Genomic DNA, 57,472 nt, shown 5'->3' on the forward strand with positions numbered 1-57,472 from the left:
GCCTTGCCTCTCATCCTCTCCCTACCATCCCCGCCCTCTACCCTCCCCACCTGCTCGTCTTCCCCCCCCCCCCCCCCCCCCCCCCCCCCCCTCCCCCCCCCCCCCCCCCCCCCCCCCCCCCTGGGCCTCGGTGCTGTCCGAGGGCAGGGGGTGGGCGGGGCCGGTGGGGGCCGGCGGGCGGTCCGTCCGGGCCGCACGGAGCGGGCGATTCGTCTATACGATGGCGAAGTAATACAAATCGCCCGATTGATCCCTCATCGATCGTGCCCAGGAACCCCCTCGATCCCTCGCCGTACCCCCGTCCGAACAGGAGCATCCGGATGTCCGTCGTCAAGAGCACGCTGTCCGACGCAGACCGCACCACCGTCGGGCACGCGCTGCAGGGAGCACTCGTCGATCTGGTGGACCTCTCCCTCGTCGCCAAGCAGGTGCACTGGAACGTCATCGGCCCGCGATTCCGCTCCGTTCACCTCCAGCTCGACGATGTGGTCGCCAGTGCCCGGCTGCACGCCGACACGGTGGCCGAGCGGGCGTCCGCGATCGGGGTGTCCCCCGACGGGCGGGCCGCCACCGTCGCCAAGACCAGCGGCATCAACGAGGTACAGGACGGCTGGATCAAGGACGGCGAGGTGGTGCGGGCCATGGTGGGCGCGCTGGGCGCGATCATCACCCGGATGCGCGAGCGGATCATCGCCACCGCCGACCCGGACCCGGTCAGCCAGGACATCCTCATCGGTCTCACCGCCGACCTGGAGAAGCACCACTGGATGTTCCAGGCCGAGGCCCACCACTGAGCGGGGCTTGCGGTGGTGCCCGCGCGCCGGAAGTGCGCCGGTGCGCTCTCCCCCTCGACGGCAGGCCCCGTCTAGCGTCGGCCGGAGGAGGCACCCATGGCGAGGCGTGGATTCCCGGCCCGTGGCCCGGGCGGCCGGCTCACCACCCGTGAGCCGAACGGCCGGCGGCCGCGGGCCGTGCCGGGGCGCTGGATATCCGCGGCCCTCGTCGGGGGGCTGTGGTGGTGGGCGGTGGTCCGGCTGGCGGTGTGGCCGCAGTCGGCGGGGGTGGTCGAGGGGGCCGTGACGCTGGGCGGCTGGGGGCTGAGTCTGCTGCCGGTGCACTGCGTCCCGTGGACGGGGCGGCGTGAGGGCATGGGCCGGAGCGCCGTGGGCCGTGGGGTGCGCGGGATCCGGGCGGCGTTCACCAGGGCATCGCGACGCCGCCGTTCGGACGGAGGATCTGGCCGGTCGTAAAGGACGAGGCGTCGCTGACCAGATGGAGTACGGCGTGCGCGACGTCCTCGGGCTCGCCCACCCGCCCCAGTGGTGACATCCGGATCATCGGCCGCTCCGCCTGCTGCTGGGCCTCGGCGCCGTGGCGGTCGGTCATCGCCGTGCGTATCCAGCCCGGGGCGACGGCGTTGACGCGGATGCCGTGCCGGCCGACCTCCGCGGCCAGGGTCCTGGTGAGCTGTACGACGGCGGCCTTGGCGGCGCCGTAGCAGAGCAGGCCGGGTGCGCCGGTGTCGATCGCGCCGGAGGCCATGGTGACGACGGACCCCCGGGTGGCGGTGGCGATCATGGCGCGGGCCGCCTCCTGGCAGCCGTACAGCACGCCCTTGAAGTTGGTGTTCCAGACCCGGTCCAGATCCTCTTCCGCGGTCTCCAGCACGGGGGAGGAGTGCATGATCCCGGCGATGTTCGCCATCGCGTCGAGTCGGCCGGTGGTCTCGCGGGCGGCGGCGACCACGGCGGCTACCTGGTCGCGACGGGTGACGTCCAGGGGGTGCGGGTGCGCGGCGCCGCCGGACGCGGTGATGGCCGCGGCGGTCGCCCGGACGCCCGGCTCGTCGAGGTCCGCGCAGTGGACGGTGGCACCGGCCTCGGCGAGGAGCGCGGCGGTGGCCCGGCCGATGCCGCTCGCCGCGCCGGTGACGATCGCGGTGCGGCCCGTGAGGTCGTACGCGGTGAGGGGCATGACGCGAGGGTAGGGAGAGATCTGACGGGTCGTCAATTGGTGCGGGGGTGGGAATGCGGGTCAGGGGGCGGCGGTGGGCAGGTCGCCGGCCGGCGGGTCCGGCTGGCAGGCGGGGCACCAGTAGGTGACGCGTTCTTCCGCGGCGGGTTCCTGGCCGGTGGTGCGTACGGCGGTACCGCAGCGCAGACAGGGGCGGCCGGCCCGGCCGTAGACCCACAGCCGGCGGTCGGGGCGTGCGCTGGGGGTGGTGGTGCGGGCCGGGCGCCGTCTGTTGGCCTCCAAAAGCTTCCTGGCGAGCGCGGGAGCCCGCTCCGGGGCGGGCAGCTCGCCGACGGGGAGCCAGGGGGAGGCCCGCAGGACGAAGCACAGCTCGGACTTGTAGACATTGCCGATCCCGGCGAGATTGCGCTGGTCGAGCAGGGCCTCGCCGAGCGGCCGCTCCGGGGCGGCGAGCAGTCGGCGCAGGGCCTCGGCGCCGTCCCAGTCGGGGCCGAGGAGGTCGGGCCCCAGATGGCCGACGACCCGGGTCTCCTCGGTGGTGGGCAGGAGATCGAGGACGGGGAGGCGGTAGCCGACGGCGGTGTGCTCTTCGTTGCCGAGGATCGCCCTGATCTGGTGGGCCGGGCCGCCGCGCCAGCGCTCGTCGGGGCCGTAGATCTTCCAGGCGCCGTCCATCCGCAGATGGGAGTGCAGGGTCAGACCGCCCCCGAAGCGGGTGAGGAGGTGCTTGCCGCGGGAGACCACCGCCAGCACCTCGCGGCCGGTGAGGTCCACCGTCGCCAGCCGGGGAACGCGCAGGTCGCACCGGGTCAGCGGGCGGCCGGCCAGCGCTTCGTGGAGCCGCTGCGCCAAGCGCCAGACGGTGTCGCCTTCGGGCATGCCACCATCATGCCGGGAGGCGGCGCCGACCGGGCGGCCGGCTGAGGTCGTCAGCCCCGCAGCCGCAGCCCCCGAGGAGTCGGGTGGAAGCCGGCCGACTCCAGGGTGGCGGCGAAGGGGGAGGTGAGCGCCGCGGTGCCGTTGATGCGTTCGGTGGTGAGGGTGCCCACCGCGCCGGCGCGGGCGGCGTCGATGAGCGCCTCGACCGCGAGCCGGAGGCGGGGGTCGGTGGACGCCTGGGCCGGGTCATGGCCGAGCGGCCAGGCGAGCAGGGTCTTGCCGCCCCGCTCCATGTAGAGCGTCAGCTCACCGTCGACCAGGACGACCAGGGAACCCGCCTTGCGACCGGGCTTGTGGGTCGAGCCCTCCGGCGGGTCGGGCCAGGACAGGGCGGCACCGTAGGCGTTGGCCGGATCGGCGGCGGCCAGGACGACGGCCCGCTGCGGGCCGCCCGCGGAGCGCCCGCGGCCACCGACCGGCAGTGCCTCCTCGACGTCGCCCGTACGCTCCCGCTGGTTGCTCACCGCCCGCAGCCGGTCCACCGCGCCGTCCATCGCGAACTGGGCGGCGCCCAGCCCTTCGACGACATAGCCGCGACGGGCCTGACCGGACTCCTCGAACGCGGCCAGCACGCGGTACGCCGCGGAGAAGCCGCCCGCCACCCCCTCGGCGGCCACCGCCCCGCGGGTGACGATGCCGTGCCGGTCCAGGAGCGTGCGCGCCAGGGCGTGGGCGCGGTGGGTGGCGTCCGCCTCGGGGGCCGGCAGCAGCGACCAGCGGCCGCCCACGGTCGGCGGGCCGGAGCGGGAGGCGGTGGGGCGGCCGCGACCCGCCGCCGCGGTCAGCGACCCGTATCTGCCGCGGGGGACGGCCCGCCGGGCACGGTGGGCGGTCGAGCCGGCCGTGCGGCCCGATCCCAGCAGGGCGCGCATCGGGGCGAGGGTGTCGTTGGTCAGCCGGCCCGACCAGGCCAGATCCCACAGGGCGTCGGCCAGTTGGGGGTCGGTGGCATCGGGGTGGGTGGTGGCCCGGACCTGGTCGGCGAGCTGGCGGAAGAACAGGCCGTACCCCGGGGCGAGGGCGGCGAGCAACGACTCGTGCAGGGCGGTGAGTTCCAGCGGGAGGGGCGGCGGGAGCAACAGCGGGGCGGAGTCGGCGAGATGGAGGGAGAGCCAGCCGTCCTTGCCGGGGAGCGCGCCGGCGCCGGCCCACAACACCTCGCCGGTGGCGGTGAGTTCGTCCAGCAGGGCGGGGGTGTAGCCGCCGACGCGGGACGGCAGCACCAGCTTCTCCAGGGCGGAGGCCGGCACCGGCGCGCCCTGCAGCTGCTCGATGGCGCGCACCAGGCCGTCGATACCGCGCAGGCCGTACGACGCGCCGGCCGGCGGCGCCGGATGCCCGGCAGGCGGCGCCGGGCGGGGGGCGCCGACGTGCTGCCACTGGGGGAGGAAGGCGGCGAGCGCTGCGGGCGGCACCGGTTCGAGCTCCTCGCGCAGCGCGGCGAGCGAGCGGCGGCGCAGCCTGCGCAGCACCTGCGCGTCGCACCACTCCTGGCCGATGCCCGCGGGGTGGAACTCCCCCTGGACGACCCGGCCGGCGGCCGCGAGGCGGTGCAGCGCGCCGTCGGTGACGGCCGTGCCGAGGCCGAAGCGGGCGGCCGCCTGCTCGGAGGTGAACGGGCCGTGCGTACGGGCGTAGCGGGACAGCAGGTCGCCGAGCGGGTCCTTGACCGGTTCGGTGAACGACTCCGGGACGCCGACCGGCAGCGCCGTACCCAACGCGTCGCGCAGCCGGCCGGCATCCTCGACGGCGGCCCAGTGGTCGGCGCCGGCGATCCGCACCGCGATGGCGCGGCGGGCGGCGGCCAGCTCCCTGGTCCACGCCGGATCCGCGCCGCGCTCGGCCAGCTCCGCGTCCGTCAGCGGACCCAGCAGCCGCAGCACGTCGGCGACGCCCTCGACGTCCTTGACGCGCCGGTCCTCCGTCCGCCACTGCAGCTCGCGCTCCAGCTCGGCCAGCACCTCCGCGTCCAGCAGCTCGCGCAGCTCGGCCTGGCCCAGCAACTCGGCGAGCAGCCGGGAATCCAGCGACAGCGCGGCGGCGCGGCGCTCGGCGAGCGGGGAGTCGCCCTCGTACAGGAACTGCGCGACATAGCCGAACAGCAGCGAGCGGGCGAACGGGGACGGCTCGGGGGTGGTGACCTCCACCAGGCGGACCCGGCGGGCCTCGATGTCGCCCATCAGCTCCGTCAGGCCCGGCACGTCGAAGACGTCCTGGAGGCATTCGCGGACGGCCTCCAGCACGATGGGGAAGGACCCGAACTCGCTGGCCACCTGGAGCAGCTGGGCGGCGCGCTGGCGCTGCTGCCACAACGGTGTGCGCTTGCCGGGGCTGCGTCGCGGCAGCAGCAGGGCACGGGCGGCGCATTCGCGGAACCGGGCGGCGAACAGCGCGGACCCGCCCACCTGGTCCGTGACGAGCTGATCGACCTCACCCTGGTCGAAGGCGACGTCGGCGGCCCCCACGGGGGACTGCTCCGGGTCGTACTCCGCGCCGCGGGCCACCAGACCCGGGTCGCCCGACAGGTCGAAGCCGCCGTCCCCGTCGAGGAGGTCGAGGCCCATCAGGTCGGCGTCCGGCAGCCGCAGTACGATGCCGTCGTCGGCGTGCATCACCTGGGCGTCCATGCCGTAGCGCTCGGCGAGGCGGGCACCGAGGGCCAGCGCCCAGGGGGCGTGGACCTGCGCGCCGAAGGGGGAGTGGATGACCACCCGCCAGTCGCCGAGCTCGTCGCGGAACCGCTCGACGACGATCGTACGGTCGTCGGGGACATGGCCGCAGGCCTGCTTCTGCTCGGCGAGATAACCCAGCACATTGGACACCGCCCAGGCGTCCAGCCCGGCGGCGGACAGCCGGGCCCCGGCGTCCTTTGGGCCGAGCGAGCCGATCTCCCTCAGGAACGCGCCCAGCGCACGGCCCAGCTCCAGGGGGCGGCCCAGCTGGTCGCCCTTCCAGAACGGCAGCCGGCCGGGGACTCCCGGGGCGGGGGTGACCAGCACCCGGTCGCGGGTGATGTCCTCGATGCGCCACGACGTCGTGCCGAGCGTGAAGACATCGCCGACACGGGACTCGTAGACCATCTCCTCGTCCAGCTCGCCCACCCGGCGCCCGCCGCCGCCCTTGCCGGAGTCACCGCCGGCGAGGAACACGCCGAACAGGCCGCGGTCGGGGATCGTGCCACCGGACGTGACGGCCAGGCGCTGGGCCCCGGGGCGGCCCGTGACGGTCTGCGCGACGCGGTCCCACACCAGGCGCGGCCGCAGCTCGGCGAAGGCGTCCGAGGGGTAGCGGCCGGCGAGCATGTCCAGCACGGCCGTGAACGCCGACTCGGGGAGCGCCGCGAAGGGGGCCGCCCGCCGGACGACGGCCAACAGCTCCTCGACGTCCCAGGTGTCCATCGCGGCCATGGCGACGAGCTGCTGGGCGAGCACGTCCAGCGGATTGGCGGGCACCCGCAGCGCCTCGATGGCGCCCGAGCGCATCCGTTCGGTCACCACGGCCGCCTGCACCAGATCGCCGCGGTACTTGGGGAAGACGATGCCCGTCGAGACCGCGCCGACCTGATGTCCGGCCCGGCCGACCCGCTGCAGCCCGGAGGCGACCGACGGCGGCGACTCGACCTGGACGACCAGGTCGACCGCGCCCATGTCGATGCCCAGCTCCAGACTGGAGGTGGCGACCACGGCCGGCAGCCGGCCCGCCTTCAAGTCCTCCTCCACCTGGGCGCGTTGCTCCTTGGACACCGAGCCGTGGTGGGCGCGGGCCAGCAGCGGCGGCGCCCCCTTGGCGGCGCCGGACTCGGCCATCAGCTCCGCCGGGGAGTGGTGCTCGGGGAGCGCCTCGCCCGTGGCGCGCTCGTAGGCGATCTCGTTCAGGCGGTTGCACAACCGCTCCGCCAGACGGCGGGAGTTGGCGAAGACGATCGTGGAGCGATGGGCCTGGACGAGATCGGCGATCCTCTCCTCGACCTGCGGCCAGATGGAGGGCTTCTCGCCCGTGTCGCCCTCCTGGACCGGTGAGCCGCCCAGCTCGCCCATGTCCTCCACCGGGACGACCACCGACAGGTCGAAGCGCTTCCCGGACGGCGGCTGGACGATCTCCACCCGGCGCCGGGGGGACAGATAGCGGGCCACCTCCTCCACCGGACGCACCGTCGCCGACAGCCCGATCCGGCGCGCGGGACGGTCCAGCAGCTCGTCCAGCCGCTCCAGGGAGAGCGCGAGATGCGCACCGCGCTTCGTGCCGGCGACCGCGTGCACCTCGTCCACGATCACCGTCTCGACGCCCGCCAGCGCCTCCCGGGCCGAGGACGTCAGCATCAGGAACAGCGACTCGGGGGTCGTGATGAGGATGTCCGGCGGGCGGTTGGCGATCGACCGGCGCTCCGCGGGCGGCGTGTCCCCCGAGCGGATGCCGACCTTGATGTCGGGCTCCGGCAGCCCGAGCCGGACCGACTCCTGCCGGATTCCCGTCAGGGGGCTGCGCAGATTGCGCTCGACGTCCACGGCCAGCGCCTTCAGCGGCGAGACGTACAGCACCCGGCAGCGCTTCTTCGGCTCGGCGGGCGGGGGAGCGCTCGCCAGCGCGTCCAGCGACGCGAGGAAGGCGGCGAGGGTCTTGCCGGATCCCGTCGGCGCCACCACCAGGACGTCCGAGCCCGCGCCGATCGCCCGCCAGGCACCCTCCTGTGCGGCGGTGGGCGCGCTGAACGCCCCGGCGAACCATCCACGGGTCGCGGGAGAGAACGAGTCGAGCGCTGCCTTGGCCATGTCCCCCATCGTGCACCGCGCCACTGACAACGCGGTCCCCGCGCGGGCCGCCGGCCGCCCCGGCGGGGCCCGCGACACCCGTCCACGCTGTGGACGCCCAGGTCGGGAGCCCTCCGGACCGATCACAATGGGGGCATGGTCACGGGCAGCGGGGACGGCGCGGCGACCGGGGGCGGCCCCGGCGCGGACGCCACGCCGCGGGCGCGCGGGGAGTGGGCGCGCCACTGGCGGTACGCCGGGCTGCCCGGCCTGGACCTGCTGCGCGCCCGTTACGTCCGGCACTCCTTCCCCCGCCACGCCCACGACGGCTACGTCGTCTGCGCGGTCACTTCCGGCATCGAGGAGGTCGGGCTCCAGCAGGGCACCGTCCGGGCCGGCCACGGCGGCATCGTGATGATCAACCCGGAGGTCGCGCACACCGCGCGGGCCGGCGCCCCCGAGGGCTGGGCCTACGCCACCCTCTACCCGTCGCCCGAGGTCGTCGCCGAGATAGCCGAGGAGACCACGGCCCTGCGCGGCACCGCCGGGTTCACCCGGACCACCGCCGAGGACCCGCACCTCGGCCGCATGATCACCGAGGTCCACGGAGCCGCCGAGGCCGGCAACGCGCTCGCCGCCGACAGCCTGCTGCGGATCGCCGTCGCCCGGCTGCTGCGCCGCTACGGAGGCCCGCTCCCGGCGCGTACGCCGCGCAGCGCGGGCGCACGGACCGCCGACCTGGCCCGGGCCCTCCTGGAGGAGCGGATGGCCGACCCGCCCTCCCTGGAGCAGCTGGCGCAGGAGCTCGGCACCAGCCCGTTCGCGCTGCTGCGGGCCTTCAAAGGCGCGTACGGGATGCCCCCGCACACCTGGCTCACCGATGCCCGGGTGCGCCGGGCCCGCAGGCTCCTGGAGGCGGGCCGCACCCCCGCGCAGACCGCCGTCGAGGTCGGCTTCAGCGATCAGCCGCATCTGAACCGGCACTTCACCCGCATCGTCGGGGTGCCGCCCGGCGCGTACCGCAGGGAGCGGTCGGCCTAGGCCCTGCTGCCCCATCGGGCCGACCCCAGGTGCGCTCCCGGGCCGCAAGAACGTACAAGACCACCGAGGGCGCGCGCTCCTAAGGTCCAGGCGTGCCAGAAAAGACAGAGATACGCCCCGCGGGCCCCACCGCGCCGCCGGGACCGGCGGCCGCCGCGAAGCCCGACTCCGCCGTCATCAGGGACGCCCTCGGCGTCGGTATCGCCGTCGGACTCTCCGGATTCGCCTTCGGAGTGACCTCGGCCGGAGCCGGCCTCAGCCTGCTGCAGACGTGTGCGCTCAGCCTGCTGGTGTTCACCGGCGCCTCGCAGTTCGCCCTCGTGGGCGCGCTCGCCGCGGGCGGCAACCCGTTCACCGCCGCGGCCGGCGCCTTCTTCCTGGGGACCCGCAACGCGTTCTACGGTCTGCGGCTGTCCACCGTCCTCGGCTACCGGGCAGGCGTCAGACCCTTCGCCGCCCACTGGGTCATCGACGAGACCTCCGCCGTCACCCTGGCCCAGCCCGACCGCCGCAGCGCCCGGCTGGGCTTCACCGTCACCGGGCTGAGCCTGTACGCCCTGTGGAACCTCACCACCTTCGCCGGCGCGCTGGGCGCCGAGGCGCTCGGCGACACCGACGCCTGGGGCCTGGACGCGGCCGGGCCCGCGGTCTTCCTGGCGCTCCTCGCACCGATGCTCAAGACGGCCGTCGAGCGGGCCGCGGCCGGGCTGGCCGTGGTGGTGCTCATGGTGACGCTGCCGCTGCTGCCCACCGGCGTCCCGGTCCTGCTCGCGGCGCTGGCCGCACCCGCCGTCCTCGCCGTACAGGGGCGCCGCGAACGGGCGGGCGCGGCGCGGGGGCCGGGCGCCGGCCGGGCCGGCACCGCCGCGCGCCGCAACGGCGGCGCGGGCGGCCACACCACCACTGAGGAGGACCGGGCATGAGCGTGTGGATCGCGATCGCCCTCACCGCCGTCGGCTGCTACCTGGTCAAGTACCTCGGCCTGTCGGCGCCGGCCGGCGTACTGGAGCGGCCGCTCGTCAAGCGGCTGGCCGCACTGCTGCCGGTGGCCCTGCTGGCCGCGCTCACGGCCCAGCAGACCTTCAGCGACGGCCGGTACCTGATGCTCGACGCCAAGGCGGCGGGCGTGGCCGCCGCGGCCGTCGCGCTCGCCCTTCGGGCGCCGTTCCTGCTGGTCGTCGGCGTGGCCGTGGTCGTCACCGCCGGGGTACGGGCACTGACCGGGTGATCGCGGCGGGGCTTGCCGGGCCGGGGCGGGCGGTGCCCGGCGGCCGCCACCGCCGGCCCGGCACCTGCGGGCGGGCGCTCAGCCGAGGGGCCGCCCGTAGGCCCGCAGGGTCAGCAGCGCCTTGAGCGTCACCATCGGGCGGCCCTCCAGCGCCGTCCCCGGAGCCCACACCCGCCAGTTGACCGGCCAGCCGCCGTCCTCCTCCTGGAGGGCGGCGAGGTGGTCCAGGGACCGGTCCATCTCCTCGTCGGTGAACCAGCCGCGGGCCAGCGAGTCGGGCGCCGCCGCGAAGTCGTACGCCAGGTGGTGCTCCCCGGGGGCGTACCCCTGCGCCACCGGGACGTCCGCGGCGCGCTCGGGGTCCAGCAGCACCAGACCCTGCTCCCGTACGAGCCGGCCCAGCCGCGCGGCCGCCGCGGCGGCCCGCGGCCGGTCCGGGGCACCGTCCAGGAAGGCCACCGCCGCCTCCACCTCGTACGGATGGGTCTCCTTCAGGGACTCCACGGCCGCCCAGCAGTAGTCCGTGGCCCGGAACAGCCAGGCGTGCCACACCGCGTTGCGGTGCAGCGTCCCCACCACGGGGCCGGTGGCCAGCAGAGCGCTCGGCGGATCGTCGACCACCGGGATCCACGGCGCGGCCGGATAGCCCCGCAGCGAGGGGTCCAGCGCGGGCAGCGCGCCCTGCGGCGTCGAGATCTTCGTCAGATAGCGGCAGATCCGCTCCACCTGGCGGCCGTCGCAGCGCCCGATCTGATCGAGGACCTTCAGGGCGTGCGCGGTGTGCAGCGGCTGGCTGACGGGGCCGCGCAGATCGGGCTCCAGGGCGTGGCCGAAGCCGTCGTCGTCATTGCGGTACGCGGCGAGCGCGGTCTCGACCGGGTCTGCCCCGCCGCCGAGGAAGTGGTACTCGAAGAGCCGCTGCTCCAGCACCCGGGCGGTCAGCCAGACGAAGCGCTCGGCGCGCGCCAGAGGGGTCGAGGTGGGGCTTGCGTTTTCGGCCATGGCCCGACGGTAGGGCCGAAACCCCCCGGTGGCACCGGCTCGGGCACCGCTGCCCTCCCAGGGCGGGATACTGGAGGCATGCGGTTGACGGTCTTCTGGCAGCGGATGGCGGATCACTTCGGCGCGGGCTACGCCGACTCCTTCGCGCGCGATCATGTGATGTCCGGCCTCGGCGGCCGGACCGTCCACGAGGCGCTGGACGCGGGCTGGAGCGCCAAAGAGGTGTGGCGGGTGGTCTGCTCGGTGATGGACGTACCGCACGACAAGCGCTGAGCGGCCGGGCCGGGATCCGGCCTCGTCGCCCGCCTCGCCGGGCTTCGTCGCCGACGCCGTCGTGCACCCCCGCCGTCACCGGAGCCCCGCCCCGCCGACCCGGTGGGAAAGCCCCGAAGGCCGGGCATCGCGGACGCGGCCACGGCCCAGAACCGGGATTGTCGGCGCGGTACGCGACACTTGGCTGCGTGCCCGTGTCTGATGAGATCACCAGCAACGACGTTCCACGGCCCGAGGACCGGCGTGCGGACCCGCCCGAGGCGTCGCGGCCCGATGCGCGGATGCCGCGCTGGCTGCCGCGCGCCATGGTGCTCGCGCTCGCCCTCGTGGGGTGCTACCAACTCGCCATCTGGGGATTCCACCAGCTGATCACGCTGCTGCTGAACGTGCTGATCGCGTTCTTCCTCGCGCTGGCCGTCGAGCCGGCCGTCGACTGGATGGCGGCCCGCGGTATGCGGCGCGGGCTGGCGACCGGGCTGGTGTTCCTGGGGATCCTGGTCGCCGCGGCCGGCTTCTTCGCGCTCCTGGGCTCCATGCTCGCCGGCCAGATAGCCACGATGGTGGAGGAGTTCCCGCAGTATCTGGACTCCGTCATCAGCTGGATCAACAGCACCCTGCACACCCACCTGTCGCGGGTCGAGGTGCAGAACAACCTGCTGCGGTCCGACTGGCTGCAGAAGTACGTCCAGGACAGCGCCAACAACGTGCTGGCCGTCTCCGCGACGGTGCTGGGCAGCCTGTTCAACCTCCTGACGGTGGCCCTGTTCTCGTTCTACTTCGCCGCCGACGGCCCCCGGCTGCGCCGTGCCCTGTGCTCGGTGCTGCCGCCCCGCCGCCAGACCGAGGTGCTGCGCGCCTGGGAGATCGCCGTGGCCAAGACCGGCGGCTACCTCTACTCCCGCGGTCTGATGGCGCTGATATCCGGCCTGGCGCACTACGTCCTGCTGGAGCTGATGGGCGTCCCGTACGCCCCCGCCCTGGGCATGTGGGTGGGCCTGGTCTCCCAGTTCATACCGACCATAGGCACGTATCTGGCGGGCGCGCTGCCCATCCTGATCGCGTTCACCGTCGATCCCTGGCACGCCCTGTGGGTCTTCGGCTTCGTCGTGATCTACCAGCAGTTCGAGAACTACCTCCTGCAGCCGAGGATCACCGCCAAGACGGTGGACATCCATCCCGCCGTCGCCTTCGGATCGGTCGTCGCCGGTACGGCCCTGATGGGCGCGGTGGGCGCGCTCATCGCCATCCCGGCGACGGCGACCCTGCAGGCCTTCCTCGGCGCCTACGTCAAGCGCTACGACGTCCCCGACGACCTGCGGGTCCACGGCAGAACCCGCCGCAGGCGCGGCGCCCGCCTCCGCGCCCTCATCCGCCGCACCCCGCACGACGCAGCGCCCGCGTCCTCGCGGGAGGCCCCGGCGACGGCCGTCGCCCCGGGCGACGCGGAGACCACCCCCACCGAGGGGGACCAGGCCGGCCGGAGCGGTCGCTGAGGCGGCCCTCCTGGGCGCGGGCCGGCGCCCTACCCGTCGTACTCCCGGTCGTGGAGGGGGGGCATTGGGCAGCTGGCTGTCCAGGGACTCGCGGTAGCGGACGCAGCCGCGCAGGAAGCGCGGCCACGGCGGCACCGCCACGTCCGGCTCCACGCCCTCCGGCAGCAGGCCCCACAGCCGGGGGTGGTGCCAGCACAGGTCATGCCCCGAGCTGTCCCGGTGCGCACGGATGCCCGTACGCAACCGCCGCACCTCGGCCGCCAGTTCGTCCCGGCTCAGCCGGTCCAGATCGTCGTCCAGCCTCACGGCCACACGCTAGGCGTCCGGGAACCCGGGCGTGCCCCACCGCACCGCGTCCGGCCGACCGGATCCCCCCTATGGCGCCGCCCGGCACCACAGCGGGGCGCGAGCTGCCCGAGCCGGGAGCGGCTCCCACGGGGCTTCAGGACTGCCGGAAGGGGCCGTCGTCCGCGAAGGCGTGGGCGGCGAAGCGCTTGCCCATCCGGCGGTATGCGGCGGCGCCGGGGTGGAGGCCGTCGGCCAGGTCGGCCGCCTCGTCGGGGCCGAGCAGCTCGCGCCCGTCGAGATAGTGGAGGCGGGGATCGCGGGTCCGCCGGGCCGCCACGATCCGGGAAAGCTCGGCGCGGACCACCGTCAGCGACAAGGCCCCACCGGCCACATCGGCAGGGTCGCCCAGGGCGGTGATCCTCCCGTCCGGGCCCGTCGCGGCCGGGCCGGGGGACTCCTCCAGAGCCGGACAGCTCACCGGGGACATCACCAGCAGCGGGGTGTCCGGGTGCCCCTCCCGGATCGTGTCCAGGAATCCGTGCACCGCCGGGCCGAACGTCCGCAGCCGGAAGGCGGCCAGGCCCACGATGTTGATGCCCACCTTGAGGCTGATCAGGTCGGCGGGCATATCGCGGATCGTCCGGGCGACATAGGGGTCCAGCATCTCGTTGCCCGCCTGGCTGAGGTTGATCACCTCCACTCCTCCGAGCGCGGCCGCCACCACCGGCCAGGTGCCGGTCGGGCCGTCGGCCTCGAGGCAGTGGCTGATGGAGCTGCCGTGGTGCACCCAGCGGCGCCGGCCGTCCGGCAGCGGTGCCAGCACTTCGCCGTCGGCGCGCAGTGCCACCAGTTCCGTGGGGGTCTGCTGCGGCAGCCACAGCTCGACGTTCTTCATGCCGGCCGGCAGCCCGGTGAACCGTACGGTCCCCGGCTTCCCCGGGACCAGGCGCTGCGCGCCACCGGGGCTCGCCATCCGCAGCACATTGCCCACCGGCGCTTGTTGTCGCCCGGCCGGGGCGCCGTCCACCACCAGTTCCAGCATCCCCGTCGGGCGCGGCCCGGGTTCGGTGTCGAGCTGACCCGTGGAGGTGAGCACCTCGAACTCGAGCTCCCGCGCATCGGTGCGGAACACCAGCCGCACGCCCGAGGGCATCAGCGTCACCCCGTAGACCGACGGGTCCTGGTACTGCTCCTTGGTCCACGCCGGCAGCCGGCGCGGCATCACCCCCGTCTGCGTGCTCTCCAGGTCCAGCGCGCCCCGTACCTCCACCGGCCCGCCCACCAGGGGAACCGCTTGCATCGCCACCGTCACCGCTCCTCAGACGTCCTCAGGGCCGGATGCGGGTGCGCACCCGCGACTGCCCCCACCGCCACCCTGGCACACCGGCACTCCGCGCCACCCGGACTTCGTCGGTGGACCGTGTGCGGCTCAATCAGCCGATCGCCGGTCGTCGGAGTAGACCACCAGCGTCTGTTCCGGCTGTTCGGCCAGGTGGAAGGCGGTGTAGGCGAAGTCGACCACCCCGCGTCCCGGGCGCCGCAGCCGCTTGCGTCCGCCGTGCCGGGCCTGCACGTCGTACCGCGGCCACCAGGCACGCACTTCCGGGCTGCCCGCCTTCAGCTCGTCGACCAGCCCGGTGTACCGGGGGTCGCCCGGGTGGCGTCCGGCCAGCGCCCTCAGCCGGGCGAGCAGGCCGCGGGCCTCGACCTCCCAGTCGACCAGAACGTCCCGGGCGGCAGGTTCGAGGAACACCCAGCGGGCGAGGTTCGCCGGCCGGTCCGCCGCCGCGGTGAGGTGCGGGAACAGTTCGTCGGCCGCCCGGTTGTAGCTGAGCACGTCGTAGTTGCCGCCGATGATGTAGGCCGGATGCGGCTGGAGCAGGAGGGGGACGGCCGCCACCTCGGCGGCGAGCGGCTCGGGTTCCCCGGTCTCGGCCGCAGCCGTGTGACCGGCGAGCCGAAAGAGATGACCGCGCTCGTACCCGTCGAGCTGCAGCGCCGAGGCGAGGGCGTCGAGCACCTGGTCCGAGGCGCGGATGTCCCGGCCCTGCTCGAGGTACGTGTACCAGGTGGCGCTGATCCCGGCGAGCAGCGCGAGTTCCTCCCGGCGCAGGCCCGGGGTCCGCCGTCGGCCGGTCTGTGGCAGTCCGACCTGGTCAGGGGCGATCCGCTCCCTGCGGCTGCGAAGGAAAGCGCCCAGCTCACGGCGCTGATCCGGCTGTGTCTGCATGGTGATGGCACCCCTGGTTCCAGAATAAACACGTTCTGGATACCAGGCTAAAGTGGATCCCGAGTGGGCGGTACGGCGCTCACCGATGACCTCTGCGGGTCACCGGCAACCGGTGGTTCAGAAGGAACGACCGGTGGTTCAGAAGGAAATGGAAGAGGCGGACATCGTGTCGGGAATCGACGGCAAGGTCGTGGCGATCACGGGAGCCGGCAGCGGCATCGGCGAGGCGACCGCGCTGCTGCTTGCCGGGCGAGGCGCGCGGCTCGTCCTGGGCGCACGCCGCTCCGAGCGCCTCGCGGAGCTGGTGGCGCGGATCGAGGAGTCGGGCGGCACGGCCGTGCAGACCCGCACGGACGTGACACGGCGGGACGACCTGCACGCCCTGGTCGCCCTCGCCTGCGAGCGATTCGGTCGGCTCGACGTGCTGGTCGGCAACGCGGGGGTCGGCGCGGTCTCGCCTCTGGACGATCTGCGGGTCGAGGAGTGGGACCGGATGGTCGACGTCAACGTCAAGGGTGTGCTGCACGGAATCGGCGCCGCGTTGCCGGTCTTCCGGGCCCAGGGCGCGGGCCACTTCGTCACCATCGCCTCCACGGCCGCATTTCGCATCGTGCCGGCCATGGCGGTCTACGCCGGTACGAAGTTCGCGGTCCGCGCCATCTGCGAAGGCTTGCGCCAGGAAGCCGGCGACTCCCTGCGGGTGACCACCGTCTCGCCCGGCGCGGTAGGGACCGCCTTCGCCGAGGCGTCGACGAATCCGCGGGTCCGAGCAGAGATCACGGAGATGCGGGACCGGATCGCGATCCCGCCCGAGGCGATCGCCCGAGCCGTCGCCTTCGCCATCGAGCAGCCTGCGACCGTCGACGTGAACGAGATCGTCGTCCGGCCCACCGCCCAGAGCTGACCCCGCTCGAGTGCGCGGCGCATTTCAGGCCAGCGGCCGCGGCACCCTTGCTCTCTGCCGGGGAACCGGGCCGGGGCTCTCCGTCGGGGAACCGGGCCGGGTGGGGCGGGCGTTGTGCCGGCATGATCCTCATGTTGGCCGTCTGCCTGTTGATGGCGTCCGTGATCGTCGTGCCGCTGGTGCTTTCCGGGACCCGGCGCCTGGTGCTGCGCACCGGCCGCCCCCGGTGGCTGCGGCGGCTCGTGTGCACACTGACGACGGGCGGGGGCGGCAGCGGAGCGGGGGCGGCCGTCGCCGACGAGCTGGCCGCGGCCCTGAACCCGAACAAGCGGGTGGAGATCGAGCAGCGCCGCACGGAGCGGTTGGTACGCCACGACGGCGAGGCCGGTGCACCGCCACACTCCACCGGGGTGGACCTGACCACGGGGCGGGCGGTGATCAGGCGCCGCTAGACCTCTCGGGAGGAACGGGCGACCGCCGCGCCGGCAGGTCCGGGTGCGGCAGCCCGGGCAGCGGGGGTACCGAGTGGACCGCTTGACAGTAAAATCGAACATCCATTCTTATGGGGTGTCCGGCCCGTGATTCCGGGGATTTCGCGGAGTTATCCACAGGCTGGAGCCGGGTCCGGGCGCATTGTCAGTGGCAGGCGTTAGCGTCATGGACGTGAAGCGATCGACTCAAGCAAATCGGGTGGAACCCATGGCAGGCACTGACCGCGAGAAGGCGCTGGACGCCGCGCTCGCACAGATTGAACGGCAATTCGGCAAGGGCGCCGTGATGCGCATGGGGGAGCGGTCGAAGGAGCCCATCGAGGTCATCCCCACCGGCTCCACCGCCCTCGACGTCGCGCTCGGCGTCGGCGGCCTCCCCCGCGGCCGCGTCATCGAGGTCTACGGTCCGGAGTCCTCCGGTAAGACGACCCTGACCCTGCACGCCGTCGCGAACGCCCAGAGGGCCGGCGGCTCCGTCGCGTTCATCGACGCCGAGCACGCCCTCGACCCGGAGTACGCCAAGAAGCTCGGTGTGGACACCGACGCCCTGATCCTGTCCCAGCCGGACAACGGCGAGCAGGCCCTGGAGATCACGGACATGCTGGTCCGCTCCGGCGCACTCGACCTCATCGTGATCGACTCCGTCGCCGCCCTGGTGCCGCGGGCCGAGATCGAGGGCGAGATGGGCGACTCCCACGTCGGCCTCCAGGCCCGGCTGATGAGCCAGGCCCTCCGCAAGATCACCAGCGCGCTCAACCAGTCCAAGACCACCGCGATCTTCATCAACCAGCTCCGCGAGAAGATCGGCGTGATGTTCGGCTCGCCGGAGACCACGACCGGTGGCCGCGCGCTGAAGTTCTACGCCTCGGTGCGTCTCGACATCCGCCGTATCGAAACCCTCAAGGACGGCACGGAAGCGGTCGGCAACCGCACCCGCGTCAAGGTCGTCAAGAACAAGGTCTCCCCGCCGTTCAAGCAGGCCGAGTTCGACATCCTCTACGGCCAGGGCATCAGCCGTGAGGGCGGCCTGATCGACATGGGCGTGGAGCACGGCTTCATCCGCAAGTCCGGCGCTTGGTACACCTACGAAGGCGACCAGCTCGGCCAGGGCAAGGAGAACGCCCGCAACTTCCTCAAGGACAACCCGGATCTCGCCAACGAGATCGAGAAGAAGATCAAGGAGAAGCTGGGTATCGGCGTCAAGCCGCAGGACCCGGCGGCGGAGCCCGGCGCGGATGCCGCGGGCGCGGCCGCCGAGCCGGCCGCCGCGGCCCCGGCACCGGCGGCCAAGGGCGCAAAGGCTTCCAAGGCCGCCGCGGCCAAGAGCTAGTCCGCCATGACACGGCGAACGGAATGGCCGGACAGCGAGGACAGGACCGCCCGCGCTGCCGGTGACGCCGAGACCCGTAGCGGCCGCAGGGGCCGTGATGGCCATGAGAACAGCGGTGGTTCCGCCTCGTCGAGGGCCGAGCCGGGACCACCGCGTACGCCCGAGGAGCAGGCGCGGGCCATCTGCCTGCGCCTGCTCACCGGGAATCCGCGTACGCGCAAGCAGTTGGCGGACGCCCTGCGCCGGCGGGGCATCCCCGACGAGGCCGCAGAAGAGGTGCTGTCCCGCTTCGAGGACGTCGGGCTGATCGACGATGCGGCTTTCGCCGACGCCTGGGTGGAGTCCCGCCACCACGGGCGCGGCCTGGCCCGGCGCGCGCTGGCCCGCGAACTGCGCACCAAGGGGGTGGACTCCGCCCTGATCGATGTGGCCGTCGGCCGCCTCGACTCCGAACAGGAGGAGTCCACCGCCCGCGAGTTGGTCGACCGCAAGCTGCGCGCCACCAGAGGGCTGGACCGCGAGAAGCGTCTCCGCCGCCTGGCCGGAATGCTGGCCCGCAAGGGCTACCCGGAGGGCCTCGCCCTCCGCGTCGTCAAACGGGCCCTGGAGGAGGAAGGCGAGGATCCGGAACTGCTGGAGTACCACCTGCCGGACGACTGACCGGGCGGCCGGACGCCGACGGCCGATGCTCGACCGGGCAGGCGGGCAGCCGGCAGCCGGACAGCCGTAGCCCGGCACCAGGCGGTCCGACAGCCATACCGCCGGGGACGACGGGGACGACGGGCACGACGGGGAGGGGAACGGGGCGCAAGCCGGCCCCACGAGGCCAGCCCCATACTGGCAACCCCACGAGGTCAGCCCCGTACCGGCAATCCCACGAGGCCAGCCCCATTCATACTGGCAACCCCACGAGGTCAGCCCCGCCAGGCCAGCCCCGTACCGGCAACCCCACGAAGCCAGCCCCGCCAGGCCAGCCCCGTACCGGCAACTTTGCGAGGCCAGCCCCGCCAGGTCAGCCCGCATCGCCCCGCCAGGTCAGCCCCGCACCGGCAACCCCGCCTTTCGCCAGGCCTGGAAGCCGCCCGTCAGGTCGGTTGCCCGATGGAGGCCCAGTTGGCGGAGGGAGAGGGCGGCGAGCGTGGACGCATAGCCCTCGTTGCAGATGACGATGACCGGCAGGTCATGGTGGGTGGCCTGCGGGGCCCGGTGTTCGCCGGTGGGGTCCAGGCGCCATTCGAGTTCGTTGCGTTCCACGATCAGGGCGCCGGGGATGGTGCCGTCACGCTCCCGCAGCTCGGCGTACCGGATGTCCACCAGAAGTCCGCCGGCTTCCTGGACGGCGGCGGCTTCCCGGGGCTCCGCCCGTCGGCCCAGCTCGCGCCGGGCGCGGGCCAGCAGCTCGTCGACGGCACTCATACCGCGACCTCCTCGTCATGCGTCGCGCCCCCGTAGCCGGTCGCGTCCCTGTACTCGGTCGCGCCCGCGCGCGGCGCGCCCCCGTATCGCTCGCCGCGCCCGCTCATGCCCACTTCTCCGCGCCCGCTCATGCCCACTTCTCCGCGCCCGCTCATGCCCACTCCTCCGGGCGCTCGACCTCTTCGAGGCGCAGCACCTGGCCGGTGCGGCTGTAGCGGCGCATCAGCGGCAGCGGCGGGTAGTAGGCGTGCACCGAGACCGCGTGGGTGTCGTGGGAGAGGTTGAGCACCTGATGGACATGGTGCGGGCCGAACGCCCGGCCCCGGCCGTCGCCGAGCCTGCGCTCCCGGTCCACGCCATCGGCGAGTTCCAGGGTCTTCCAGCCCTCGGTGGGCAGTTGGGCGGCGAGCGACTGCTCCGTCAGCTCGCCGGTGGCCGTCGCGAAGGCGCCGCGTGAGCCGCCGTGGTCGTGCCAGCCGGTGCCGGTGCCCGGCGGCCAGCCGATCAGCCAGGCCTCGGCTCCGCCCGGCCCGTTCAGCCGGATCCAGGTGCGGCCTTCGGGGTCGAGCGGGAGGGAGGCGACGAGCGCCGCGTCCGCGGCGGTGCGGCGGACGAAGTCGAGGAGTTCGGATGCGCTGGGGCCGCCGCCGTCGGCGGCGGCATGCGGGTGCGCGGAGGTGCGTACGTCGGGCACGGAAACCGTCCTGGGTGATGATCGCGAAGAGGCGCGGCTGCCGGGCAGAGGCGGGCGGCCGCGTGGAAGAGGAGCTGCGGATCAGCAGGACGGACGACACATGCAGCCCGCATAGCGGACCAGGTCCAGATGGACCCTCCGCCAGAATCGCGAGCTGTGATCAGTCACTCTCGGAGTGAAGCATGGAGGATCCCACAGGGTCAACAGCAGAGGGCTCTCCTCGGGTCACCTGTGACGGCCCCGCCTCCTGCGCGTCCCCGGCCGGCCGGGCCCGGCGACCCGCGCCGGGCCCGTGCCCATGAGCCCCGCCCCGTACCGCCTCCGCGCACGCGGTCAGCTCCGCCGGGCGGACGCCGGCCAGCGCGGTGACCAGATGGCCGTCCGGGCGTACGAGCAGGACGGTGTGGGCGGCGGCGCCCGGGTAGGACTCGGTGACCAGGACCTCGGCGGGCATCGGCAGGCCGGCGACCGCGCTGGTCAGCCGGGGCATCAGGCCCGCCGACTGCCAGTGCCGGCGGTCCCAGACGGTGGTGCCGGGTGCCACCAGCACCACCAGCAGGCCGCCGCCCAGGCGGTCGCGCAACCGGACCACCGAGCCGTCGGACGCGGTCACCGCGACATCCGCGACCGGCGCCCCGGGGAGGGTCTCGACCAGGGGCCCGTCGGTGTGCTCGACGGGCGGTGCCAGCGGGGTGCGGGTGTAGACCGGCGGTGCGCCCAGCGGGCCGCGGCCCAGATGGCCGTCGGTCAGCAGGGTGCTGCGGCCGCGCGCGGCGCCCGGCAGGACCGTGCGCCAGCGGGCCGAGCGGCCGTCCCGCAGCAGCGGCAGCGCCTGGTCGGCGGCGCGCAGCCGGGCCGCGACCGCGCCCCGGCGTTCGGCCTGGTAGCTGTCGAGCAGCAGCTCGGAGGCGCCGTGGTGCCAGGCGAGGCCGAGCTTCCAGGCGAGGTTCTCGGCGTCCCGCAGGCCCTCGTCCAGGCCCTGGGTGCCAAGCGCGCCCAGCAGATGCGCGGCATCGCCGGCGAGGAAGGCCCGGCCCTGCCGCCAGCAGCGGGCCAGCCGGTGGTGGACGGTGTGCACGCCGGTGTCGAGGAGCTCGTACGGCGGGACGAGCCGGGCGTGGCCGTGCCCCCGCGTCCCGTCCTCCTCCGGGCCGGCGCCGCTGCCGGGCCGTGCCGGGGACTCGGTGGTCCAGCCGGCCAGGGAGTCGCGGATCCGGGCGACCAGGGCGTCCGGCGTGACCAGTTCGCGCCCCGGCGGCAGCAGCCAGTCCAGCCGCCAGACGCCGTCGGCCAGCGGGCGGGCCGAGACCTCCGGGCCCGGCCCGCCGCCGTGCCGGGGCGGCGAGCGGTGCAGCAGCGCCTCGCCGGGCCAGGGGAGTTCGCAGCGCAGCGCGGCCACCGCATGCCGTTCGACGGCCGTACGGCCCGGGAAGCGGATGTCCAGCAGCTTGCGGACCGTCGACCGCGGGCCGTCGCAGCCGACGAGGTAACTCCCGCGCCACCACGTCCCGTTGGTGCCACGGGTGTGTGCGCTGACGCCGTGCTCGTCCTGCTCGACGTCGACGAGCCGGCTGTCGGTGACGATCTCGGCGAGCTTCTCGTGGGCCAGCGCGGCGCGCAGGGCACGGGTGAGCGCGTGCTGCGGGAGGTGCACGGGGGAGGTCGGAGCGGGGCCGGCCGCGTCGTCCGGGGTGCGTGCGGCGAACGCGACCCGTTCCACCAGGCGCCGGCGGCGCATGATGCGCCAGGCCGTCCAGCGGGTGCCGGTGCCCTCCAGGGTGTCGGCGCAGCCGAGCCGGCCGACGAAGGCCGCGGTCTCCGGACGGAGCACGGCCGTGCGGGCGGGGCGGGTGTCCTCCTGGCCCGCGGTCTCGTCCAGGACGACGGAGGGGACGCCGATCCGGGCGAGCGCGAGGGCGAGCGAGAGCCCCACCGGGCCGGCCCCGACGACGATCACCGGGTCCACAGCGCAGCTCCCCGGGACCGCTGGTACGTACGGGACATGCGGGAACTGGCAGTTGGAGCCCGGTGCGTGATCACACAGCGTATGCAACCCACTGCGGCCGCTCGCGTCAAGTGACGGAGGCGGTGGCGCCGTTGCCACCGCCTCCGGACGGTCCCCTATGAGCCACGCGGGTGGCCCGTCGTCCCGTCAGTCCTTCTGGGCCGCGGGGCCGTCGGGCACCGCGTCGGCGACCTCCATCGCGTCGGTGGCCGCCACCGGCTCGGCGGCCGCGGCCACACCGATGCCGGTCTTGGCCCGCCGGCCGCGCCGCTCGATCCAGTTGGCGAGGGCGGACAGCACCAGGCACATCGCCACATAGATGGTGCCGGTGACGATGATGACCGGGACGTAGGTGTCGTTGCCGTTGACGATGATGTTGGTGCTCATCTGGCGGGCGGTGAAGAGCAGTTCCTCGAACGTGATGATGTAGCCGAGGGAGGTGTCCTTCAGGGTCACCACGAGCTGGCTGATGATGGTCGGCAGCATCGCCCGGACGGCCTGCGGGATCAGCACCGTCGTCATGACCTGGGTCTTGCGCATGCCCAGGGCGTAGGCGGCCTCGCGCTGGCCCTTCGGTACGGCGTTGATGCCGGCCCGCAGCACCTCGGCCTGCACCGAGCCGTTGTAGACCGTCAGCCCGATGACCAGTGCCCAGAACTGCGGCTGGCTGCCGCTCAGGCCGAGGTCCTCGCGGTTGCTGAGCAGGATGACCCACAGTGCGTAGATCGTGATCAGCAGCGGTACGGCGCGGAAGAGCTCGATGAAGCCGGTCGCCAACCAGCGGACGGGCTTGTGGTCCGACAGCCTGGCCACCGCGAGCAGCACACCCAGTGCCAGCGACAGCACCGCCGCGACCGCGAAGACCTGAAGCGTCGTCAGCACACCGTCGCGGATGCTGGTCCGCACACCGGCGTAGTTGAAGATGTTCCAGACCTCGGGCTCCAGCTGGCCCTTGGCGCTGAGCCGCATGACGACGAACGCGATCAGCGCCAGTACCGCGAGCGACCCGACGACGGTGTAGACACGGTTGCGTGCCTTCGCCTTCGGCCCCGGTACGTCGTAGAGAACGCTGGCCCCACTCATGCCACTACCTCGCTTCGTTCCGCCCCGCCCGCGCGCGGCATCCCCGTCTTGCTGTCCCGCCCGTCGCGTCCGCTCATCGGGCCACCCCCATCCGGCGCTCCAGCAGACGGAAGAGCCCGCTGATGGCGAAGGTGATGATGAGGTAGGCGAGCGCGGTCCACAGGAAGATCCAGGCGATCGCGTAGCCCTTGTCGTTGAGCAGCTTGGAGACGTTGAACAGCTCGCCGTAGCTGAAGGCGCCGGCGATCGCGGAGTTCTTCGTCAGTGCGATGAAGATGCTGCTCAGCGGCGGGAGCACGGTGCGCGTGGCCTGCGGGAGCACGATCATGCGCAGTGTCTGGGTGAACGTCATACCGAGGCTGCGCGCGGCCTCCGCCTGTCCCATCGGCACGGTGCTGATGCCGGACCGCACCGCCTCGCACACGAAGGAGGAGGTGTAGAAGCCGAGGGCCAGCGTGGCGAGCACGTACGGGCTCGCGCCCTGGAAGAGGATCTGCGGTACGACGAAGAAGGCGACCAGGAAGAGCAGCGTCAGCGGCGTGTTGCGCAGCACCGTGACCCAGGCCGTCCCGAAGGCGCGCAGCGGCGGGATCGGGGAGACCCGGAAGCCGGCTATGAGCACGCCGAGCACCAGCGCGAGCAGGCCACTGGACGCGGTGATCGCCAGGGTTCCGAGGAATCCGTCCCGGAACTCGGGCAGATAATCGAGGAGTACGTTCATGGGGTCTCCGCGGTAGCGGTCATCGGGTCGACGGCGGGAAGGCAGTCACGGGCGGGGAAGACACCGCGCCCCGTACACCCGCCGCGGCGGGCGTACGGGGCGGCGCGGTCCGGTGAGTGCGCGAGCGCCTCAGTACCGCGGCAGCGGCGTCTCCGGGGCGGTGTACTTCGAGCCGGACTTGCCGAGCGTGCCCTCGTACGCCTTCTGGTAGTCCTTGTTCTTGATGTGGTTCTCCAGCGCGTCGGTGATCGCGTTGCGCAGGGCCTTGTCGTCCTTGTTCATGCCGACGCCGTAGGGCTCCTTGGTGAAGGGCTTCTCCACCACCCGCAGCTTCTGCGGACGCTGGGCGGCGTAGCCCTTGAGGATCGCGTCGTCGGTGGTGACCGCGTCGACCTGGCCGTCCAGCAGGTACTTCACACAGTCCGAGTACTTGGAGAGCTCGGTGGTCTTGGCACCGTACTTCTCCTTCTTGATCTCCTGCAGCGGAGTCGAGCCGGCGATCGAGCAGACCTTCTTGCCCTTGAGGGTCTCCGGTCCGGTGATGGCCTTGTCGTCCTTGCGCACCAGGAGGTCCGCGCCGGCGGTGTAGTACGGGCCCGCGAAGCCGACCTGCTTCTTGCGCTCGTCGTTGATCGTGTACGTACCGACGTAGAAGTCGACGTCGCCCTTGGAGATGGTGGTCTCACGGACGTTGGAGTCGATCGTCTTGAACTCGATCTGCTTCTCGGAGAAGCCCAGGTCGGCCGCGACCATCTTGGCGATCTCGATGTCGAAGCCGGAGTACTTGTTGGTGGCGGGGTCCTTGAAGCCCAGGAACGGCTGGTCGGCCTTGACGCCGACGACGATCTTCTTGGCCTTCTGGGCCTTCTTCAGCACCGTCGAGTCGACCTTGACGTCCGAAGCGACCTTGTACGTACCGCTGTAGACCTCGCCGCCGGCCGGCTTGTCGCCCGCCGAACCCTTCTCGCCGCCGCACGCGGTCGCCGTAGCCGCCAGCGCGAGCACCACCGCACCTGCCGCAGCCGTCTTACGAATCCTCATGGTGAACATCCTTTGGTTCAACAAGTGTTGGCAATGATGGTGGCCCAACTGCGGCCTCAGTGATGAAGGATCTTCGACAGGAAGTCCTTGGCGCGGTCGCTGCGCGGGTTGTTGAAGAACTGGTTCGGCTCGGCCTCTTCGATGATGCGGCCGTCCGCCATGAAGACGACCCGGTTCGCCGCGGAGCGCGCGAACCCCATCTCATGGGTGACCACGACCATGGTCATGCCGTCCCGGGCGAGCTGCTGCATGGTGTCCAGCACCTCGTTGATCATCTCCGGGTCCAGCGCGGAGGTCGGCTCGTCGAACAGCATCACCTTGGGGTCCATCGCCAGCGCGCGGGCGATCGCCACGCGCTGCTGCTGACCTCCGGAGAGCTGTGCGGGGTACTTGTCCGCCTGGGTGCCGACACCGACGCGGTCCAGCAGGGCGCGGGCCTTCTGCTCGGCGGCCGCCTTGTCCGTCTTGCGGACCTTGGTCTGGCCCAGCATCACGTTCTCGAGCACCGTCTTGTGCGCGAAGAGGTTGAAGGACTGGAAGACCATGCCCACGTCGGCGCGGAGGCGGGCCAGCTCGCGGCCCTCCTGCGGCAGGGGCTTCCCGTCGATGGTGATGCTGCCGGAGTCGATGGTCTCCAGGCGGTTGATCGTGCGGCAGAGCGTCGACTTGCCGGACCCCGAGGGCCCGATCACGACGACCACCTCACCCCGGTCGATCGTCAGGTCGATGTCCTGGAGCACGTGCAGCGCGCCGAAGTGCTTGTTCACGTTGTCCAGCACGACCAGCTGGTCTCCCGCTCGCGCGGGGCCCTCGGCGTTCTTGGTCACCGATACTTCGCTCATCGGCGTACAGCTCCGTCCTCCTCGGTTGGGGAGGACCCTAGGACGCCCTGCGACCAGCGTCATTACATCTGAGGGGAACTTGAGGATAACGATCCGGTCGCAGCGGAAGTACTCTGCGTGAAGAAGTGTGACGGTCGGCAGCGGGGGAAGACGACCGTGGTCGTACCGGCTGGATAACGGATGGCGGCCCGGAGGTGGCCGCCTCTTGACGGGCATGCCCCCTATCGCCGTAGATGCCCTTTGGCCTGTACGCACGCACCCGGGAGGAGGCCTGATGAGACTGCTGCTCGTCGAGGACGACGATCATGTGGCCGCGGCCCTGTCCGCGGTGCTGGCCCGGCACGGCCTGGCCGTCGTCCATGCGCGCAACGGCGAGGAGGCGCTCAAGGCCCTGCTGCCCGACGACGCCGAGCCCTTCGCGGTGGTGCTGCTCGACCTGGGGCTGCCCGACCAGGACGGCTTCGAGGTGTGCGGCCGGATCCGCAAGATCTGCGCCACCCCCGTGATCATGGTGACCGCGCGGGCGGACGTGCGCTCGCGCATCCACGGCCTGAACCTGGGCGCCGACGACTACGTCGTCAAGCCGTACGACACCGGTGAGCTGCTGGCGCGCATCCACGCGGTGAGCCGGCGCACGGTCTCCCCGTCGGAACGCGGCGGTGAGCCGCCCGTCGACGAGAGCGCCGCCGGCCACGCCCTGCACCTGGGCGCGGTCACCGTCGAACTCCCCACCCGCCAGGTCTCCGTGGACGGCACCGCGGTCCCGCTCACCCGCAAGGAGTTCGACCTGCTGGCGCTGCTCGCCCAGCGCCCCGGGGTGGTCTTCCGCCGGGAGCAGATCATCAGCGAGGTGTGGCGGACGAGCTGGGAGGGCACCGGCCGGACGCTGGAGGTGCACATCGCCTCGCTCCGCGCCAAACTGCGCATGCCCGCGCTGATCGAGACGGTACGCGGCGTCGGCTACCGCCTCGTCGTCCCCGCCCCCGGCCGACCCGCCTCCCCGGCCTCCTGAAGGCCGCGGCCGGCCCGTGCGCACCCGACTCCTCCCCCTCCTCATCGTCCTGATGGCCGGTGTGCTGCTCGCGCTCGGCTTCCCGCTCGCCGTCATCACCGCCGGTGTGGAGCAGCAGCGGGTGGTCGTCGACCGGATCGACGACGCCGCCCGCTTCGCCTCCCTCGCCCAGTTCGTCACCGCCCGCCCCGACGCGGACGCCCGCAACAAGACCCCCGAGGAGGACGAGCGGCGCACCACCCTCGGCGCCGAACTGGCGCGCTACCACGGCCTGTACGGCATACGCGCCGGCGTCTTCTACCGCGACCGCACCCCGATGGCCGCCGCACCGCACGGCCTGCCGGTGCCCCACGACGGCGAGGGCGCCCAGGCCTTCAGCGAGGCGCTGGCCGGCCGCCGCAGCCATGATCCGCGCCAGATCTGGCCCTGGGACGAGGACGGCCGCATCCCGGTCGCCTCACCGGTCATCCGCGACGGCGATGTCGTCGCCGTCGTCGTCACCGACTCGCCCACCGGGCAGATGCGTTCGCGCATCCTGCACGGCTGGCTGCTGATCGCGGCCGGCGAGTGCGCCGCGATGCTGGTCGCGGTCGCCGCGGCCATCCGGCTCACCGGCTGGGTGCTGCGACCCGTACGGGTCCTGGACGCGGCCAGCCACGACATCGCCACCGGCCGGCTGAAGTCCCGGGTCGCCGGCACCGCGGGGCCGCCCGAGCTGCGCCGGCTGGCCCGCTCGTTCAACGAGATGGCCGACAACGTCGAGGACGTGCTGGAGCAGCAGCGCGCCTTCGTCGCCGACGCCTCCCACCAGTTGCGCAACCCGCTGTCCGCGCTGCTGCTGCGGATCGAGCTGCTGGCCCTGGAACTCCCCGACGGCAACGAGGAGATCGCCTCGGTCCGCACCGAGGGCAAGCGGCTGGCCCGCGTCCTGGACGACCTGCTCGACCTCGCGCTCGCCGAGCACTGTGCCGCCGACCTCCAGCTCACCGATGTCGCGGCGCTGGCCGCCGAACGCGTCGACTCCTGGCGCCCGTTGGCCGACGACAAGGGCGTCCGCCTCACCTACGAGGGGCACAGCGCGGTCACCGGCTGGGCCGATCCGGTCGCCCTCTCCAGCGCCCTGGACGCCGTCGTCGACAACGCCCTGAAGTTCACGCCGGCCGATCAGCCCGTCACCGTCGGGGTGGCCCCGGACGGGGAGCATGTGCACATCACCGTGGCCGACCGCGGCCCTGGCCTGACGGAAGACGAGCTCGCACGGGTCGGCGACCGCTTCTGGCGCAGCGGCCGCCACCAGAACGTCTCCGGCTCCGGGCTCGGGCTGTCGATCACCCGCGCCCTGCTCGCCGCGGGCGGCGCCTCCATCGCCTACGCCCCGCACCCGCCGCATGGGCTGAGGGTCACCGTCACCGTGCCGCGCAGCGCCCCCTGACCGCACGGCCGGGGGGCTCCGGGAACCTGTGCTACCGTGAACGGCGTTGCAGTTGTGGTACCCATGAACTTTGTGTGCGCCCGGAGGCTTGTAGCCCCGGGCGTTCCTTGTTTTCCGGAGGTTTCCGGTGTGGGGCGATCATCTCGGCGACAAGGGGGCCGCGCAGTGCGGCCTCCGCCTTGCCCCATGAATGGAGAGAAACATGGCTTCCGGCACCGTCAAGTGGTTCAACTCGGAAAAGGGCTTCGGCTTCATCGAGCAGGACGGCGGCGGCCCCGACGTCTTCGCCCACTACTCGAACATCCAGTCCCAGGGCTTCCGTGAGCTCCTCGAGGGCCAGAAGGTCACGTTCGACGTGACCCAGGGCCCCAAGGGCCCGCAGGCGGAGAACATCATCCCCGCCTGACGCCCCCGCGTCCCGCGGACGGGGCCCGCACCGGCCAGCCCGGTGCGGCCCCCGTCCCGTATGACGGCAGCGCATCCCCGTCCCTCGGTCACCGAGTGCCGCCCCGCGGGAGAGTGTGAGGCCGGCACGACCCCACCATCGCCTCCCCTGAAGGGTTTTCCGTGACACGAGCGACCGCATCGCGACCGAGCGCCGCCCCCCAGACGCCCGCCCCGGCGTCCGTCCCCACGCCGGCCGGCTCCTTCGACGAGTTCCCGCTGGCACCGGCCCTCCTCACCGCGCTGCGCGCCCAGGGCGTCACCCAGCCGTTCCCCATCCAGGCCGCCACCCTCCCCGAGACCCTCGCAGGCCGTGACGTGCTCGGGCGCGGGCGGACCGGCTCGGGCAAGACCCTCGCCTTCGGGCTGGCGCTGCTCAGCCGTACGGCGGGCAAGCGCGCCGAGAGCAAGCGCCCCCTGGCCCTGGTCCTGGTGCCCACCCGCGAACTCGCCGGCCAGGTCACCGAGGCGCTCGCCCCGTACGCCGCGGCGCTGGGGCTGCGCACGGCCACCGTCGTCGGCGGCACCTCGATCAACCGGCAGGTCGAAGCGCTGCGCAAGGGCGCCGAGGTACTGGTCGCCACGCCCGGCCGGCTCGCCGACCTGCTGGACCGGCGCGCCTGCAAGCTCGACCAGGTCGCCGTCACGGTCCTCGACGAGGCCGACCAGATGACCGACATGGGCTTTCTGCCGCAGGTCACCCGGCTGATGGAGAAGGTCGACCCGGACGGGCAGCGGATGCTGTTCTCCGCCACCTTGGACCGCAACGTCGACAAGCTCGTACGCCGCTTCCTGACCGACCCGGTCACCCACTCCGTGGACCCGTCGGCCGCGACCGTCACCACCATGGACCACCACGTCCTGTACGTGGAGGACGCCGACAAGCGCGCCACCGTCGCCGAGATCGCCGCCCGCGACGGACGCGTGATCATGTTCGTGCACACCAAGCGCGGCGCCGACCGGCTCACCAAGCACCTGCTCGCCCAGGGTGTGCGCGCCGCGGCGCTGCACGGCGGCAAGACCCAGCCGCAGCGCACCCGCACCCTGGAGCAGTTCCGCACCGGCCAGGCCGCCGCGCTGATCGCCACCAACGTCGCCGCGCGCGGGATCCACATCGACGGCCTCGACCTCGTCGTCAACGTCGATCCGCCGACCGAGGCCAAGGACTACCTGCACCGCGGCGGCCGGACCGCGCGGGCCGGCGAGTCCGGCACCGTCGTCACGCTCGTCACGCCGGGGGAGCGTCGCGAGATGACCCGGCTGATGCGCCAGGCGAAGATCACCGCGGCCACCGCGAAGGTCCGGCCCGGAGACGCCGAGCTGGCACGGATCACCGGCGCGCGGACCCCGAGCGGCGTCCCGGTCCAGCTCGCCGCGCCGGCCCCGGCGCCCGGCGCGGGTACCCGCGCCGGGTCGAGCGGTGCGGGTGGCGGAAGCGGCAGCGGTGGCGCCCGCCGGCGCCGTCCCCGCCGCGGCAGGCCCGCGCGCCGTACCGCCGGGACCCCGCGCGCCTGACCGGCCGCGCGGGCCGCACGAGGCGGCGCCCAGGGCGGGTGTTCAGGGCTTGACGGACACGTAGTAGCGCCGGGCGCCCTCGTGCAGCCGCAGCGGATCGGTGAACACCGCCGTGCGCAGGTCCACCTTCTGCGCGGCGTGCACCTCGCGCCCGATCCGGTCCCGGCTGTCGATGACGGTCCGGGTGATGCCCTGGGTCAGGGCGGCGTCCGCGCGGTCCATGGTCACCAGCAGGTTCGCCACCGCGATCGTCTTCACCGCCTGCCCGTCCTGGACGAGTGGATAGGCGTCGGCGGGCATCACCGCCGCGCGGTAGTAGCGGGTGCGCTCGCCCTGCCGGTGCAGCCCCTCGGTCAGATCACCGAGCGGGACCAGCCGGATCGGGAACCGCTGGGCGAGCAGCTGCACCGCCGTCGTCGGCAGCCCGCCCGACCAGAAGAAGGCGTCCAGCCTGCCCTGCTCCAGCAGCTTCGGCATCCGGTCGATGCCGACCCGCACGGGCGTGATGTCCTTGTCGAAGTCCAGCCCCGCCGCCGTCAGCAGCCGCCGGGTGATCAGCTGTACGCCGGAGCCGTCGGCGCCCACGCCCACCCGCAGCCGCCGCAGGTCCTTCGTGGAGCGCACCGCGGACTTCTTCGGCACCACCAGCTGTATGTAGTCGTCGTACAGCCGCGCACAGGCCCGCAGCCGCCGCGCGCCGGGCTCGCCCCGGCCGCGGTAGGTGGCGACCGCGTCCGCCGTCGCGATGGTGAACTGCGCGCGCCCGGCGGCCAGCTGCCGCAGATTGTCGATCGACCCCTCGCTGCGGGCCAGCCGGAGATCCACCTCCGGCATGTCGTGGGCCAGATCCTGCTTCAGCAGCTCCCCGTAGCGCGCGTACACCCCGGTCGGCACACCCGTCGCCAGCGTCACCCGCCCGCCCGGGGTGGGCTCGCCGCCCATCGACACCAGCCACCACAGCGCCGGCCCGAGGGCGACCAACGCCGCGATCGCCGCCAGGAGAGTCCGGCGGCCGGTACGGGAGAGTGCGGTGAACATGGGCGGGATCCTGCCAGCCGCACGGCCTTATGGGGAGGGGCGGGCCGGTTTCCGAAGGGTCACCGCCGGCCGGGCCGGACCTTCGGGCCGCCGAGGACCGGGGTACTCCCGGCACCGCCTACCCTTGTCGTATGACCAGCAGTGACCGGAGCCACGCAGTGGACGTTCAGGAACCCAAGAGCTACGAAATCCGCACCTACGGGTGCCAGATGAACGTCCATGACTCCGAGCGGCTGTCCGGGCTGCTGGAGGAGGCCGGGTACGTACCGGCGCCCAAGGGCGGCGAGGGCGCCGACGTGGTCGTCTTCAACACCTGCGCGGTGCGGGAGAACGCCGACAACCGCCTCTACGGCAACCTCGGGCAGCTCGCCCCCAAGAAGGCCGCGCGCCCCGGCATGCAGATCGCCGTGGGCGGCTGCCTGGCCCAGAAGGACCGCGACACCATCGTCAAGAAGGCCCCCTGGGTCGATGTGGTCTTCGGCACGCACAACATCGGCAAGCTGCCGGTCCTGCTGGAGCGCGCCCGCATCCAGGAGGAGGCGCAGGTCGAGATCGCCGAGTCGCTGGAGGCGTTCCCCTCGACCCTGCCCACCCGCCGCGAGAGCGCGTACGCGGCCTGGGTCTCCATCTCGGTCGGCTGCAACAACACCTGTACCTTCTGTATCGTCCCGGCGCTGCGCGGCAAGGAGAAGGACCGCCGGCCCGGCGACATCCTCGCCGAGGTCGAGACCCTGGTCGCCGAGGGCGTCAGCGAGATCACCCTGCTCGGCCAGAACGTCAACGCCTACGGCTCCGACATCGGCGACCGCGAGGCCTTCAGCAAGCTGCTGCGCGCCTGCGGCTCCATCGAGGGCCTGGAGCGGGTCCGCTTCACCTCGCCGCACCCGCGCGACTTCACCGACGACGTGATCGCCGCCATGGCGGAGACGCCGAACGTCATGCCGCAGCTGCACATGCCGCTGCAGTCCGGCTCCGACCGCGTCCTGAAGGCCATGCGCCGCTCGTACCGCCAGGAGCGCTTCCTCGGCATCATCGACAAGGTGCGCGCCGCGATGCCGGACGCCGCGATCTCGACGGACATCATCGTCGGCTTCCCGGGCGAGACCGAGGAGGACTTCGAGCAGACCCTGCACACGGTTCGCGAGTCCCGCTTCGCCCAGGCCTTCACCTTCCAGTACTCCAAGCGCCCCGGCACCCCCGCGGCCGACATGGAGGGCCAGATCCCCAAGGCCGTCGTCCAGGAGCGCTACGAGCGTCTGGTCGCCCTCCAGGAGGAGATCTCCTGGGAGGAGAACAAGAAGCAGGTCGGGCGCACGCTGGAGGTCCTGGTCGCCGAGGGCGAGGGCCGCAAGGACGACGTCACGCACCGGCTGTCGGGCCGGGCGCCCGACAACCGCCTGGTGCACTTCACCCGCCCCGAGGAGCCGGTCCGGCCCGGCGACGTGGTGACCGTGGAGATCACCTACGCGGCGCCGCACCACCTCCTGGCGGAGGGACCGGCCAAGGCGGTCCGCCGCACCCGGGCAGGCGATGCCTGGGAGCGGCGCAACGCCGCCCCGGCCGAGAAGCCCAAGGGCGTGCTGCTGGGCCTGCCCACCATCGGGGCCCCGGCGCCGAGCCCCGCGCCCGCGGCCGGCTGCGGCTGCGACTGACCCGCCGGGAACGACCGGCCCCGGGGCGTTACGCTGCGTGGCATGCTCGTAGCCGCCGCCATCTGCCCCTGTCCGCCCCTGCTCGTCCCGGAGGTGGCCGCCGGCGCCGCACCCGAGCTGGACGCGCTGCGCGCCTCCTGCCTGGACGCGATCGGTGTGCTGGCGGCGGCCCGCCCGGACCGGCTGGTGGTCCTCGGCCCCGCGGAGGAGACCGGCCGGGGCCCGCACCCGCAGGGCGCCGTCGGCTCCTTCCGCGGCTTCGGCGTGGACCTCGAGGTCTCCCTGGGAGCCGCCGAGCGCGCGCCCGAGAGGGAGCTCCCGCCGTCGCTGGCCGTCGGCGCCTGGCTGCTGTCCCGTACGGACTGGGACGACGCGCCCGTGGAGGGGCTGGGCGTGGGGGAGTCGCTGCCCCTTGAGCGGTGTCTGCCGGTCGGCCGGGAGATCGCCGCCGCCGCGCCCCGGGTGGCGCTGCTGGTGATGGGCGACGGCAGCGCCTGCCGGACGGTGAAGGCGCCCGGCTACTTCGACGAGCGGGCCGAGGGCTTCGACGCCGCGGTGGGCCGCGCCCTGGGGGCCGCCGACCTCCCCGCGCTCACCGCGCTCGACGCGGAGCCGGCCGCCGGCCTGCAGGCGTCCGGACGCTCCTGCTGGCAGGTCCTGGCGGGCGCCGCCGAGGGCGCGGGCCTGACCGGCCGCCTGCTGCGCGAGGAGGCCCCGTACGGCGTGGGCTACTTCGTCGCCACCTGGTCGTAGCCGGCGGCGCCCCCGGGACACGACAGCGGCCGCGGGGTCGAGCCACCCCGCGGCCGCTGCGCCGTGCCCGCTCCGGGCGCGGCGGGGCTACTGCCGCGCGCCCTCGCCGGACTCCCGGTCCGCCGCGGCCCGGCCCGACTGCTGCCGGGGGATCCCGGCGCTCTCGGCCGCCTTCTCGGCGCGGGGCTCGCCGACGTCGTCGGCCTGAGGGCCGTCCTCGGGGACCGTCTCCCCGGTCGTGCCACCGGAAGCCTCCGGCGCCGCATCCTCGGCCGCATCCGCTGCTTCTGCGGTGTCCGCCGCGTCCTGCGGGTCTTCGCCGCCCCCCGGGGCCTTCGCGGCCTCGGGGGCCTCCTCGGCACCGTCGGTCTGCTCGGCCTGCTCGGTGCCGGTCCGCTGGGCGTCGTCGGTGTCCCCGGCGTCCTCGGCCCCCTCGGCGTCCTTGGCGTTCTCGGCGTCCGCCGAAGCGGCCGACTCCGCCGGCTCCTCCGCCTCGGCCGTCACCACCGCAGCGGCAGCCTCCTCCGTCGATGCTTCGGACTTGCGGCGGCGAAACCGCGAAAACACGCCCATAACTGCTCCTACGCTATTCATGTTGGGCGAAATCCCAGGCCGCCCGGAGCGGACCGTTGCGCCGCCCACGGGCGCCGGTGCTGCACCGGCTCTCGGGACCTCGCAACAGGCAACGACCCTCATCGGTGGCCCGTCACGTCGCTCGTTCGAGATGGGGGCGTGATGTTTGCGAGACTGACGGGGTGAACACCGCTGTTCCCGCTCCGCGGGTCATCGCCGTCGTCGGCCCCACCGCGGCCGGAAAGTCCGATCTGGGCGTCGCGCTCGCACAACACGTGGGCGGCGAGGTCATCAACGCCGACTCCATGCAGCTCTACCGAGGCATGGACATCGGCACCGCCAAGCTCACGCCCGAGGAGCAGCAGGGCGTACCGCACCGCCTCCTGGACATCTGGGACGTCACCCGCGCCGCCAGCGTCGCCGAGTACCAGCGGCTGGCCCGCGCCGAGATAGACCGGCTGCTCGCCGAGGGCCGCACCCCGGTCCTCGTCGGCGGCTCCGGTCTGTACGTACGCGGCGCCATCGACGCCCTGGACTTCCCCGGTACCGACCCGGAGGTGCGCGCCAGGCTGGAGGCCGAACTGGCCGAACGGGGCAGCGGTGCCCTGCACGCCCGCCTGGCCGCCGCCGACCCCGAGGCCGGCCGCGCGATCCTGGCCAGCAACGGCCGCCGCATCGTGCGCGCCCTGGAGGTCATCGAGATCACCGGCCGCCCCTTCACGGCCAATCTCCCCGGCCACGACTCGGTCTACGACACCCTGCAGATCGGTGTCGACGTCGAGCGCCCCGAGCTGGACGAGCGGATCGCGCGGCGGGTCGACCGGATGTGGGAGGCGGGCCTGGTCGAGGAGGTGCGCCGCCTGGAGGCCGAGGGCCTGCGCGAGGGCCTCACGGCGTCCCGGGCGCTGGGCTACCAGCAGGTGCTCGCCCAGCTGGCGGGGGAGTGCACCGAGCAGGAGGCGCGCGACGAGACGGTGCGCGCGACCAAGCGCTTCGCACGCCGCCAGGACTCGTGGTTCCGCCGGGACCCCCGGGTCCACTGGCTCAGCGGCGCCGCCGACCGTCGCGCGGAACTTCCCAGGCAGGCCCTGGCCTTGCTCGAACGACCGGTCACAGCCTGATCACGTCATGGCATCGGGACGCTCCGGCCGTCATCCGGGCCCCTGAGGGCGTGTCATCATCGACCTTCGATCGAGGCGTGCAATCTGCAGTGGGGAGGGCGCGTGGCAATGGAGGCCGGCCCTCGCAACAGCGCACAGCAGTCGGACGACGACGCTGACACGGCACGGCTCGCCGACGACGGCCCGGACACCCGGGACGCCCTGTCCGGCGCCGCACCGCTCACCGACCCGGACGCCCTGGACGACTCGGACGGCCCGGCCGACGGGCCCGGCGAGGGGGGCGAGTCCTTCCGGGAACTGCGCCCGCCGCGCCGGCTGCGCCTGTGGCAGCTCGCGCCGATCGTCGCGCTCGCCGCCGTCGGCTCGCTGATGTTCGCCTTCCCGCTCGCCTTCGAGTTCGGCGGTGACGGCGGCGCGGTGATCGCGATGCTCGGCCTGCTGCTGTGCTGCTGCGCCGCCGGCTGGGGCATGATGGCCGCCCGCCGCGTCGGCCACACCTGGCCCGGCCTCCCGGCGCGCGGCTCCGGCCGCCGCGCCAACTGGCGCGTGGTGCTCCTGTACGCCCTGGTGGTGGCCGTCCCCGCCTCGCTCGCCATCTGGCGCGTGGCCCGGCTGCGCTGACCGGCCGCTCACCGCGAGCGGTGCCGGTCAGGAGGGACCGGGCAGCCGCGCCGGCCCCCGGGACGCCGCTCTCCCCGCCCCCGTCAAGCCGTTCCCCCCGTCACCCCCGTACGATGCAGGAGTGACCAGCACCGAGCGCATCGCCTTCCTCAAGGGCCACGGCACCGAGAACGACTTCGTGATCGTCCCCGACCCGGACGGCCGCCTCGATCTGCCCGCGACCGCCGTCGCCCGGATCTGCGACCGGCGGGCCGGAGTCGGCGGCGACGGGGTGCTGCGCGTCGTGCGGTCCGCCGCGCACCCCGAGGCGCGCGCCCAGGCCGACGAGGCCGAGTGGTTCATGGACTACCGCAACGGCGACGGTTCGATCGCCGAGATGTGCGGCAACGGCACCCGGGTCTTCGCGCGCTATCTGCTGCACGCCGGCCTGGTGGAGCCCGGCGACCTCGCCATCGCCACCCGCGCCGGTGTGCGCCGTGTGCACCTGGCCAAGACCGGCGACGTCACGGTCTCCATGGGTCGCGCCGAGCTCCCCGAGGAGGGCGTCGTCGTCACCCTCGGTGGCCGCAGCTGGCCGGCCCGCAACGTGAACATGGGCAATCCGCACGCCGTCGCGTTCGTCGAGGATCTGGCGCACGCCGGTGACCTGCTGTCCGTACCGCCGTTCAGCCCAGCGGCGGTTTATCCCGACGGCGTGAACATCGAGTTCGTCGTCGACCGCGGCCCGCGCCATGTGGCGATGCGGGTCCATGAGCGCGGCTCGGGCGAGACCCGCTCCTGCGGCACCGGCGCCTGCGCGGTCGCCGTCGCCACCGCCCGCAGGGACGGCCTGGACCCGGCGCGGACCGGCACGCCCGTCACGTACACGGTCGACGTCCTCGGCGGCAGCCTGACGATCACCGAGCAGCCCGACGGCACGGTCGAGATGACCGGTCCGGCCGAGATCGTCGCCGAGGGCACCTTCGATCCCGCCTGGCTGACCGCCGCGCTCGCCTGACCGCACCGGGACGGAGCCGGCCCGGAAGCCTCCCACCGCCACGGTTCCAGCCAAAAGATTCGCTCGAACGGGTGATCCGCATCACTCTGAGCGAGAGGTGGACAGCGCTGCGTGATGGGCTCGATAGCATCAAGCACCGGCCCGGGCGCCAGAACTGACGGCGTCCGGCCGCCGGTCGACGCTGCCGGAGGTGCCCATGAGCGCAGAGGCCACTAACCCTGGTAACGCTGGAGCAGCGGGCCGCAGGCGCGGCCGTCGCCGGCTGGAACTCAGAGGGCTGCGCCGCATCGGCCGGGCCGCGCTCCTCGGACCCGCACCTCGCGACGGCCTCCCGCACGCCCTCGAACACGTCGCCAAGGTGCATCGCGGCCATCACCCCGACGCCGACCTGGACACCCTCGCCAAGGCCTATCAGCTCGCCGAGTCCTCGCACCGCGGTCAGCTCCGCAAGAGCGGCGAGCCGTACATCACCCACCCGCTGGCGGTGACCCTGATCCTCGCCCAACTGGGCGCGGAGACCACGACGTTGACCGCCTCCCTGCTCCACGACACCGTCGAGGACACAGAGGTGACGCTCGATCAGGTGCGGGAACGGTTCGGCGCCGAGGTCAGCTACCTCGTCGACGGCGTCACCAAGCTGGAGAAGGTCGACTACGGCGCGGCCGCCGAGCCGGAGACCTTCCGCAAGATGCTGGTGGCGACCGGCAACGACGTCCGGGTGATGTCCATCAAGCTCGCCGACCGGCTGCACAACATGCGCACCCTCGGGGTGATGCGGCCCGAGAAGCAGGCCCGGATCGCCAAGGTGACCCGCGATGTGCTCATCCCGCTCGCCGAACGCCTCGGTGTCCAGGCACTCAAGGCCGAGCTGGAGGACCTGGTCTTCGCGATCCTGCACCCGGAGGAGTACTCCACCACCCGGGCCCTGGTCCGCGAGTACGCCACCCGGCCCGACCCGCTCGCCGCCATCGCGCAGCGGGTGCGCACGGTCCTGGCCGAAGCCGGCATCGACGCCGAAGTCCTCGTCCGGGCACGGCACTTGGTTTCCGTGCACCGCGTGCGGCTGGCGCGCCACGAACTGACGGGCGCGGACCTGGGGCGGCTGCTGGTGCTCGTGGCGGAGGACGCGGACTGCTACGCCGTCCTGGGGGAGCTGCACACCTGCTTCACCCCGGTCGTCTCCGAGTTCAAGGACTTCATCGCGGCGCCCAAGTTCAACCTCTACCAGTCGCTGCACACCGCCGTCACCGGCCCGTCCGGGGAGATCGCCGAGACGCTGATCCGCACCCACCAGATGCACCGGGTCGCCGAGGCCGGGGTGATCGCGCTGGGTAATCCGTACGCCCCCACCGACGGCGCGGACACCCCCGAGGGCGAGCGCGCCGACCCGACCCGCCCGGGGTGGCTCTCCCGGCTGCTGGAGTGGCAGCGCACCACCCCCGACCCGGACACGTTCTGGACCTCACTGCGCGACGACCTCGCCCAGGACCGGGAGATCACGGTCTTCTGCGCCGACGCCGATACGGGTCGCGCGGCGGGTGCGACCGGGGCCGGCGGCGGCGCCATCGGCCTGCCCGCCGGGGCGAGTTGCGTGGACGCGGCGTACGAGCGGCACGGCGAGGCGGCGCACTGCTGTATCGGCGCCCGCGTCAACGGCCGGCTCGCCACGCTCGCCACCGTCCTGCACGACGGCGACAGCCTGCAGCTGCTGATGGCCCCGGACTCCGCGGCCGGCCCCTCGCCCGAATGGCTCGACCACGCCCGAACGCCCGCCGCCCGGCTGGCCATCGCCCGGTGGCTCGCCGGGGAACCGGGCGCCCGTCCGGCGCCCCCCGGCGAGGGGCCCGCCGCGGCGCCCCCCGCCGACCGTCCCGCCGCCGGCCCGGACCGCACCGGGGCGGCCCAGGCCACTCCGGGCTCGGTCCTGGCGGTCGCGGACCTGCCCGGCGCCGCGGTCCGGCTGGCCGGCTGCTGCACCCCGGTACCGCCGGACACCGTCACCGGATTCGCCGTACGCGGCGGCACGGTCACCGTCCACCGCGCCCTGTGTCCCGTGGTGGCCCGTATGGCGGCCACCGGCCGTCAGCCGGTCAAGGTGCGCTGGCGGGGCGCCGGCCACGGCGGCCACGGCTGCCGGGTCACCCTGACGGCCGAGGCCTTCAGCCGCCCGCACCTCCTCGCCGACCTCACCGAGGCGATCGCCTCCCAGGGCGCCGCGGTGGTCTCGGCCGCCGTCGAACCCCCGCACGAGCAGCGGGTCCGCCATACGTACACGCTCCATCTGCCCAACGCCGCCGGTCTGCCGTCCCTGATGCGGGCCATGCGCCAAGTGCCCGGCGTCTTCGACGTGTTGCGGGCCGGCCGCACCCGCCAGGCCGCCGCCCTGCGCCCCTGAGGCGCCACCGCCCGCCCGCCGGCCGGCCGCGGGGAACGCGCCCTAAGACGGACGCACGATCCGCCGCCCGTTCGGGTGTCGTTTGCCGCCTCGCCCACGGCGGAGGCGGCCGCGTTGGTAGCCGTAGTTCATGTCCCTTGACTCGCGTCGACCGTCCGCCGACTCCGACCGCCCCCTGCCTGCTGCCCCGAGCGGCCGGATCCGCTGGACCGGCCGCCGGGCCACCGCACTGGGGCTGGCCGCCGTCGCCACCCTCGGCGTGGCCGCGCCGCAGCCCGCGGGGCCGCAGGGCCTGGGCGACCGGCTCTTCCCCACGCTCGGCAACACCGGCTACGACGTGACGTCCTACGACGTCACCCTGGACTACTCGGGCCGCAACGACCGGCCGCTGAAGGCCACCACCGAGATCACCGCCAAGGTCACCACCGAGCTCGACCAGCTCAACCTCGACTTCGCCCGTGGCGCCGTGAGCTCCGCGAAGATCGACGGGCAGCCCGCCCAGCACCAGCAGCACGGTGAGGACCTCGTGCTCACCCCGGCCGCCCACATGTCCCGGGGGAAGCAGGTCAAGATCGTCATCCAGCACACCAGCGACCCCCGCGGCAAGAGCGACGGCGGCTGGATCCGCACCTCCGACGGGCTGGCGATGGCCAACCAGGCGGACGCCGCGCACCGCGTCTTCCCCTGCAACGACCACCCCTCCGACAAGGCGCTGTTCACCTTCCACATCACCGTGCCCCAGGAGCTGACCGCCGTCGCCAACGGGCTGCCGGTGGGCTCGCGCAGTCGGGCGGCGCGGCGCACCTGGACCTATCGCACCGGCCACCCGATGGCCACCGAGCTGGCGCAGGTCTCCATCGGGAAGTCCAGTGTGCTGCTGCGGAACGGGCCGCACAGCCTGCCGATCCGCGACGTGGTACCGACCGTGGACCGGCACCACCTGGAGAAGTGGCTGGCCAGGACCCCGAGCCAGGTCTCCTGGATGGAGCGCAGGCTCGGCCCCTACCCCTTCGAGGCGTACGGGGTGCTGATCGCCGACGCCAGGACCGGCTTCGAGCTGGAGACCCAGACCCTCTCGCTCTTCGAGAAGAGCCTGTTCACGAACCCGCAGCTGCCCGCGTGGTACGTCGAGTCGGTGATGGTGCACGAGCTGGCACACCAGTGGTTCGGCAACAGCGTCAGCCCCCGGCGCTGGTCCGACGTCTGGCTCAACGAGGCCCACGCCACCTGGTACGAGGCCCTCTACGCCCAGGAGAAGGGCGGCCGGATCTCCCTGGACAGCCGCATGCGCAGTGCCTACGAGCAGTCCGACGGCTGGCGCGCCGACGGCGGGCCGCCCGCCGCGCCCAAGGCCCCCAGCCCCGGCGAGAAGATCAGCCTCTTCCGCCCGGTGGTCTACGACGGCAGCGCACTGGTCCTGTACGCCCTGCGGCACAAGATCGGCGCCGCCGCCTTCGACCGCCTCGAACGCGAGTGGGTGACCCAGCACCGCGACGGCGTGGCGGACTCCGCCGACTTCATCGAGCTGGCCTCCAAGATCTCCGGACAGGACCTCACGAGCTTCTTCAAGGGATGGCTCTACGGCGAGCGGACGCCTCCGATGCCCGGCCACCAGGAGTGGCGGCCGAGGAAGTCGACCGCGAACCCCGGAAAGCCCGCAAGGCCGGGAAAACCCGCGTGACGGCCCTCCCGGGCCCGTGCGACCATCTTCGGGTCGACGACGACCGGCCCGGGAATCTCCGGGACGCCTCGTACGTTGACACCAGCGACAGTCCCGGTGGGACCGGCCGGTCCCCGTGAGGGCTTCCCAACGACGCAAAGGATCAAATGACCTCCTCTTCTTCCCTTCCGCAGGACCGGCAGCGCCTCCCCGAGAGCCTTCGGGCCGACGCCCTGATGGAAGAGGACGTCGCCTGGAGCCACGAGATCGACGGGGAGCGTGACGGCGACCAGTACGACCGCTCGGAGCGTGCCGCGCTGCGCCGCGTCGCGGGCCTGTCCACCGAGCTCGAGGACGTCACCGAGGTCGAGTACCGCCAGCTGCGCCTGGAGCGCGTGGTGCTCGTCGGTGTCTGGACCGCCGGCACGGTGCAGGACGCGGAGAACTCCCTCGCCGAGCTCGCCGCGCTGGCCGAGACCGCCGGCGCCCTGGTGCTCGACGGCGTCATCCAGCGCCGTGACAAGCCCGACCCGGCCACCTACATCGGCTCGGGCAAGGCCCTGGAGCTGCGGGACATCGTGCTCGAGTCCGGCGCCGACACCGTGGTGTGCGACGGTGAGCTCTCCCCGGGCCAGCTGATCCACCTCGAGGACGTCGTCAAGGTCAAGGTCGTCGACCGGACCGCGCTGATCCTCGACATCTTCGCCCAGCACGCCAAGTCCCGGGAGGGCAAGGCGCAGGTCTCGCTGGCGCAGATGCAGTACATGCTTCCCAGGCTCCGTGGCTGGGGCCAGTCGCTGTCGCGGCAGATGGGTGGCGGTGGCTCCGGCTCGGCGGGCGGCGGTATGGCCACCCGTGGTCCCGGTGAGACCAAGATCGAGACGGACCGGCGGCGGATCCGCGAGAAGATGGCGAAGATGCGCCGGGAGATCGCGGAGATGAAGACCGGCCGGGACATCAAGCGCCAGGAACGCCGGCGCAACAAGGTCCCCTCGGTCGCCATCGCCGGCTACACCAACGCCGGCAAGTCCTCGCTGCTCAACCGCCTCACCGGTGCCGGTGTGCTGGTGGAGAACGCCCTGTTCGCCACCCTGGACCCGACCGTGCGGCGGGCCGAGACGCCCAGCGGGCGGCTCTACACCCTCGCCGACACCGTCGGCTTCGTCCGGCACCTGCCGCACCACCTCGTCGAGGCGTTCCGCTCCACGATGGAGGAGGTCGGCGAGTCCGACCTCATCCTGCACGTGGTCGACGGCTCGCATCCGGTGCCGGAGGAGCAGCTGGCCGCCGTCCGCGAGGTGATCCGCGATGTGGGCGCCACGGACGTGCCCGAGATCGTGGTCGTCAACAAGGCCGACGCGGCCGATCCGCTGGTGCTCCAGCGCCTGCTGCGCCAGGAGAAGCACGCCATCGCGGTCTCGGCCCGTACGGGCCAGGGCCTGGCGGAGCTGCTGACCCTGCTCGACGACGAGCTGCCGCGGCCGCAGGTCGAGATCGAGGCGCTGGTGCCCTACACCCAGGGTGCCCTGGTCTCGCGGGCGCACGCCGAGGGCGAGGTCCTGTCCGAGGAGCACACCGCGGACGGCACGGTCCTCAAGGCGCGGGTGCACGCGGAGCTGGCCGCGGAGTTCGAGCCGTTCGTGCCGGCGGCGTAGCCGGCCCGCAGGAGACACGACGACGAAGGCCCGCCCCGGGGAGACCGGGGCGGGCCTTCGTCGTGTTCGTTCAGGGAGCGGTGCGGGGCGCCGCCGGCACGCCGGAGCGCCCCCGCCGCGGGCGGCTACTGCTTGGTCGCCCACTTCTTGCTCATGTTGTCGAACAGGGTCTTGGCCTCGGCACCCAGGTGCGGACCGGCCGACCAGCGGGCCGGACGCGGACCCATCGACATGTTGGAGACCAGCACCGGCTTGCCGTCGGCGCCCTTGATGAACCAGGGACCACCGGAGGAGCCACCGGTCATGGTGCAGCCGATGCGGTACATGGTCGGCTTCTTGGCGTCCATCGTCAGACGGGTCGGCTTGTCCGTGCACTGCTGCTGCGCCGCACCGTCGAACGGCGCCTCGGCCGGGTAGCCCTGCGCGGTCAGGCTCGGGATCTTGGCCATGGCCGGGGCGTTGAAGTCGACCGCGTACGCGCCGCCGGCGACCTCTTCCAGCGACTTGCCGCCGGTGGACGACTCCGGCTTCACATGCATCAGCGCGTAGTCGTACGGAGCCATCGGCACGCCCGGAACGGCGCCACCGTCCTTGATCCACTCATTGGACGTCGCCATGTCGTCGGCCCACCACTTGCCCGCCGGGACGCGGTCCTCGAAGGGCGTGGCCTTCAGCTTGTCGGCGGAGACGCCGTTCTTGTTGAAGTTCGGCACGAACATCATGTTGCGGTACCAGCCGCCGTTCTTGCCGGCGTGCACACAGTGCGCGGCGGTCCACACCAGGTTGGACTTGCCGGGGTGCGCCGGGTCCTTGACGACGGTGGCCGAGCAACGCGACTCGCCCTCAGGGGTGCTGAACAGCAGCAGACCCACACCGGCAGCGGTGGAGGTGTAGGGGGTCTTGACGGGCTGGGCCTGGACGGCGGCCGGCTCGGGGTCGGTCTTGCCCTGGTCCTCGGAGATGTCCCCGGGCTTGCTGGGGTCCTTCGGGGGCTTGACCTTCTCGATCTTGTCCGGGTTCCAGAAGTCCTTGATGATCGGGTTGATGAACTCCCCGGCCTCCCGGAGCCACTTGTCCTTGTCCCAGTTCTTCCACTCGCCGTTCTTCCACTTGTCCAGGTCGACGCCGTGCTCCTTGAGCTTGTCCTGGATGTCCTGGGGGATCTTGATTTCACCCCCACCCGTGGTGTCCGCCGCGGACTGGCTGGGCTTGGCGTCCGCGTTGCCGCCCTCGGGACCGCAGCCGGTGGCGGTCAGTGCCACGACGGCGGTGAGAGCGGCGGCGGCCAGGACTGGCCGGCGTATGGATCGCATGGGTGTTGTCCCCCTGGGTGAATCGGGCTGAGCCGGTGTGGCATGAGCGGAGTCGCGCCGGATCGAACTTGTCATGAACCCCAAGATCTCGGCGCAACACCCCACTATGCCGGTGACGATAGAGACGGCGGTACTCGGGGTCCCGGTTCCCAGCCGCCAAGGATCTTGTTCGCAACCGTGATCCGGCGTCGCCGGCGTCGTTGGTACGTACGGGGGACAGCCGGGCTGCCCGCACGACCCGCGCGCTGTTCAGCAGCTCACCAAGCAGGAGGACACAACTGCCGTGGCGTTGACCGACACCGTGCCGGCGGCCGCGCCGTCGGCCCACGAGGGGATTCTGCGCCGGCAGTCCCTGCGTGAGTCCGCTGCCCGCACCTACGCACGCTCGTTGCCCATCGTCCCGGTGCGCGCCCGCGGGCTGACCATCGAGGGCGCCGACGGCCGGAGATACCTCGACTGCCTCTCCGGCGCCGGCACCCTGGCGCTGGGCCACAACCACCCGGTGGTGCTCGAAGCGATCCGCGGGGTCCTCGACTCCGGCGCGCCGCTGCACATCCTCGACCTGGCCACGCCGGTCAAGGACGCCTTCACCACCGAGCTCTTCGCCACGCTGCCCGCCGAATTGGCGGAGAACGCCCGCATCCAGTTCTGCGGCCCGGCCGGCACGGACGCCGTCGAGGCCGCCTTCAAACTGGTCCGCACCGCGACCGGCCGGGACGGCCTGATGGCGTTCTCCGGCGCCTACCACGGCATGACCGCCGAGGCGCTCGCCGCCTCCGGGGGAGCGCAGCACACCAGCGTGGTCCGGCTGCCCTACCCGTACGACTACCGCTGCCCCTTCCAGACCGGCGGCGAGCGCGGCGCCGAACTCGCCGCGCGCTGGACCCAGAACCTGCTCGACGACCACAAGAGCGGGGTGCCCCGGCCGGCCGGGATGATCCTGGAACCCGTCCAGGGGGAGGGCGGCGTGATCCCCGCCCCGGACAACTGGCTGCGGCGGATGCGGGAGCTCACCGCCGCCCGGCGGATCCCCCTGATCGTGGACGAGGTGCAGACCGGCGTCGGCCGCACCGGCACCTTCTGGGCGATCGAACACAGCGGCATCGTGCCGGACGTGATCGTGCTGTCGAAGGCGATCGGCGGCAGCCTGCCGCTCGCCGTGATCGTCTACCGGGAGGAGCTCGACGCCTGGCAGCCCGGCGCGCACGCGGGGACCTTCCGCGGCAACCAGCTCGCCATGGCCGCCGGAGCCGCCACCCTCGCCTACGTCCGCGCCAACGGCCTCGCCGCCCGCGCCGCCGCACTCGGCGCCCGGATGCTCGCCCGGCTCCGCACCCTGGCCGACGCCCACGACTGCATCGGCGACGTCCGCGGACGCGGACTGATGCTCGGCGTCGAACTCGTCGACCGGGAGGCGGACGCCGATGCCACCGGCGCCCGCCCCGCCGCCCCCGAGCTCGCCGCCGCCGTCCAGCGCGCCTGCCTCAACCGCGGCCTGATCGTCGAACTGGGCGGCCGGCACTCCGCCGTCGTCAGGTTGCTGCCACCCCTGACCATCACCGACGAGCAGGCGGACGCGATCCTCGACCGCCTCGCCGACGCCGTCCTGGCGGCGGTCCGCACCACCCCCGGGCCGACGGGCTCATCCCCCACGACACTGCGAGGCACCTCCGCATGAACGAACGCCCCGGCCCCGACAACGCCCAGCCCGCCGAGCGGATCCCCGACCGGCACCACAGCGCCGGCACGCTGGAGTCCGTACCGCGCCAGCAGCGACGCACCCCCGGCGACACCTGCCACCAGCAGACCCACGAAGACCCCTGCCAGGCCACCGGTCCGGGCGCTCCCGGCCGCCACGAGCGGGCCCGCCACGGCGACCACGACCCCCTCGACCACCCGGACCCGGCGGTCGCCGCGGACGCCGCCGGCATCGAGCACCTCCTGCGCTGCTGGATCCGCGAGAACGGCACCGCACGCCCGGCCGGCGGCCGCCTGCGCATCCCCCTGCGGGCCGCCGCCGGCGCCCTGCACATCCCCGTCCGCTACTGGTCACCCACCGGCTGGCACCGCCTGGGCGCGCCCACCCTCGAAGGCGCCCCGGCCGGCGCCGCCCCGCTGGACGCCGTCACCCTCGCCGCGCTGCTGCGCCGGGAGGCCGCGCACGGCGGCGACCGGCGGGCCTCGGACGGCGGAGAGCACCGAGTGGCGGACGGCGAACGGCCGGAGCCGGAGGCCGAGCAGCCGCAGACACCGGACGGCGACGGCGCCGAACTCATCGGACGGGTCGCCAACTCCGTACGCAACGTGGCCGGCTTCCTCGCCGACCGGCGCGCCCGGCCCGCCGACGACCATGGCGACCTCTTCCTCGAAGCCGAGCAGTCCCTGCTCCTCGGCCACCCGCTGCACCCCACGCCCAAGAGCCGCGAGGGCCTCTCCGACGCCGAGACCCGCGCCTTCTCGCCCGAACTGCGCGGCGCCTTCCCGCTCCACTGGATGGCCGTGCACCGCTCCGTCGTCGCCACCGACTCCGCCTGGACCGAGCGCGGCAAGCCCGTCTCCGCCGAGCAGCTCGCCGCGCGCCTCGCGGGAGACGGTCTGTCCCTGCCGGACGGGACCGTGCCGCTGCCGCTGCACCCCTGGCAGGCCAGGGAGCTCGCCGACCGCCCCGACATCGCCGCACTCCGCGACGCCGGTCTGCTGCGCGACCTCGGTGTCCACGGCCCCCGCTGGCACCCCACCTCCTCCGTCCGCACCGTCTACCGCTCCGGCGCGGACGCCATGCTCAAACTCTCCCTCGGGCTGCGCATCACCAACTCCCGCCGGGAGAACCTCCGCAAGGAACTCCTCCGCGGGGTCGAGGTGCACCGGCTGCTGCGCACCGGCCTCGCCGAGCAGTGGCAGGCCGCCCATCCGGGCTTCGACATCGTCCGCGACCCGGCCTATCTGGCCGTCGACGGCCCCGACGGCGAACCGGTCCAGGGCCTCGACGCCGTCATCCGCCACAACCCCTTCAGCACCGGCGACGACGCGGTCTGCATCGCCGGCCTCACCTCTCCCCGGCCCTGGCCCGGCCACGCCGGCACCCGCTCCCGCCTCGAGGACCTCGTCGGCACGCTCGCCGCCCGCACCGGCCGCGCCCTGGGCGCCGTCGCCACCGAGTGGTTCCTGCGCTACCTCGAAGCGGTCGTCCGGCCCCTGCTGTGGCTCGACGGCACGGCCGGTGTCGCCCTGGAGGCCCACCAGCAGAACACCCTGGTGCTGCTCGACCCCGACGGCTGGCCCGTGGGCGGCCGCTACCGCGACAACCAGGGCTACTACTTCCGCGCCTCCCGCCGCGCCGAGCTGGAGCGACGGCTGCCCGGCATCGGCGCGGCCAGCGACACCTTCGTCGCCGACGAGGTCACCGACGAGCGCTTCGCCTACTACCTGGGCATCAACAACGTCCTCGGCCTCATCGGAGCCTTCGGGGCCCAGCGCCTGGTCCGCGAGGAGATCCTGCTGGCCGCCTTCCGGCGGTTCCTCGACAGCGCCGCCGCAGCGCCCCGCGCGCACCGCTCCCGGCTCCCCGGCCAGCTGCTGTCCGCCCGCACCCTGCGCTGCAAGGCCAACCTCGCGACCCGCCTGCACGGGCTCGACGAACTCGTCGGCCCGGTCGAGACCCAGTCCGTCTACGTCACCCTGCCCAACCCCCTGGCCTCCTAGCCGGCCGCCACCGCCCGCCGCAGCGAAGTCACCCCACGAGCCCCCGGCGCCGGCCTCCCGCGACCCACAAGGCACCGCGGGAGCCGGCCACGAGAGGAGAGCGTCGCCGTGCCACCCATCGAATCCGGCCTCGACTCCAGCTCCGACGACACCCAGGACCGCCGGCTCCCGCCGGAATCCGGCGCGTTGCCCGCCGGTGGACGCCGTCGGCCGGCGCCCCCGGTCCTCGTCGGCACCGGCCCGCTGCTGGGCGACCTGGCGGGCTGGGGCCCGGCCGACACCGCCGCCGGGCCGTTCGAGCTCGTCCCCGTCCGGCCGGCCCGCGACCTCGACCGGATCACCGGCTGGATGAACGATCCGGCAGTCGCGGCCTTCTGGGAGCTGTCCGGACCGCCCGGGACCACCGCCGCCCATCTGCGCGGCCAGCTCGACGGCGACGGCCGCAGCGTGCCCTGCCTCGGTGTGCTGGCCGGCGTCCCGATGAGCTACTGGGAGATCTACCGCGCCGACCTGGACCCCCTGGCCCGCCACTACCCGGCCCTTCCCCACGACACCGGGATCCACCTGCTCATCGGCGGCGGCGCCGACCGCGGCCGCGGCCTGGGCAGCACCCTGCTGCGCGCCACCGCCGACCTCGTGCTCGACCGCCGCCCGCAGTGCACGCGGGTCGTCGCCGAGCCCGATCTGCGCAACACCGCCTCCGTCGCGGCCTTCCTGGCCGGAGGCTTCCGCTACTCCGAAGAGCTCGAACTGCCCGGCAAACGCGCGGCGTTGATGATCCGCGACCGCGCCCACCGCCACCTGCACTGATCCCGGGGCCGTCCATCGCCGTTCCCGGTCCGGTCCGCCGTCCACCGCGCCGCCCCGGTTGTCCCCCGCACGTGCCGGAGCGGTCCCGCTTCGAGGGAGTCCCGTCTTGCCGCCTGAGCCCCAGCCTTCGCACCACGCCTGGCAGCACGCCGCGCGCCGGCTGTTCGCCAAGATCCTGGCCGAGTTCGCGTACGAGGAAGTCCTCATCCCCGAGCCCGACGGCACCGCTGCGGACGGCACCCCGCAATACCGCCTGCCGGTCACCGAGGAGCTGGTCTACAGATTCCGCGCCCGCCGGGGCGCTTACGGGCACTGGCGCGTCGACCCCCACTCGATCACCCCGGGGACCGACCCGTTCGACTTCCTCGTCCATGCCCACGACACCGTCCTGCACCTGTCCGGCGACACCACCGGCCACCTGATCCGCGAGCTGACCGCCACCCTCGCCGCCGACACCCGCCTCGACGCCACCGCCCTGAGCGCCGCCGAGCTCGCCGACCTCGACTACGCCTCCCTCGAAGGGCGCCAGACCGGCCACCCCTGGCTCGTCGCGAACAAGGGACGGCTCGGCTTCTCGGCCGCCGACGCGGCGGCCTGGGCCCCGGAAGCCCGCACCGCCCAGCGCCTGCCCTGGCTCGCCGCGCACCACCGCCTCGCCCACTACCGCGGTGTCCCCGCGCTCGCCACCCCCGATCGCCTCTACGGCGAGGAGCTCGCCCCCGCCACCCGTCACGCCTTCGCCCGCGCCATCACCGACCAGGGCCAGGACCCCGCCGACTACCTCTATCTCCCCGTGCACCCCTGGCAATGGGACGAGACCATCGCCCCGCTCTTCGCCCCGCAACTCGCCGACAGATCCATCATCGCGCTGCCCACCGACAACGACCTCCGCCTGCCGCAGCAGTCGATCCGCACCTTCCTCAACATCAGCCGGCCCGAGGCCCGTACGGTCAAACTTCCGCTGTCCATCCTCAACACCCTCGTCTGGCGCGGTCTGCCCACCGAGCGCACCCTCGCCGCGCCGGCCGTCACCCGCTGGGTCCACGGACTGCGCGACGCCGACCCCTACCTGAGCGACGAGACCCGGGTGATCCTGCTCGGCGAGACCGCCTCCGTCACCGTCGAGCACCCGCTCTACGACCGGCTGCCCGGCGTCCCGTACCAGTTCAAGGAGTTGCTGGGCTGCATCTGGCGCGAGCCGATCAGCGGATACCTCGACCCGGGCGAGCGCGCCCGCACCCTGGCCGCGCTGCTGCAGACCGACCCCGAGGGCCGGGCACTGACCGCGGAGCTGGTGCACCGCTCGGGGCTGCCCCCGCGCGAGTGGCTCGGCCGGCTCTTCGCCGCGCTGCTGCCACCCCTGCTGCACTTCCTCTACCAGTACGGCACGGTGTTCTCCCCGCACGGCGAGAACGCCATCGTGGTCTTCGACGAGCACGACGTCCCCACCCGCCTCGCGGTCAAGGACTTCGTCGACGACGTCAACACCACCTCCCAGCCGCTCCCGGAGCACGACTCCATGCCGGACGACGTCCGCACGGTGCTGCTGACCGAACCGCCCTCCTTCCTGACCCAGTTCATCCACTCCGGCCTGTTCGTCGGCGTCTTCCGCTACCTCGCGCCGCTGTGCGCGGACCAACTGGACGTTCCCGAGGCGGAGTTCTGGTCACTCGTACGGGCGGAGATCCTGCGCCACCACGAACGCTTCCCCGGCCTGAAAGAGCGGCACGAGACGTTCGACCTGCTCACCCCGCGGATCGAGCGGCTCTGCCTGAACCGCAACCGTCTGCATGTGGACGGTTACCGCGACCGCCACGAGCGCCCGCACGCCGCCGTCCACGGGACCGTCCCCAACCCCTTGCACGCCCCGTGACCGGACCGGCTGTCAGTGGTCCCGCGTAGGCTTGCAGCGCTATGACGAAGCCCTCCCTCCCCGATCTGCTGCACGCCGCCGTCACCGCCGTCGGCGGCACCGAGCGCCCCGGCCAGGTGGCGATGGCCGAGGCCGTCGCCGAGGCCGTGGACGGCTCGGCCCACCTCCTCGTCCAGGCCGGCACCGGCACCGGAAAGTCCCTCGGCTATCTGGTGCCGGCGCTGGCCCACGGCGAGCGGGTGGTGGTCGCCACGGCCACCCTGGCGCTGCAGCGCCAGCTGGTGGAGCGCGATCTTCCGCGTACGGTCGACGCGCTGCATCCGCTGCTGCGCCGCCGCCCGGAGTTCGCCATGCTCAAGGGCCGCTCCAATTACCTGTGCCTGCACCGCCTCCATGAAGGCGCCCCGCAGGAAGAGGAGGACGGGCTCTTCGACGTGTTCGAGCAGGCGACGCCGACCAGCAAGCTCGGCAAGGACCTGCTGCGGCTGCGCGACTGGGCGGACGAGACCGAGACCGGCGACCGCGACGCCCTGACCCCCGGTGTCTCGGACCGCGCCTGGGGGCAGGTCTCGGTCTCCTCCCGGGAGTGCCTGGGCGCGTCGAAGTGCGCCTACGGCGCGGAGTGCTTCGCCGAGGCCGCCAGGGAGCGCGCCAAGCTCGCCGATGTCGTCGTCACCAACCACGCGCTGCTCGCCATCGACGCGATCGAGGGCGCACCGGTCCTCCCGCAGCACGAGGTCCTGATCATCGACGAGGCCCATGAGCTGGTCTCCCGGGTCACCGGCGCCGCCACCGGCGAGCTCACCCCCGGCCAGGTCAACCGTGCCGTGCGCCGGGCCGCCAAGCTCGTCAACGAAAAGGCCGCCGACCAGCTCCAGACCGCGGCCGAGACCTTCGAGCGCCTCATGGAGCTGGCGCTGCCCGGCCGCCTGGAGGAGATCCCCGAGGACCTCGGCTACTGCCTGATGGCGCTGCGGGACGCCGCCCGTACGGTCGTCTCGGCGCTCGGCTCGACCCGCGACAAGTCGGTCCAGGACGAGGACGCCGTCCGCAAGCAGGCCCTCGCCTCCGTGGAGAACGTCCATGCCGTGGCCGAGCGGATCGCCAACGGCTCCGAGTACGACGTGGTCTGGTACGAGCGCCACGACCGCTTCGGCGCGTCCCTGAGGGTGGCGCCCCTGTCGGTCTCCGGCCTGCTGCGCGAGAAGCTCTTCGAGGACCGCTCGGTGGTCCTGACCTCCGCCACCCTCAAGCTCGGCGGCGACTTCAACGGCGTCGCGGCCTCCCTGGGCCTGTCCCCCGAGGGCGCGGAAGGGGAGGACGTGCCCCCGTGGAAGGGGCTGGACGTCGGCTCCCCGTTCGACTACTCGAAGCAGGGGATCCTCTACGTCGCCAAGCATCTGGCCCAGCCGGGCCGCGAGGGCAGCCGCACCGACATGCTCGACGAGCTCACCGAGCTGATCGAGGCGGCCGGCGGCCGCACCCTCGGGCTGTTCTCCTCGATGCGCGCCGCCCAGGCCGCCGCCGAGGAGCTGCGCGGCCGTCTGGACATGCCGATCCTGCTGCAGGGCGAGGAGACCCTGGGCGAGCTGATCCGCACCTTCGCCGCCGATGCCCGTACGTGCCTGTTCGGCACCCTCTCCCTGTGGCAGGGCGTCGACGTCCCGGGGGCGAACTGCCAGCTGGTGGTGATGGACCGGGTACCGTTCCCGCGTCCCGACGACCCGCTGATGAGCGCCCGCCAGAAGGCCGTGGAGGAGTCCGGCGGCAATGGCTTCATGGCCGTCGCGGCCACGCATGCGGCCCTGCTCATGGCTCAGGGTGCCGGACGTCTGGTGCGTGCCACGGGAGACCGCGGTGTCGTCGCCGTGCTGGACCCCCGCGTCGAGCGGGCCCGTTACGGCTCCTTCCTGCGCAAGTCCATGCCGGACTTCTGGTACACCACCGACCGCAACCAGGTCCGCCGCTCACTGGCGGCCATCGACGCGGCGGCGAAGGCGGCGGAGGGCGAGGCCTAGCCATTCGGGGCCCGGTGCCGCGACCATCGTTCGGTCGGCTCCCCTCGGGCCTGTCCGATGGGTCAGGGCCGGGCCCGCGACGCATCGGACAGGCCCGAGGAGCAAGGGCGGGCCCCGGGACCGGCGCAGTGGTCCCGGGGCCCGGTCGTGAGGGCTGGGTCAGACCCGCCGCAGGACGGCCACCACCTTGCCGAGGATGGTCGCCTCGTCGCCGGGGATCGGCTGGTACGCGGCGTTGTGCGGCAGCAGCCACACATGGCCGTCCTCGCGCTTGAAGCGCTTGACGGTGGCCTCGCCGTCCAGCATGGCGGCCACGATGTCGCCGTTCTCGGCGACCGGCTGACGGCGGACGGTGACCCAGTCGCCGTCACAGATGGCGGCCTCGATCATGGAGTCGCCGACGACCTTCAGCACGAACAGTTCGCCGTCGCCGACGAGCTGGCGGGGGAGCGGGAACACATCCTCGACCGACTCCTCCGCGAGGATCGGGCCACCGGCGGCGATCCGGCCGACCAGCGGGACGTACGACGCGGCGGGCTTGCCCGCGGTCTCCGTCGCCGCGGTCGTGGGCTGGTCGGAGCCGCGGACCTCGTACGCCCGGGGGCGGTGCGGGTCGCGCCGCAGGAAGCCCTTGCGCTCGAGCGCCATGAGCTGATGGGCGACGGACGAGGTGCTGGAGAGCCCGACGGCCTGGCCGATCTCCCGCATCGACGGCGGGTACCCGCGCCGCTGCACCGAATCCCGGATCACCTCGATCACCCTGCGCTGGCGGTCCGTGAGCCCCGAGCTGTCGGCCCGGATCCCTGGTGGCCGTCCGGGCAGCGAGCGGGCGGGCTTCTGCTCTTCGGAGTCCAACGTGGCGTCGTCCATCGGCGGCCGCTGTGCCTTCTGCTGATGCTCGAACCGGCTCTGGGAGTGGCTTTGTGCGGTGATGGTCGCGCTGTCTGCGGTGGTGGTCACGTCGGCCCCTCTCGAAATGTTCTCCCTAGTTAGCCAACGGTAGTTGCTTTCGAAAGGTTGCGCCAAACACACGTTCGAGTGAAATATTCGCTGATTGGCTGACCCGATCAAGTGGCTGGGTGTATGGCCGAATGGCATTTCGGGGCTCCGGCGTTCGCTTCCGCCGGGGCTCCGGGATCGACCGGAGATCCTGGGTCCCGGCGTTCGGGGTCTGCGCCGGGCCGGGCGCCGCAGCCGGGCCGATTCTTCCATCCCCGCCCCGCCGCGCCGCCGGCCGGGTGCCTTCCCGTACCCTCGTGGGCGACCGTCCGGCCCGCCTCCGTCGCGACACGCGGTAGGCGGATGTAAGCGGCCCGACACCACATCTAGTGGTTGGATGCGTGCGGTCGCCCAGAAGTTGTGGTGCCTGGTCCTTCGCGGGCCCCGGTATCGCCTATGCTGGTGACCGCTCCGAAGGGCCCGTGCGGACCGGCGGAGGTTATTCGTCGTGCGCCGGGATCGATGGCGTACGTACGTCCGTATAGCGAGGGTGAGGAGGGTGGAGCCATGCACTGCCCCTTCTGCAGGCACCCAGACAGCCGGGTCGTCGACAGTCGGACCACCGACGACGGGACGGCGATCCGCCGGCGCCGCCAGTGCCCCGACTGCTCCCGCCGTTTCACGACCATCGAGACGGCGTCGCTGATGGTGATCAAGCGGAGCGGGGTCACCGAGCCCTTCAGCCGCAACAAGGTCATCGCGGGAGTGCGCAAGGCGTGCCAGGGCCGCCCGGTCACCGAGGACGCCCTCGCCAAGCTCGGCCAGCGGGTCGAGGAGGCGGTGCGTGCCACCGGCAGCGCCGAGCTGTCCACTCATGACGTCGGGCTCGCCATACTGGGCCCGCTGCAGGAACTCGACCTCGTCGCGTACCTGCGCTTCGCGTCCGTCTACCGGGCGTTCGACTCGCTCGAGGACTTCGAGGCGGCCATCGCCGAGCTGCGGGAGCAGCGCGAGCAGGGACCGCCCGGGCAGGAATGCGGGACCGACGGGAAGGCCGGCGGCCCGGCCGTCCCCGTGCCCGCCACCGCCGCCGACTGAGCTCGGCGCGCATCCAGGATCCGTATCGGGGCGAGAGCAGGGCGTCCCGGTACCAGCAAGACAAACACCGTGCCACGGAATGCGTGCGCACATATGGGCGTTTGCCCGTATACAGGGAGGCGGAATGACAGAGACGACGAGCGGCCCGGCACGAGGCTCCCGCGCCAAGGGCAGCAAGGCGAGCAAGGGGCTGCGTATCGAGCGCATCCACACCACCCCCGGCGTGCATCCGTACGACGAGGTGGAGTGGGCGCGCCGTGACGTCGTCATGACCAACTGGCGCGACGGCTCGGTCAACTTCGAGCAGCGTGGCGTCGAGTTCCCCGACTTCTGGTCGGTGAACGCGGTCAACATCGTCACGAGCAAGTACTTCCGCGGCGCGGTGGGCTCCCCGACCCGTGAGGCGAGCCTCAAGCAGCTCATCGACCGTGTGGTCAAGACGTACCGCAAGGGCGGCGAGGAGCACGGTTACTTCGCCTCCCCGGCGGACGCCGAGATCTTCGAGCACGAGCTGGCCTACGCCCTGCTGCACCAGGTCTTCAGCTTCAACTCGCCGGTCTGGTTCAACGTCGGCACCAAGCAGCCGCAGCAGGTCAGCGCCTGCTTCATCCTGTCCGTCGACGACTCCATGGAGTCGATCCTGGACTGGTACAAGGAAGAGGGGATGATCTTCAAGGGCGGCTCCGGCGCCGGCCTGAACCTCTCCCGCATCCGCTCCTCCAAGGAGCTGCTCTCCTCCGGTGGCAACGCCTCCGGCCCGGTCTCCTTCATGCGCGGCGCCGACGCGTCCGCCGGGACGATCAAGTCGGGCGGCGCCACCCGCCGCGCGGCCAAGATGGTCGTCCTGGACGTCGACCACCCGGACGTCGAGGCCTTCATCGAGACCAAGGTGAAGGAGGAGGAGAAGATCCGCGCGCTGCGCGACGCGGGCTTCGACATGGACCTGGGCGGCGACGACATCACGTCCGTCCAGTACCAGAACGCCAACAACTCGGTCCGGGTCAACGACGAGTTCATGAAGGCCGTCGAGACCGGCTCGAAGTTCGGCCTGCGCGGCCGGCTGACCGGTGAGGTCATCGAGGAGGTCGACGCCAAGGGCCTGTTCCGCAAGATGGCCGAGGCCGCCTGGGCGTGCGCCGACCCCGGCATCCAGTACGACGACACCATCAACCACTGGCACACCTCGCCGGAGACCGGCCGCATCACCGCGTCCAACCCCTGCAGCGAGTACATGCACCTGGACAACTCCTCGTGCAACCTCGCCTCGCTCAACCTCCTGAAGTTCCTGCGCGACGACGACCTGGGCAACCAGTCCTTCGACGCCGAGCGCTTCGCCAAGGTCGTCGAGCTGGTCATCACCGCGATGGACATCTCCATCTGCTTCGCCGACTTCCCCACCGAGAAGATCGGCGAGACCACCCGGGCCTACCGCCAGCTCGGCATCGGCTACGCCAACCTCGGCGCCCTGCTGATGGCCACCGGCCACGCCTACGACTCCGACGGCGGCCGCGCGCTGGCCGGCGCCATCACCTCGCTGATGACCGGCACGTCGTACAAGCGCTCCGCCGAACTGGCCGCGGTCGTCGGCCCGTACGACGGCTACGCCCGTAACGCCGACGCCCACAAGCGCGTCATGAAGCAGCACTCCGACGCCAACGGCACCGCGGTGCGCATGGACGACCTGGACACCCCGGTGTGGGCCGCGGCGACCGAGGCCTGGCAGGACGTGCTGCGCCTGGGCGAGAAGAACGGCTTCCGCAACGCGCAGGCCTCCGTGCTCGCGCCGACCGGCACCATCGGCCTGATGATGGACTGCGACACCACGGGCGTCGAGCCGGACCTGGCCCTGGTCAAGTTCAAGAAGCTGGTCGGCGGCGGCTCCATGCAGATCGTGAACAACACGGTCCCCAAGGCGCTCAAGCGGCTCGGCTACCAGCCCGAGCAGGTCGAGGCGATCGTCGCCCACATCGCCGACCACGGCAATGTCGTCGACGCCCCCGGCCTGAAGCCCGCGCACTACGAGGTCTTCGACTGCGCCATGGGCGAGCGCGCCATCTCCCCGATGGGCCACGTCCGCATGATGGCCGCGGCACAGCCCTTCCTGTCCGGTGCGATCTCCAAGACGGTCAACGTCCCGGAGTCGGCCACCGTCGAGGAGATCGAGGACGTCTACTTCCAGGGCTGGAAGCTCGGCCTGAAGGCGCTGGCGATCTACCGCGACAACTGCAAGGTCGGCCAGCCCCTCTCCGCCAAGAAGAAGGAGGAGGAGAAGAAGGCCGAGACCGAGCCGGCCGCCGAGAAGAAGGTCGTCGAGTACCGCCCGGTGCGCAAGCGCCTCCCCAAGGGCCGTCCCGGCATCACCACCTCCTTCACGGTCGGCGGCGCCGAGGGTTACATGACCGCCAACTCCTACCCGGACGACGGTCTCGGTGAGGTCTTCCTGAAGATGTCCAAGCAGGGCTCGACCCTCGCGGGCATGATGGACGCCTTCTCCATCGCCGTGTCGGTGGGTCTGCAGTACGGCGTCCCGCTGGAGACCTACGTCTCGAAGTTCACCAACATGCGGTTCGAGCCGGCCGGTATGACCGACGACCCGGACGTGCGGATGGCCCAGTCGATCGTCGACTACATCTTCCGCCGCCTGGCGCTGGACTTCCTGCCGTTCGAGACCCGCTCGGCGCTCGGCATCCACTCCGTCGAGGAGCGCACGCGCCACCTGGAGACCGGTTCGTACGAGCCGTCCGACGACGAGGTCGACGTCGAGGGCCTGGCCCAGTCGGCGCCGCGCCAGCTGGACCCGGCGCCGGTGGTCAAGAGCGTCGAGGAGGCCGCCGTCCCGGCTCCCAAGCAGGCGCACACCAACGCCGAACTGGTCGAGATGCAGCTGGGCATCAACGCCGACGCGCCGCTGTGCTTCTCCTGCGGCACGAAGATGCAGCGGGCCGGCAGCTGCTACCTGTGCGAGGGCTGCGGGTCGACCAGCGGCTGCAGCTGAGCCTGGGCGGGGCGGGGGGGGGGGGGGGTCCCCCGCGGCCGCCGCCCTGGGCGCCCACGGGCGACCCAGGTGTTGAGGGGGAAAAAAAGAGAAAAGGACCGCTTTGTAAAAAA

General features: G+C 72.9%; 49 protein-coding genes. 30 read left to right on the forward strand and 19 right to left on the reverse strand.

Annotated elements, in window-relative coordinates; genetic code table 11:
* Positions 1-320: 320 nt before the first annotated feature.
* Together AC0680_RS33180 and AC0680_RS33185 are read left to right on the forward strand one after the other, a co-directional pair.
* The gene (locus AC0680_RS33180; protein WP_478636321.1) at positions 321-794 is read left to right on the forward strand and encodes a Dps family protein; all 474 of its coding nucleotides are present in this window, start codon (positions 321-323) and stop codon (positions 792-794) included.
* Positions 795-890: 96 nt separating this feature from the next.
* The gene (locus AC0680_RS33185; protein ID WP_478636324.1) at positions 891-1,250 is read left to right on the forward strand and encodes a hypothetical protein; all 360 of its coding nucleotides are present in this window, start codon (positions 891-893) and stop codon (positions 1,248-1,250) included.
* Here the strand turns inward: AC0680_RS33185 and AC0680_RS33190 are convergent.
* From AC0680_RS33190 to AC0680_RS33200, 3 genes are read right to left on the reverse strand one after another with little or no spacing between them, the layout of a single operon-like run.
* Positions 1,198-1,974 (reverse strand): SDR family NAD(P)-dependent oxidoreductase, encoded by a 777-nt coding sequence (locus AC0680_RS33190; protein ID WP_478636327.1) that lies wholly within the window; start codon positions 1,972-1,974, stop codon positions 1,198-1,200. The two genes, AC0680_RS33185 and AC0680_RS33190, sit on opposite strands and share 53 nt — an antisense overlap.
* Before the next feature lie 60 nt (positions 1,975-2,034).
* On the reverse strand, positions 2,035-2,853 hold the full coding sequence (locus tag AC0680_RS33195) for an Fpg/Nei family DNA glycosylase (protein WP_478636330.1): 819 nt from the start codon (positions 2,851-2,853) through the stop codon (positions 2,035-2,037).
* Between the two features lie 50 nt (positions 2,854-2,903).
* Complete coding sequence (locus tag AC0680_RS33200; RefSeq protein WP_478636333.1) at positions 2,904-7,682, reverse strand: Lhr family helicase; 4,779 nt, start codon at positions 7,680-7,682, stop codon at positions 2,904-2,906.
* A gap of 135 nt (positions 7,683-7,817) precedes the next feature.
* On the opposite strand from AC0680_RS33200, the gene AC0680_RS33205 reads away from it, so the two are divergent.
* The 3 genes from AC0680_RS33205 (at position 7,818) to AC0680_RS33215 (ending at position 9,930) form a co-directional block, all read left to right on the forward strand.
* Positions 7,818-8,702 (forward strand): AraC family transcriptional regulator, encoded by an 885-nt coding sequence (locus AC0680_RS33205; protein WP_478636336.1) that lies wholly within the window; start codon positions 7,818-7,820, stop codon positions 8,700-8,702.
* 92 nt (positions 8,703-8,794) lie between these two features.
* Positions 8,795-9,625, forward strand: coding sequence for an AzlC family ABC transporter permease (locus tag AC0680_RS33210; protein ID WP_478636339.1), 831 nt, complete (start codon positions 8,795-8,797; stop codon positions 9,623-9,625).
* Positions 9,622-9,930 (forward strand): AzlD domain-containing protein, encoded by a 309-nt coding sequence (locus tag AC0680_RS33215; RefSeq protein ID WP_478636342.1) that lies wholly within the window; start codon positions 9,622-9,624, stop codon positions 9,928-9,930. Before AC0680_RS33210 ends, AC0680_RS33215 begins: the two co-directional genes overlap by 4 nt.
* Before the next feature lie 78 nt (positions 9,931-10,008).
* Here the strand turns inward: AC0680_RS33215 and AC0680_RS33220 are convergent, their stop codons facing one another.
* Positions 10,009-10,932 (reverse strand): hypothetical protein, encoded by a 924-nt coding sequence (locus AC0680_RS33220; protein WP_478636345.1) that lies wholly within the window; start codon positions 10,930-10,932, stop codon positions 10,009-10,011.
* A 78-nt stretch (positions 10,933-11,010) separates the two neighbouring features.
* On the opposite strand from AC0680_RS33220, the gene AC0680_RS33225 reads away from it, so the two are divergent.
* Both AC0680_RS33225 and AC0680_RS33230 read left to right on the forward strand, forming a co-directional pair.
* Positions 11,011-11,205: a DUF3046 domain-containing protein gene (locus AC0680_RS33225; protein ID WP_384434446.1), complete on the forward strand. Its 195-nt coding sequence runs from the start codon at positions 11,011-11,013 to the stop codon at positions 11,203-11,205.
* Between the two features lie 206 nt (positions 11,206-11,411).
* Entirely contained in the window at positions 11,412-12,698 is a 1,287-nt protein-coding gene (locus AC0680_RS33230; RefSeq protein WP_478636458.1) for an AI-2E family transporter, read from the forward strand.
* A 442-nt stretch (positions 12,699-13,140) separates the two neighbouring features.
* Here AC0680_RS33230 and AC0680_RS33235 read toward each other — a convergent pair whose 3' ends face one another.
* Positions 13,141-14,286, reverse strand: coding sequence for a GDSL-type esterase/lipase family protein (locus AC0680_RS33235; RefSeq protein ID WP_478636461.1), 1,146 nt, complete (start codon positions 14,284-14,286; stop codon positions 13,141-13,143).
* A 129-nt stretch (positions 14,287-14,415) separates the two neighbouring features.
* Complete coding sequence (locus tag AC0680_RS33240) at positions 14,416-15,216, reverse strand: helix-turn-helix transcriptional regulator (RefSeq protein ID WP_478636350.1); 801 nt, start codon at positions 15,214-15,216, stop codon at positions 14,416-14,418.
* Positions 15,217-15,382: 166 nt separating this feature from the next.
* On the opposite strand from AC0680_RS33240, the gene AC0680_RS33245 reads away from it, so the two are divergent.
* From AC0680_RS33245 to recX, 4 genes are all read left to right on the forward strand, one after another.
* The gene (locus AC0680_RS33245; protein ID WP_478636464.1) at positions 15,383-16,120 is read left to right on the forward strand and encodes an SDR family oxidoreductase; all 738 of its coding nucleotides are present in this window, start codon (positions 15,383-15,385) and stop codon (positions 16,118-16,120) included.
* Positions 16,121-16,242: 122 nt separating this feature from the next.
* The gene (locus AC0680_RS33250) at positions 16,243-16,572 is read left to right on the forward strand and encodes a DUF6191 domain-containing protein (protein ID WP_478636352.1); all 330 of its coding nucleotides are present in this window, start codon (positions 16,243-16,245) and stop codon (positions 16,570-16,572) included.
* A 247-nt stretch (positions 16,573-16,819) separates the two neighbouring features.
* Positions 16,820-17,941, forward strand: a complete 1,122-nt coding sequence (recA, locus tag AC0680_RS33255) for a recombinase RecA (protein ID WP_384491730.1) — start codon at positions 16,820-16,822, stop codon at positions 17,939-17,941.
* A gap of 6 nt (positions 17,942-17,947) precedes the next feature.
* Positions 17,948-18,601 (forward strand): recombination regulator RecX, encoded by a 654-nt coding sequence (gene recX / locus AC0680_RS33260; protein WP_478636355.1) that lies wholly within the window; start codon positions 17,948-17,950, stop codon positions 18,599-18,601.
* Positions 18,602-18,976: 375 nt separating this feature from the next.
* Here recX and AC0680_RS33265 read toward each other — a convergent pair whose 3' ends face one another.
* From AC0680_RS33265 to AC0680_RS33305, 9 genes are all read right to left on the reverse strand, one after another.
* A complete protein-coding gene (locus tag AC0680_RS33265) occupies positions 18,977-19,357 on the reverse strand; it encodes a rhodanese-like domain-containing protein (RefSeq protein WP_478636357.1) in 381 nt (126 codons plus the stop codon).
* The gene (locus AC0680_RS33270) at positions 19,354-19,488 is read right to left on the reverse strand and encodes a hypothetical protein (RefSeq protein WP_478636359.1); all 135 of its coding nucleotides are present in this window, start codon (positions 19,486-19,488) and stop codon (positions 19,354-19,356) included. The genes AC0680_RS33265 and AC0680_RS33270 overlap by 4 nt, the downstream gene beginning before the upstream one ends.
* 20 nt (positions 19,489-19,508) lie before the next feature.
* On the reverse strand, positions 19,509-20,051 hold the full coding sequence (locus tag AC0680_RS33275; RefSeq protein WP_478636361.1) for a cupin domain-containing protein: 543 nt from the start codon (positions 20,049-20,051) through the stop codon (positions 19,509-19,511).
* Between the two features lie 81 nt (positions 20,052-20,132).
* Positions 20,133-20,219 (reverse strand): putative leader peptide, encoded by an 87-nt coding sequence (locus tag AC0680_RS33280; protein WP_311044721.1) that lies wholly within the window; start codon positions 20,217-20,219, stop codon positions 20,133-20,135.
* The gene (locus tag AC0680_RS33285) at positions 20,212-22,017 is read right to left on the reverse strand and encodes an FAD-dependent oxidoreductase (RefSeq protein WP_478636364.1); all 1,806 of its coding nucleotides are present in this window, start codon (positions 22,015-22,017) and stop codon (positions 20,212-20,214) included. Before AC0680_RS33285 ends, AC0680_RS33280 begins: the two co-directional genes overlap by 8 nt.
* Before the next feature lie 186 nt (positions 22,018-22,203).
* The gene (locus AC0680_RS33290; protein WP_478636366.1) at positions 22,204-23,139 is read right to left on the reverse strand and encodes an amino acid ABC transporter permease; all 936 of its coding nucleotides are present in this window, start codon (positions 23,137-23,139) and stop codon (positions 22,204-22,206) included.
* 73 nt (positions 23,140-23,212) lie between these two features.
* Positions 23,213-23,860 carry an amino acid ABC transporter permease gene (locus AC0680_RS33295; protein ID WP_384434413.1) on the reverse strand — a complete coding sequence of 216 codons (648 nt, stop codon included), beginning with the start codon at positions 23,858-23,860 and terminating at the stop codon, positions 23,213-23,215.
* Positions 23,861-23,989: 129 nt separating this feature from the next.
* Positions 23,990-24,901, reverse strand: coding sequence for a glutamate ABC transporter substrate-binding protein (locus AC0680_RS33300; protein WP_478636368.1), 912 nt, complete (start codon positions 24,899-24,901; stop codon positions 23,990-23,992).
* Between the two features lie 56 nt (positions 24,902-24,957).
* Complete coding sequence (locus AC0680_RS33305; RefSeq protein ID WP_478636371.1) at positions 24,958-25,743, reverse strand: amino acid ABC transporter ATP-binding protein; 786 nt, start codon at positions 25,741-25,743, stop codon at positions 24,958-24,960.
* Positions 25,744-26,017: 274 nt separating this feature from the next.
* Between AC0680_RS33305 and AC0680_RS33310 the strand changes: the two genes are divergently transcribed.
* From AC0680_RS33310 to AC0680_RS33325, 4 genes are all read left to right on the forward strand, one after another.
* Complete coding sequence (locus AC0680_RS33310) at positions 26,018-26,755, forward strand: response regulator transcription factor (RefSeq protein WP_478636374.1); 738 nt, start codon at positions 26,018-26,020, stop codon at positions 26,753-26,755.
* Positions 26,756-26,771: 16 nt separating this feature from the next.
* Positions 26,772-28,187, forward strand: coding sequence for a sensor histidine kinase (locus AC0680_RS33315; protein ID WP_478636377.1), 1,416 nt, complete (start codon positions 26,772-26,774; stop codon positions 28,185-28,187).
* 202 nt (positions 28,188-28,389) lie between these two features.
* Positions 28,390-28,593 (forward strand): cold-shock protein, encoded by a 204-nt coding sequence (locus AC0680_RS33320; protein ID WP_384434400.1) that lies wholly within the window; start codon positions 28,390-28,392, stop codon positions 28,591-28,593.
* Positions 28,594-28,754: 161 nt separating this feature from the next.
* The gene (locus AC0680_RS33325; protein ID WP_478636380.1) at positions 28,755-30,146 is read left to right on the forward strand and encodes a DEAD/DEAH box helicase; all 1,392 of its coding nucleotides are present in this window, start codon (positions 28,755-28,757) and stop codon (positions 30,144-30,146) included.
* 42 nt (positions 30,147-30,188) lie between these two features.
* On the opposite strand, the gene AC0680_RS33330 is transcribed toward AC0680_RS33325, so the two are convergent.
* Positions 30,189-31,184, reverse strand: coding sequence for a TAXI family TRAP transporter solute-binding subunit (locus tag AC0680_RS33330; protein WP_478636382.1), 996 nt, complete (start codon positions 31,182-31,184; stop codon positions 30,189-30,191).
* A gap of 131 nt (positions 31,185-31,315) precedes the next feature.
* Here AC0680_RS33330 and miaB point away from each other — a divergent pair, with 131 nt between their 5' ends.
* Complete coding sequence (miaB, locus tag AC0680_RS33335) at positions 31,316-32,836, forward strand: tRNA (N6-isopentenyl adenosine(37)-C2)-methylthiotransferase MiaB (protein WP_478636385.1); 1,521 nt, start codon at positions 31,316-31,318, stop codon at positions 32,834-32,836.
* A 42-nt stretch (positions 32,837-32,878) separates the two neighbouring features.
* Positions 32,879-33,589, forward strand: coding sequence for a class III extradiol dioxygenase subunit B-like domain-containing protein (locus AC0680_RS33340; RefSeq protein WP_478636388.1), 711 nt, complete (start codon positions 32,879-32,881; stop codon positions 33,587-33,589).
* 87 nt (positions 33,590-33,676) lie between these two features.
* Here the strand turns inward: AC0680_RS33340 and AC0680_RS33345 are convergent, their stop codons facing one another.
* Positions 33,677-34,162 carry a hypothetical protein gene (locus AC0680_RS33345; protein WP_478636391.1) on the reverse strand — a complete coding sequence of 162 codons (486 nt, stop codon included), beginning with the start codon at positions 34,160-34,162 and terminating at the stop codon, positions 33,677-33,679.
* A 182-nt stretch (positions 34,163-34,344) separates the two neighbouring features.
* On the opposite strand from AC0680_RS33345, the gene miaA reads away from it, so the two are divergent.
* The 6 genes from miaA (at position 34,345) to hflX (ending at position 42,611) form a co-directional block, all read left to right on the forward strand.
* Entirely contained in the window at positions 34,345-35,283 is a 939-nt protein-coding gene (gene miaA, locus AC0680_RS33350; RefSeq protein WP_478636394.1) for a tRNA (adenosine(37)-N6)-dimethylallyltransferase MiaA, read from the forward strand.
* 108 nt (positions 35,284-35,391) lie between these two features.
* Positions 35,392-35,904 (forward strand): hypothetical protein, encoded by a 513-nt coding sequence (locus AC0680_RS33355; RefSeq protein WP_478636467.1) that lies wholly within the window; start codon positions 35,392-35,394, stop codon positions 35,902-35,904.
* Positions 35,905-36,025: 121 nt separating this feature from the next.
* Positions 36,026-36,901: a diaminopimelate epimerase gene (gene dapF / locus AC0680_RS33360; RefSeq protein ID WP_478636397.1), complete on the forward strand. Its 876-nt coding sequence runs from the start codon at positions 36,026-36,028 to the stop codon at positions 36,899-36,901.
* Positions 36,902-37,097: 196 nt separating this feature from the next.
* Entirely contained in the window at positions 37,098-39,296 is a 2,199-nt protein-coding gene (locus tag AC0680_RS33365) for a RelA/SpoT family protein (RefSeq protein WP_478636399.1), read from the forward strand.
* Between the two features lie 130 nt (positions 39,297-39,426).
* Positions 39,427-40,977, forward strand: coding sequence for a M1 family metallopeptidase (locus AC0680_RS33370; protein WP_478636402.1), 1,551 nt, complete (start codon positions 39,427-39,429; stop codon positions 40,975-40,977).
* Between the two features lie 146 nt (positions 40,978-41,123).
* The gene (gene hflX / locus AC0680_RS33375; protein ID WP_478636405.1) at positions 41,124-42,611 is read left to right on the forward strand and encodes a GTPase HflX; all 1,488 of its coding nucleotides are present in this window, start codon (positions 41,124-41,126) and stop codon (positions 42,609-42,611) included.
* A gap of 125 nt (positions 42,612-42,736) precedes the next feature.
* Here the strand turns inward: hflX and AC0680_RS33380 are convergent, their stop codons facing one another.
* Positions 42,737-43,924: a trypsin-like serine peptidase gene (locus AC0680_RS33380; RefSeq protein ID WP_478636408.1), complete on the reverse strand. Its 1,188-nt coding sequence runs from the start codon at positions 43,922-43,924 to the stop codon at positions 42,737-42,739.
* A gap of 283 nt (positions 43,925-44,207) precedes the next feature.
* Here AC0680_RS33380 and AC0680_RS33385 point away from each other — a divergent pair, with 283 nt between their 5' ends.
* The 5 genes from AC0680_RS33385 to AC0680_RS33405 all read left to right on the forward strand — a co-directional run bounded on the left by AC0680_RS33385 (position 44,208) and on the right by AC0680_RS33405 (position 52,327).
* The gene (locus tag AC0680_RS33385; RefSeq protein WP_478636410.1) at positions 44,208-45,602 is read left to right on the forward strand and encodes a diaminobutyrate--2-oxoglutarate transaminase family protein; all 1,395 of its coding nucleotides are present in this window, start codon (positions 44,208-44,210) and stop codon (positions 45,600-45,602) included.
* A complete protein-coding gene (locus AC0680_RS33390; protein ID WP_478636413.1) occupies positions 45,599-47,626 on the forward strand; it encodes an IucA/IucC family protein in 2,028 nt (675 codons plus the stop codon). The genes AC0680_RS33385 and AC0680_RS33390 overlap by 4 nt, the downstream gene beginning before the upstream one ends.
* A 108-nt stretch (positions 47,627-47,734) precedes the next feature.
* On the forward strand, positions 47,735-48,436 hold the full coding sequence (locus AC0680_RS33395) for a GNAT family N-acetyltransferase (RefSeq protein ID WP_478636416.1): 702 nt from the start codon (positions 47,735-47,737) through the stop codon (positions 48,434-48,436).
* Between the two features lie 106 nt (positions 48,437-48,542).
* Positions 48,543-50,309: an IucA/IucC family protein gene (locus AC0680_RS33400; RefSeq protein ID WP_478636418.1), complete on the forward strand. Its 1,767-nt coding sequence runs from the start codon at positions 48,543-48,545 to the stop codon at positions 50,307-50,309.
* Positions 50,310-50,350: 41 nt separating this feature from the next.
* Complete coding sequence (locus AC0680_RS33405) at positions 50,351-52,327, forward strand: ATP-dependent DNA helicase (protein ID WP_478636421.1); 1,977 nt, start codon at positions 50,351-50,353, stop codon at positions 52,325-52,327.
* Positions 52,328-52,486: 159 nt separating this feature from the next.
* Here the strand turns inward: AC0680_RS33405 and lexA are convergent, their stop codons facing one another.
* The gene (gene lexA / locus AC0680_RS33410; protein ID WP_393496662.1) at positions 52,487-53,287 is read right to left on the reverse strand and encodes a transcriptional repressor LexA; all 801 of its coding nucleotides are present in this window, start codon (positions 53,285-53,287) and stop codon (positions 52,487-52,489) included.
* A gap of 546 nt (positions 53,288-53,833) precedes the next feature.
* Between lexA and nrdR the strand changes: the two genes are divergently transcribed.
* Positions 53,834-54,364, forward strand: coding sequence for a transcriptional regulator NrdR (nrdR, locus tag AC0680_RS33415; protein WP_384434346.1), 531 nt, complete (start codon positions 53,834-53,836; stop codon positions 54,362-54,364).
* A gap of 124 nt (positions 54,365-54,488) precedes the next feature.
* Entirely contained in the window at positions 54,489-57,359 is a 2,871-nt protein-coding gene (locus AC0680_RS33420; RefSeq protein ID WP_478636424.1) for a vitamin B12-dependent ribonucleotide reductase, read from the forward strand.
* The last annotated feature ends 113 nt before the right edge of the window (positions 57,360-57,472 follow it).

The sequence above is a fragment of the Streptomyces sp. NPDC043738 genome (assembly GCF_056436545.1).

Coding starts and splice junctions, on each gene's coding strand:
- AC0680_RS33180 (WP_478636321.1), top strand. CDS start 321: ATGTCCGTCGTCAAGAGCACGCTGTCCGACGCAGACCGCACCACCGTC.
- AC0680_RS33185 (WP_478636324.1), top strand. CDS start 891: ATGGCGAGGCGTGGATTCCCGGCCCGTGGCCCGGGCGGCCGGCTCACC.
- AC0680_RS33190 (WP_478636327.1), bottom strand. CDS start 1,974: ATGCCCCTCACCGCGTACGACCTCACGGGCCGCACCGCGATCGTCACC.
- AC0680_RS33195 (WP_478636330.1), bottom strand. CDS start 2,853: ATGCCCGAAGGCGACACCGTCTGGCGCTTGGCGCAGCGGCTCCACGAA.
- AC0680_RS33200 (WP_478636333.1), bottom strand. CDS start 7,682: ATGGCCAAGGCAGCGCTCGACTCGTTCTCTCCCGCGACCCGTGGATGG.
- AC0680_RS33205 (WP_478636336.1), top strand. CDS start 7,818: ATGGTCACGGGCAGCGGGGACGGCGCGGCGACCGGGGGCGGCCCCGGC.
- AC0680_RS33215 (WP_478636342.1), top strand. CDS start 9,622: ATGAGCGTGTGGATCGCGATCGCCCTCACCGCCGTCGGCTGCTACCTG.
- AC0680_RS33220 (WP_478636345.1), bottom strand. CDS start 10,932: ATGGCCGAAAACGCAAGCCCCACCTCGACCCCTCTGGCGCGCGCCGAG.
- AC0680_RS33225 (WP_384434446.1), top strand. CDS start 11,011: ATGCGGTTGACGGTCTTCTGGCAGCGGATGGCGGATCACTTCGGCGCG.
- AC0680_RS33235 (WP_478636461.1), bottom strand. CDS start 14,286: ATGCAAGCGGTTCCCCTGGTGGGCGGGCCGGTGGAGGTACGGGGCGCG.
- AC0680_RS33240 (WP_478636350.1), bottom strand. CDS start 15,216: ATGCAGACACAGCCGGATCAGCGCCGTGAGCTGGGCGCTTTCCTTCGC.
- AC0680_RS33250 (WP_478636352.1), top strand. CDS start 16,243: ATGATCCTCATGTTGGCCGTCTGCCTGTTGATGGCGTCCGTGATCGTC.
- recA (WP_384491730.1), top strand. CDS start 16,820: ATGGCAGGCACTGACCGCGAGAAGGCGCTGGACGCCGCGCTCGCACAG.
- recX (WP_478636355.1), top strand. CDS start 17,948: ATGACACGGCGAACGGAATGGCCGGACAGCGAGGACAGGACCGCCCGC.
- AC0680_RS33265 (WP_478636357.1), bottom strand. CDS start 19,357: ATGAGTGCCGTCGACGAGCTGCTGGCCCGCGCCCGGCGCGAGCTGGGC.
- AC0680_RS33270 (WP_478636359.1), bottom strand. CDS start 19,488: ATGAGCGGGCGCGGAGAAGTGGGCATGAGCGGGCGCGGCGAGCGATAC.
- AC0680_RS33290 (WP_478636366.1), bottom strand. CDS start 23,139: ATGAGTGGGGCCAGCGTTCTCTACGACGTACCGGGGCCGAAGGCGAAG.
- AC0680_RS33295 (WP_384434413.1), bottom strand. CDS start 23,860: ATGAACGTACTCCTCGATTATCTGCCCGAGTTCCGGGACGGATTCCTC.
- AC0680_RS33300 (WP_478636368.1), bottom strand. CDS start 24,901: ATGAGGATTCGTAAGACGGCTGCGGCAGGTGCGGTGGTGCTCGCGCTG.
- AC0680_RS33305 (WP_478636371.1), bottom strand. CDS start 25,743: ATGAGCGAAGTATCGGTGACCAAGAACGCCGAGGGCCCCGCGCGAGCG.
- AC0680_RS33310 (WP_478636374.1), top strand. CDS start 26,018: ATGAGACTGCTGCTCGTCGAGGACGACGATCATGTGGCCGCGGCCCTG.
- AC0680_RS33320 (WP_384434400.1), top strand. CDS start 28,390: ATGGCTTCCGGCACCGTCAAGTGGTTCAACTCGGAAAAGGGCTTCGGC.
- AC0680_RS33330 (WP_478636382.1), bottom strand. CDS start 31,184: ATGTTCACCGCACTCTCCCGTACCGGCCGCCGGACTCTCCTGGCGGCG.
- miaB (WP_478636385.1), top strand. CDS start 31,316: ATGACCAGCAGTGACCGGAGCCACGCAGTGGACGTTCAGGAACCCAAG.
- AC0680_RS33340 (WP_478636388.1), top strand. CDS start 32,879: ATGCTCGTAGCCGCCGCCATCTGCCCCTGTCCGCCCCTGCTCGTCCCG.
- AC0680_RS33345 (WP_478636391.1), bottom strand. CDS start 34,162: ATGGGCGTGTTTTCGCGGTTTCGCCGCCGCAAGTCCGAAGCATCGACG.
- AC0680_RS33355 (WP_478636467.1), top strand. CDS start 35,392: ATGGAGGCCGGCCCTCGCAACAGCGCACAGCAGTCGGACGACGACGCT.
- AC0680_RS33365 (WP_478636399.1), top strand. CDS start 37,098: ATGAGCGCAGAGGCCACTAACCCTGGTAACGCTGGAGCAGCGGGCCGC.
- AC0680_RS33370 (WP_478636402.1), top strand. CDS start 39,427: ATGTCCCTTGACTCGCGTCGACCGTCCGCCGACTCCGACCGCCCCCTG.
- hflX (WP_478636405.1), top strand. CDS start 41,124: ATGACCTCCTCTTCTTCCCTTCCGCAGGACCGGCAGCGCCTCCCCGAG.
- AC0680_RS33380 (WP_478636408.1), bottom strand. CDS start 43,924: ATGCGATCCATACGCCGGCCAGTCCTGGCCGCCGCCGCTCTCACCGCC.
- AC0680_RS33390 (WP_478636413.1), top strand. CDS start 45,599: ATGAACGAACGCCCCGGCCCCGACAACGCCCAGCCCGCCGAGCGGATC.
- AC0680_RS33405 (WP_478636421.1), top strand. CDS start 50,351: ATGACGAAGCCCTCCCTCCCCGATCTGCTGCACGCCGCCGTCACCGCC.
- nrdR (WP_384434346.1), top strand. CDS start 53,834: ATGCACTGCCCCTTCTGCAGGCACCCAGACAGCCGGGTCGTCGACAGT.
- AC0680_RS33420 (WP_478636424.1), top strand. CDS start 54,489: ATGACAGAGACGACGAGCGGCCCGGCACGAGGCTCCCGCGCCAAGGGC.